The organism is Mesorhizobium sp. Arg314, assembly GCF_053714275.1.
Window position 1 is genome coordinate 1 of record NZ_JBSKBP010000021.1, and the last position, 55,454, is coordinate 55,454.

Annotated in this window: 56 protein-coding genes and 2 pseudogenes (1 of these 58 running past the window's edge); 26 read left to right on the plus strand and 32 right to left on the minus strand. The window is 63.9% G+C overall.

Features of this window, described 5'->3' with window-relative positions:
* Window positions 1-75 precede the first annotated feature (75 nt).
* The 6 genes and pseudogenes from ACWGS9_RS21290 to ACWGS9_RS21315 all read right to left on the minus strand — a co-directional run.
* Window positions 76-213 (minus strand): annotated as a pseudogene (locus ACWGS9_RS21290) (ABC transporter ATP-binding protein); the annotation flags it as partial.
* Window positions 214-228: 15 nt separating this feature from the next.
* Window positions 229-1,224 (minus strand): ABC transporter substrate-binding protein, encoded by a 996-nt coding sequence (locus ACWGS9_RS21295; protein WP_454507096.1) that lies wholly within the window; start codon window positions 1,222-1,224, stop codon window positions 229-231.
* Between the two features lie 44 nt (window positions 1,225-1,268).
* A complete protein-coding gene (locus tag ACWGS9_RS21300; RefSeq protein WP_454507097.1) occupies window positions 1,269-2,114 on the minus strand; it encodes an ABC transporter permease in 846 nt (281 codons plus the stop codon).
* Window positions 2,115-2,136: 22 nt separating this feature from the next.
* Window positions 2,137-3,501 carry an LLM class flavin-dependent oxidoreductase gene (locus tag ACWGS9_RS21305; protein WP_454507098.1) on the minus strand — a complete coding sequence of 455 codons (1,365 nt, stop codon included), beginning with the start codon at window positions 3,499-3,501 and terminating at the stop codon, window positions 2,137-2,139.
* 35 nt (window positions 3,502-3,536) lie between these two features.
* Window positions 3,537-4,094, minus strand: coding sequence for an FMN reductase (gene msuE, locus ACWGS9_RS21310; protein ID WP_454507099.1), 558 nt, complete (start codon window positions 4,092-4,094; stop codon window positions 3,537-3,539).
* Window positions 4,095-4,234: 140 nt separating this feature from the next.
* Window positions 4,235-4,879 (minus strand): glutathione S-transferase family protein, encoded by a 645-nt coding sequence (locus tag ACWGS9_RS21315; RefSeq protein WP_454507100.1) that lies wholly within the window; start codon window positions 4,877-4,879, stop codon window positions 4,235-4,237.
* Window positions 4,880-5,228: 349 nt separating this feature from the next.
* Between ACWGS9_RS21315 and ACWGS9_RS21320 the strand changes: the two genes are divergently transcribed.
* The 6 genes and pseudogenes from ACWGS9_RS21320 (at window position 5,229) to ACWGS9_RS21345 (ending at window position 9,952) form a co-directional block, all read left to right on the plus strand.
* Complete coding sequence (locus tag ACWGS9_RS21320) at window positions 5,229-5,873, plus strand: 50S ribosomal protein L25/general stress protein Ctc (RefSeq protein ID WP_320311390.1); 645 nt, start codon at window positions 5,229-5,231, stop codon at window positions 5,871-5,873.
* A gap of 114 nt (window positions 5,874-5,987) precedes the next feature.
* Window positions 5,988-6,710 (plus strand): aminoacyl-tRNA hydrolase, encoded by a 723-nt coding sequence (gene pth, locus ACWGS9_RS21325; RefSeq protein WP_454507101.1) that lies wholly within the window; start codon window positions 5,988-5,990, stop codon window positions 6,708-6,710.
* A gap of 92 nt (window positions 6,711-6,802) precedes the next feature.
* A complete protein-coding gene (gene ychF, locus ACWGS9_RS21330; RefSeq protein ID WP_454507102.1) occupies window positions 6,803-7,906 on the plus strand; it encodes a redox-regulated ATPase YchF in 1,104 nt (367 codons plus the stop codon).
* A 19-nt stretch (window positions 7,907-7,925) separates the two neighbouring features.
* Window positions 7,926-8,899: pseudogene (corA, locus tag ACWGS9_RS21335) on the plus strand (magnesium/cobalt transporter CorA).
* A gap of 115 nt (window positions 8,900-9,014) precedes the next feature.
* Window positions 9,015-9,485: a MaoC family dehydratase gene (locus ACWGS9_RS21340; RefSeq protein ID WP_454507103.1), complete on the plus strand. Its 471-nt coding sequence runs from the start codon at window positions 9,015-9,017 to the stop codon at window positions 9,483-9,485.
* Window positions 9,482-9,952 (plus strand): MaoC family dehydratase, encoded by a 471-nt coding sequence (locus tag ACWGS9_RS21345; protein ID WP_454507104.1) that lies wholly within the window; start codon window positions 9,482-9,484, stop codon window positions 9,950-9,952. Before ACWGS9_RS21340 ends, ACWGS9_RS21345 begins: the two co-directional genes overlap by 4 nt.
* 164 nt (window positions 9,953-10,116) lie before the next feature.
* Here ACWGS9_RS21345 and ACWGS9_RS21350 read toward each other — a convergent pair whose 3' ends face one another.
* From ACWGS9_RS21350 to petA, 5 genes are all read right to left on the minus strand, one after another.
* Entirely contained in the window at window positions 10,117-10,662 is a 546-nt protein-coding gene (locus ACWGS9_RS21350) for an adenine phosphoribosyltransferase (RefSeq protein ID WP_320311385.1), read from the minus strand.
* A gap of 193 nt (window positions 10,663-10,855) precedes the next feature.
* Window positions 10,856-11,551, minus strand: coding sequence for an acid phosphatase (locus ACWGS9_RS21355; protein WP_454507105.1), 696 nt, complete (start codon window positions 11,549-11,551; stop codon window positions 10,856-10,858).
* A gap of 244 nt (window positions 11,552-11,795) precedes the next feature.
* The gene (locus ACWGS9_RS21360; protein ID WP_454507106.1) at window positions 11,796-12,668 is read right to left on the minus strand and encodes a cytochrome c1; all 873 of its coding nucleotides are present in this window, start codon (window positions 12,666-12,668) and stop codon (window positions 11,796-11,798) included.
* Window positions 12,669-12,695: 27 nt separating this feature from the next.
* Window positions 12,696-13,997: a cytochrome b gene (locus ACWGS9_RS21365; protein ID WP_454507107.1), complete on the minus strand. Its 1,302-nt coding sequence runs from the start codon at window positions 13,995-13,997 to the stop codon at window positions 12,696-12,698.
* Between the two features lie 16 nt (window positions 13,998-14,013).
* Entirely contained in the window at window positions 14,014-14,574 is a 561-nt protein-coding gene (gene petA, locus ACWGS9_RS21370) for a ubiquinol-cytochrome c reductase iron-sulfur subunit (protein ID WP_454507108.1), read from the minus strand.
* 312 nt (window positions 14,575-14,886) lie between these two features.
* Here petA and ACWGS9_RS21375 point away from each other — a divergent pair, with 312 nt between their 5' ends.
* On the plus strand, window positions 14,887-15,231 hold the full coding sequence (locus tag ACWGS9_RS21375) for a cupin domain-containing protein (RefSeq protein WP_454507181.1): 345 nt from the start codon (window positions 14,887-14,889) through the stop codon (window positions 15,229-15,231).
* A gap of 9 nt (window positions 15,232-15,240) precedes the next feature.
* Here ACWGS9_RS21375 and ACWGS9_RS21380 read toward each other — a convergent pair whose 3' ends face one another.
* Genes ACWGS9_RS21380 through ACWGS9_RS21405 form a run of 6 tightly spaced genes read right to left on the minus strand, consistent with a single transcriptional unit; the run spans window position 15,241 to window position 20,471 of the window.
* Complete coding sequence (locus tag ACWGS9_RS21380) at window positions 15,241-15,552, minus strand: DUF6665 family protein (protein ID WP_454507109.1); 312 nt, start codon at window positions 15,550-15,552, stop codon at window positions 15,241-15,243.
* A complete protein-coding gene (locus ACWGS9_RS21385) occupies window positions 15,553-16,026 on the minus strand; it encodes a GNAT family N-acetyltransferase (protein WP_454507110.1) in 474 nt (157 codons plus the stop codon). It abuts the gene before it with no gap.
* Window positions 16,027-16,036: 10 nt separating this feature from the next.
* Window positions 16,037-17,920 (minus strand): ABC transporter ATP-binding protein, encoded by a 1,884-nt coding sequence (locus ACWGS9_RS21390; protein ID WP_454507111.1) that lies wholly within the window; start codon window positions 17,918-17,920, stop codon window positions 16,037-16,039.
* The gene (locus ACWGS9_RS21395; RefSeq protein WP_454507112.1) at window positions 17,917-18,153 is read right to left on the minus strand and encodes a hypothetical protein; all 237 of its coding nucleotides are present in this window, start codon (window positions 18,151-18,153) and stop codon (window positions 17,917-17,919) included. Before ACWGS9_RS21395 ends, ACWGS9_RS21390 begins: the two co-directional genes overlap by 4 nt.
* On the minus strand, window positions 18,150-20,030 hold the full coding sequence (locus ACWGS9_RS21400) for an ABC transporter ATP-binding protein (protein ID WP_454507113.1): 1,881 nt from the start codon (window positions 20,028-20,030) through the stop codon (window positions 18,150-18,152). Before ACWGS9_RS21400 ends, ACWGS9_RS21395 begins: the two co-directional genes overlap by 4 nt.
* Before the next feature lie 24 nt (window positions 20,031-20,054).
* On the minus strand, window positions 20,055-20,471 hold the full coding sequence (locus ACWGS9_RS21405) for a hypothetical protein (RefSeq protein WP_454507114.1): 417 nt from the start codon (window positions 20,469-20,471) through the stop codon (window positions 20,055-20,057).
* Window positions 20,472-20,937: 466 nt separating this feature from the next.
* On the opposite strand from ACWGS9_RS21405, the gene ACWGS9_RS21410 reads away from it, so the two are divergent.
* The gene (locus ACWGS9_RS21410) at window positions 20,938-21,396 is read left to right on the plus strand and encodes a tRNA (cytidine(34)-2'-O)-methyltransferase (RefSeq protein WP_454507115.1); all 459 of its coding nucleotides are present in this window, start codon (window positions 20,938-20,940) and stop codon (window positions 21,394-21,396) included.
* Between the two features lie 149 nt (window positions 21,397-21,545).
* Window positions 21,546-22,040 (plus strand): redox-sensitive transcriptional activator SoxR, encoded by a 495-nt coding sequence (soxR, locus tag ACWGS9_RS21415; RefSeq protein ID WP_454507116.1) that lies wholly within the window; start codon window positions 21,546-21,548, stop codon window positions 22,038-22,040.
* Between the two features lie 129 nt (window positions 22,041-22,169).
* Here the strand turns inward: soxR and ACWGS9_RS21420 are convergent, their stop codons facing one another.
* Window positions 22,170-22,427, minus strand: a complete 258-nt coding sequence (locus ACWGS9_RS21420) for a hypothetical protein (protein ID WP_320212693.1) — start codon at window positions 22,425-22,427, stop codon at window positions 22,170-22,172.
* 120 nt (window positions 22,428-22,547) lie between these two features.
* Between ACWGS9_RS21420 and hemF the strand changes: the two genes are divergently transcribed.
* The 5 genes from hemF (at window position 22,548) to ACWGS9_RS21445 (ending at window position 26,332) form a co-directional block, all read left to right on the plus strand.
* On the plus strand, window positions 22,548-23,462 hold the full coding sequence (gene hemF / locus ACWGS9_RS21425; RefSeq protein ID WP_454507117.1) for an oxygen-dependent coproporphyrinogen oxidase: 915 nt from the start codon (window positions 22,548-22,550) through the stop codon (window positions 23,460-23,462).
* Window positions 23,463-23,708: 246 nt separating this feature from the next.
* The gene (locus tag ACWGS9_RS21430; RefSeq protein WP_320312077.1) at window positions 23,709-23,969 is read left to right on the plus strand and encodes a DUF1344 domain-containing protein; all 261 of its coding nucleotides are present in this window, start codon (window positions 23,709-23,711) and stop codon (window positions 23,967-23,969) included.
* Between the two features lie 250 nt (window positions 23,970-24,219).
* Window positions 24,220-24,405, plus strand: a complete 186-nt coding sequence (locus ACWGS9_RS21435; RefSeq protein ID WP_008877709.1) for a DUF1059 domain-containing protein — start codon at window positions 24,220-24,222, stop codon at window positions 24,403-24,405.
* 320 nt (window positions 24,406-24,725) lie between these two features.
* Entirely contained in the window at window positions 24,726-25,268 is a 543-nt protein-coding gene (locus tag ACWGS9_RS21440; protein WP_454507118.1) for a hypothetical protein, read from the plus strand.
* A gap of 83 nt (window positions 25,269-25,351) precedes the next feature.
* Entirely contained in the window at window positions 25,352-26,332 is a 981-nt protein-coding gene (locus tag ACWGS9_RS21445; RefSeq protein ID WP_454507119.1) for a S8 family serine peptidase, read from the plus strand.
* Window positions 26,333-26,356: 24 nt separating this feature from the next.
* Here the strand turns inward: ACWGS9_RS21445 and ACWGS9_RS21450 are convergent, their stop codons facing one another.
* The 3 genes from ACWGS9_RS21450 to ACWGS9_RS21460 are packed head-to-tail and all read right to left on the minus strand — an operon-like array spanning window position 26,357 to window position 28,898.
* On the minus strand, window positions 26,357-27,625 hold the full coding sequence (locus ACWGS9_RS21450; RefSeq protein WP_454507120.1) for a CCA tRNA nucleotidyltransferase: 1,269 nt from the start codon (window positions 27,623-27,625) through the stop codon (window positions 26,357-26,359).
* The gene (locus tag ACWGS9_RS21455; protein WP_454507121.1) at window positions 27,622-28,254 is read right to left on the minus strand and encodes a CoA pyrophosphatase; all 633 of its coding nucleotides are present in this window, start codon (window positions 28,252-28,254) and stop codon (window positions 27,622-27,624) included. The genes ACWGS9_RS21450 and ACWGS9_RS21455 overlap by 4 nt, the downstream gene beginning before the upstream one ends.
* The gene (locus ACWGS9_RS21460; RefSeq protein WP_454507182.1) at window positions 28,254-28,898 is read right to left on the minus strand and encodes a DUF1285 domain-containing protein; all 645 of its coding nucleotides are present in this window, start codon (window positions 28,896-28,898) and stop codon (window positions 28,254-28,256) included. The genes ACWGS9_RS21455 and ACWGS9_RS21460 overlap by 1 nt, the downstream gene beginning before the upstream one ends.
* Window positions 28,899-29,052: 154 nt before the next feature.
* On the opposite strand from ACWGS9_RS21460, the gene ACWGS9_RS21465 reads away from it, so the two are divergent.
* Genes ACWGS9_RS21465 through ACWGS9_RS21480 form a run of 4 tightly spaced genes read left to right on the plus strand, consistent with a single transcriptional unit; the run spans window position 29,053 to window position 35,878 of the window.
* A complete protein-coding gene (locus ACWGS9_RS21465) occupies window positions 29,053-30,057 on the plus strand; it encodes an AAA family ATPase (RefSeq protein WP_454507122.1) in 1,005 nt (334 codons plus the stop codon).
* Entirely contained in the window at window positions 30,057-30,971 is a 915-nt protein-coding gene (locus ACWGS9_RS21470) for a DUF58 domain-containing protein (protein WP_320312083.1), read from the plus strand. The genes ACWGS9_RS21465 and ACWGS9_RS21470 overlap by 1 nt, the downstream gene beginning before the upstream one ends.
* Window positions 30,968-33,787, plus strand: coding sequence for a DUF4159 domain-containing protein (locus ACWGS9_RS21475; RefSeq protein ID WP_454507123.1), 2,820 nt, complete (start codon window positions 30,968-30,970; stop codon window positions 33,785-33,787). The genes ACWGS9_RS21470 and ACWGS9_RS21475 overlap by 4 nt, the downstream gene beginning before the upstream one ends.
* 3 nt (window positions 33,788-33,790) lie before the next feature.
* Complete coding sequence (locus ACWGS9_RS21480; protein ID WP_454507124.1) at window positions 33,791-35,878, plus strand: hypothetical protein; 2,088 nt, start codon at window positions 33,791-33,793, stop codon at window positions 35,876-35,878.
* A gap of 173 nt (window positions 35,879-36,051) precedes the next feature.
* Here ACWGS9_RS21480 and clpS read toward each other — a convergent pair whose 3' ends face one another.
* From clpS to ACWGS9_RS21500, 4 genes are all read right to left on the minus strand, one after another.
* The gene (gene clpS / locus ACWGS9_RS21485; RefSeq protein ID WP_454507125.1) at window positions 36,052-36,357 is read right to left on the minus strand and encodes an ATP-dependent Clp protease adapter ClpS; all 306 of its coding nucleotides are present in this window, start codon (window positions 36,355-36,357) and stop codon (window positions 36,052-36,054) included.
* Between the two features lie 129 nt (window positions 36,358-36,486).
* Window positions 36,487-36,816, minus strand: coding sequence for a hypothetical protein (locus ACWGS9_RS21490; RefSeq protein ID WP_454507126.1), 330 nt, complete (start codon window positions 36,814-36,816; stop codon window positions 36,487-36,489).
* Window positions 36,817-36,962: 146 nt separating this feature from the next.
* Complete coding sequence (locus tag ACWGS9_RS21495; RefSeq protein WP_454507127.1) at window positions 36,963-37,268, minus strand: hypothetical protein; 306 nt, start codon at window positions 37,266-37,268, stop codon at window positions 36,963-36,965.
* 39 nt (window positions 37,269-37,307) lie between these two features.
* Window positions 37,308-37,613, minus strand: a complete 306-nt coding sequence (locus tag ACWGS9_RS21500) for a hypothetical protein (protein ID WP_454507128.1) — start codon at window positions 37,611-37,613, stop codon at window positions 37,308-37,310.
* Between the two features lie 237 nt (window positions 37,614-37,850).
* On the opposite strand from ACWGS9_RS21500, the gene ACWGS9_RS21505 reads away from it, so the two are divergent.
* The 3 genes from ACWGS9_RS21505 (at window position 37,851) to ACWGS9_RS21515 (ending at window position 40,443) form a co-directional block, all read left to right on the plus strand.
* Window positions 37,851-38,567 (plus strand): response regulator, encoded by a 717-nt coding sequence (locus tag ACWGS9_RS21505; RefSeq protein WP_454507129.1) that lies wholly within the window; start codon window positions 37,851-37,853, stop codon window positions 38,565-38,567.
* Entirely contained in the window at window positions 38,564-39,973 is a 1,410-nt protein-coding gene (locus ACWGS9_RS21510; protein WP_454507130.1) for an ATP-binding protein, read from the plus strand. The genes ACWGS9_RS21505 and ACWGS9_RS21510 overlap by 4 nt, the downstream gene beginning before the upstream one ends.
* A 95-nt stretch (window positions 39,974-40,068) precedes the next feature.
* Window positions 40,069-40,443 (plus strand): YciI family protein, encoded by a 375-nt coding sequence (locus ACWGS9_RS21515; protein ID WP_454507131.1) that lies wholly within the window; start codon window positions 40,069-40,071, stop codon window positions 40,441-40,443.
* Window positions 40,444-40,463: 20 nt separating this feature from the next.
* Here the strand turns inward: ACWGS9_RS21515 and ACWGS9_RS21520 are convergent, their stop codons facing one another.
* On the minus strand, window positions 40,464-41,945 hold the full coding sequence (locus tag ACWGS9_RS21520; RefSeq protein ID WP_454507132.1) for a pyridoxal phosphate-dependent decarboxylase family protein: 1,482 nt from the start codon (window positions 41,943-41,945) through the stop codon (window positions 40,464-40,466).
* An 82-nt stretch (window positions 41,946-42,027) separates the two neighbouring features.
* Window positions 42,028-43,113, minus strand: a complete 1,086-nt coding sequence (locus ACWGS9_RS21525; RefSeq protein ID WP_454507133.1) for a PLP-dependent cysteine synthase family protein — start codon at window positions 43,111-43,113, stop codon at window positions 42,028-42,030.
* A gap of 171 nt (window positions 43,114-43,284) precedes the next feature.
* On the opposite strand from ACWGS9_RS21525, the gene ACWGS9_RS21530 reads away from it, so the two are divergent.
* On the plus strand, window positions 43,285-45,351 hold the full coding sequence (locus ACWGS9_RS21530) for a transcriptional regulator (RefSeq protein ID WP_454507134.1): 2,067 nt from the start codon (window positions 43,285-43,287) through the stop codon (window positions 45,349-45,351).
* A 127-nt stretch (window positions 45,352-45,478) separates the two neighbouring features.
* Here the strand turns inward: ACWGS9_RS21530 and ACWGS9_RS21535 are convergent, their stop codons facing one another.
* The 5 genes from ACWGS9_RS21535 to ACWGS9_RS21555 form a co-directional block, all read right to left on the minus strand.
* A complete protein-coding gene (locus ACWGS9_RS21535) occupies window positions 45,479-46,516 on the minus strand; it encodes an MBL fold metallo-hydrolase (RefSeq protein WP_454507135.1) in 1,038 nt (345 codons plus the stop codon).
* 187 nt (window positions 46,517-46,703) lie between these two features.
* The gene (locus ACWGS9_RS21540) at window positions 46,704-48,737 is read right to left on the minus strand and encodes an autotransporter family protein (RefSeq protein WP_454507136.1); all 2,034 of its coding nucleotides are present in this window, start codon (window positions 48,735-48,737) and stop codon (window positions 46,704-46,706) included.
* A 115-nt stretch (window positions 48,738-48,852) separates the two neighbouring features.
* Window positions 48,853-50,034 (minus strand): choline ABC transporter ATP-binding protein, encoded by a 1,182-nt coding sequence (gene choV, locus ACWGS9_RS21545; RefSeq protein ID WP_454507137.1) that lies wholly within the window; start codon window positions 50,032-50,034, stop codon window positions 48,853-48,855.
* Entirely contained in the window at window positions 50,031-50,885 is an 855-nt protein-coding gene (gene choW / locus ACWGS9_RS21550) for a choline ABC transporter permease subunit (RefSeq protein ID WP_454507138.1), read from the minus strand. Before choW ends, choV begins: the two co-directional genes overlap by 4 nt.
* 201 nt (window positions 50,886-51,086) lie before the next feature.
* A complete protein-coding gene (locus ACWGS9_RS21555; protein WP_454507139.1) occupies window positions 51,087-52,022 on the minus strand; it encodes a choline ABC transporter substrate-binding protein in 936 nt (311 codons plus the stop codon).
* 304 nt (window positions 52,023-52,326) lie between these two features.
* On the opposite strand from ACWGS9_RS21555, the gene ACWGS9_RS21560 reads away from it, so the two are divergent.
* The 4 genes from ACWGS9_RS21560 to ACWGS9_RS21575 all read left to right on the plus strand — a co-directional run.
* Window positions 52,327-52,938: a thymidine kinase gene (locus tag ACWGS9_RS21560; RefSeq protein ID WP_454507140.1), complete on the plus strand. Its 612-nt coding sequence runs from the start codon at window positions 52,327-52,329 to the stop codon at window positions 52,936-52,938.
* A gap of 251 nt (window positions 52,939-53,189) precedes the next feature.
* Entirely contained in the window at window positions 53,190-53,579 is a 390-nt protein-coding gene (locus tag ACWGS9_RS21565) for a c-type cytochrome (RefSeq protein WP_454507141.1), read from the plus strand.
* 281 nt (window positions 53,580-53,860) lie between these two features.
* Window positions 53,861-54,949 (plus strand): hypothetical protein, encoded by a 1,089-nt coding sequence (locus ACWGS9_RS21570; protein ID WP_454507142.1) that lies wholly within the window; start codon window positions 53,861-53,863, stop codon window positions 54,947-54,949.
* A 35-nt stretch (window positions 54,950-54,984) separates the two neighbouring features.
* Window positions 54,985-55,454, plus strand: partial view of a hypothetical protein gene (locus ACWGS9_RS21575; RefSeq protein ID WP_454507143.1) — the 5' end (the start) only. It continues 676 nt past the right edge of the window; the window shows 470 of its 1,146 coding nt (coding positions 1-470); its start codon is at window positions 54,985-54,987; its stop codon lies beyond the right edge, outside the window.

Sequence of the window (55,454 nt, forward strand, 5' to 3'; positions counted from 1 at the left end):
CCGCGTCACACCGACAGAGTGCTCACACTATTTCCAAAACTCAGGCTATGACCAACACTAATCTCATCCCGCTCTAGCACCGACGATGACCAGGCATTCTCCGGAGCGGATGTCGAGGTTGAGCGAGCGCAGCACGGCAAGCTTTCGCCCGCCGAGGCTGAAGGATTTCGACAGGTCGCGTATCGTGACCTCGCCGCCGCGTTCCGTGACCATGGCTTGCGCCTCTGCTCAGTTGGTTTTGGTTTCGCCTCGGCGGTAGAGGATATCGGCGGCCTTGAGCTTGCCCTTCGGCAGGCGTCCGTCGCGCTCGAGAATGCTCACCCAGAAGTCGACGTCGCGATCAGTCACCGCCGCCTTTTCGCGAAGGCCGAAGCCGGTCCAGTAGCGCGCCAGCTCGCCGTTCTCGCCGCGCCTGTTGAGAATGTCGGCGAGCAGCTTGCGCGCCTCGTCGGGATTCTGCCGTGACCAGTCGGCGGCGCGCACCGATTGCTCGACGAAGTTACGGGCAGCATCGGGATTGGCGGCGATGAAGTCGCGCCGCAGCACAACGAAGCCGCCGGCGATCTCGCCGAGCACGTCGGTGTCGTTGAAGATGCCGCGCACGCCGCCATTGCTGACCAGTTTGCCGGCAAAGGTCGCCTGCCAGTAGCCCAGCCCGGCAATGTCGACCTGCTGCGAGCGCAAGGTCTGTTCGAGCTGCGGCCCGGGCACCACGACGAGCTTGGCCGCGTCCGGCGGCAGGCCGACGCTGTGCAGCGCCTCGCGCACCGTGTAGTCGAGATGGGCGCCGAGCGTGTTGACCGAGATCGTCTTGCCGGCGATGTCGGCGATCGATTTGATCGGGCTGTCTTCGAGCACGTAGAAGACGCTCTTCACGTCCTTGTTGATGCCGTTGCTGGGATAAGCGGCGACGAAGTCGTTGCCGCCGGCGATCGAGTTGATCACCGCTGGTGTCGCTGCCGAACCCAGATCGACGCTGCCGGAGGCCAGCGCAAACAGCGACTCCGGACCGCCGCCGACATAGCCGACATTTTCGAGCTCGATGCCGAGGCCTTTGAAATAGCCGAGCTCACCGGCGAGCTCGTGCGGAGAGATGCCGCCGCGGCTGGCAAGATAGCGGATTTTGACGGAACCGGCTTGCGAGCGTGCAATCGATGGCAGGCCGGCGAGAATGCCGGCGGCAAGCGGGGCGCGCAGGAGAAGCGAACGGCGGGTGATGCTCATGATCAGGCCTTTTTCGTGTTCGAGGGGACGGGAAGAACAGCCGCTCAGCCGGCCGAATTGCTCCAGCGGCACAGCCGCCGCTGCAGGATGACCAGCGCCTGGTTGGCGATCAGGCCAAGCGCGGCAAGAATGACGATCGCCGCGAACATCAGCGGGATCTGGAAATTGTACTGTGCGTTCATCACCTGGAAGCCGATGCCCTTGTTGGCGCCGATCATCTCCGAGGCGATCAAGAGCAGCAGCGCGGTGGTGGCGCCGAGCCTTAAACCCACGAAGATCGAAGGCACGGCGCCCGGCAGCACGACGCGGCGGAAAATCGTCAGCCGCCGGGCGCCATAGACACGCGCCATCTCAAGCAATTTCGGGTCGACCTCCTTCACGCCGCTGATCGTGTTGAGCAGCAGCGGGAATAGCGTCGCCCAGAAGATGACGAACACTTTGGAGGCTTCGCCCAGTCCCAGAAGCAGGATGAAAACCGGGTAGAGCGCCAGCGCCGAGGTCTGACGGAACAGCTGCAGGATCGGGTCGAGCGCCGTTTCCACGGCGCGCGCCTGGCCCATCATCAGGCCGAGCGGGATGGCGACAAGGACGGCGGCGGCGAACGCAAGGCCGGCACGCTGCAGGCTGATGGCGATATCGCCGAGCAGGCTGCCGCCGGCAAGACCCTTCCAAAGCGCAGCGACGATCGTATCGACCGGCGGCAGCACGGCCGCGTTGACCCAGCCGCTGCTCGCTGCCACCTGCCACAGCCCAAGGAATCCCAGCAGCACGCCATAGCGCGACAGGATCCGCGCCGAAGTCCGGCCGGCCAGCCGCAGGAATTCCGTGGGCAGGCCGTAGCCCTCTCGCGAGCTGATACCGGCCGTCCGTTCGATGTGCTGCAAGGTCATCGTCTTGCCTTTCGCTTCGGGATCATTCGGCGGCGAGCACGGTCGAGCGCGCGACCGTCCACGGATTCTGCGGCCGCCTGAGGCCGAGGTTCTCGCGCAGCGTCCTGCCCTCATAGGCAGTGCGGAAAAGGCCGCGCCGCTGCAGCTCCGGGATGACCAGATCGACGAAATCATCGAGCGCGCCGGGCAGCCAGGGCGGCAGGATGTTGAAGCCGTCGGCGGCTTCGCCTGCGAACCACTCCTCCAGCTGGTCGGCGACCTGCGTGGCGCTGCCGATCACCGTGTAATGACCGCGCGCGGTCGCAACCCATTGATAGAGCTGGCGGATGGTGAAGTTGTGCTCGTCGGCGATCTGGCGGATCAGCGCCTGGCGGCTCTTCATGCCCTCGGTTTCCTTGGCTACCGGCAGCGGTCCGTCGAGCGGATAATCCCTGAGATCGAGTGTCTGGCCGGCAAGCCCGTTGAGCAGCGCCACGCCGTCCTCGGGCAGGATCAGGTCGTTCAGCTGCTGGTATTTGGCGCGGGCTTCTTCCTCGGTGCGGCCGACGAAAGGCGCCACGCCCGGCATGATCAGCACCTGCGCCGGATCGCGGCCCGCCGCCGCCACGCGGGCCTTGATGTCGCGATAGAACTCCCGCGCCGACGCCAGATTCTGATGCGCGGTGAAGATCACTTCGGCCGAGGCTGCCGCAAGCCCGCGCCCGTCCTCGGACTGCCCCGCCTGTACCACCACCGGATGACCCTGCACCGGACGCGGCACGTTGAGCGGCCCTTTGACGCTGAAATGCTCGCCCTTGTGGTTGACGTCGTGCAGTCTGTCCCTGTCGTAGAAGCGACCCGTCTTCTTGTCGCGGATGAAGGCGTCGTCTTCCCAACTGTCCCACAATGCCTTGACCGTCTCGACATGCTCATGCGCCCGCGCATAGCGCTCGGCATGATTGGGCTGGACGTCGCGGTTGAAGTTGCGCGCCGTGTCGTCGCCGGCAGACGTCACCACGTTCCAGCCGGCGCGCCCATTCGACAAAAGGTCGAGCGAGGCGAACTTGCGGGCGAGCGTGTAGGGTTCCTCATAGGTGGTCGAGGCCGTGGCGATGAAGCCGATATGCGTGGTCAGCGGCGCCAGTGCCGCAAACAGCGTCACCGGTTCGAAACCGGCGATCTTGGCGTTGCCGCCTTCACGCGCGCCGAGCCCGACCGTCAGATTGTCCGCGAGGAAATAGGCGTCGAACAGGCCGCGCTCGGCGGTCAGCGCCAGTTTTTTGTGGAACTCGAAATTGGTCGCGCCGTCGGCGGGCGCGTCCGGATGCCGCCATGCCGCGATGTGCTGGCCGCCACCGGGCAGGAAGGCGCCAAGTTTGATCTGTCTGGACGTGCTGGAGTTGGTCATGGCTGATCCTTCGGTTCGGAAACGACTGGCTGAACTCAAGCGGCAAGGCCGACGCTGCCGGTCTGGCCGACGACGCGCAAAACCTCGGCGACGGCCTGGCGGGCGCGGGCATGGATCGCCTCCGACACCAGAGCGCCGTTGTGGAAGTCCTTGTCCGAAGCGTAGATCGCGGTCGGGATCGTCAGCGCTTCGAAGAAGCCGAACAGCGGCCGCAACTGGTGCTCGACGGTCAGCGAATGGCGCTCGCCGCCGCCTGTCGCCGTCAGGATGACCGGCTTTCCGCGCAGCGACGATGGGTCGAGCAGATCGAACAAGTGCTTGAACAGTCCGGTGTAACTTCCTTTGAAGGTCGGCGATCCGGCAACCAGCACATCGGCGCTGGTCAACTGTTCGACGATGGCGCGCGCCGTCGCGTCGAGATCGGAGATGCGCCGTGCCGACGGGAACGACGGACCGAGATCTTCAATGTCGTAGATTGCCGAACTAGCCCCGATGCGCCCCGCCACCTCTCCTGCGATCTGGGTGATGAAGGCCTTGGTCTTCGACGGGCGGGTCAAATTGCCGGATATTCCCACCACCAGCTTCTTGGTCATTTTCGGGCTCTCCTCGCAGGCGTTTCCTCATTAAGACTACCGATTTTATAGAATTAAATGAGCGAGAAGATTTCAAAAGCGGCGGGATGGAGAGATTGAGTTTGCGTCCCGACGCCGTTGATTGGTTCAGCGGATGCGGGTCACGCCTCGATCTTGACAGGCGGCAGTTGCGGCGCTTCCAGCTCCTGGAACGGGTCGCGCCAGGCGTCGATCACTTCCAGCCGGCGATACCAGCGACGGATCGCCGGGTAGTCGTCGAGCGGCAATCCGGCGACGTCGTTGAAGGGCAGGAACGTCGCCATGCGAAAGTCGGCATAGGAGATGGAGCTGCCGACCAGCCACTCCCGTCCGGAAAGCTCGGGCTCGAGGACCGCCGCGGCTCTATGGAACTGCCTCAGCCCCTCCTCGACCAGCGCCTGATCGATCGGACCGATTCCATAGCGCCGCTTGGTCCCGCGCTCGAAATGCACCATGTCGCAAGCGAATGCGAACCGTTCCTTGCCCCAGCTTATCCACCGGATCATTTCCGGCTCCTCGTCGCCGGTGCGCCAGAAATCCGAATGCGCCCCGCGCGACAGGCGGCAGGCGATGGCGTCTGTCTCCCACAGGCTCCATCCCGGACCGACCAGGATCGGCAAGGTCAGATTGGGGTTGAGCGCGCGATAGCGCTCGGCCTGCCCCGGCGCCATGGGCGATGCGAACTCGAACGCGATCTCCGCTTTAAGATAGCGCGCCGTCGCGACCGCGAGGCGAGGATTGGGATTGCGGCTGAACAGGAGTTTCATGTCGGGTCCCCACGGGTTGGTTACATGCCGCAGGACGACTGAAATCCGCCCGATCCTAACATTTGTCACAAATGGGATTTCCGGTTTATGCTATCGGCGCTGGAAACGAGCCTGCAAGCCTTCCAGCCCAACCGCTTGCGCCCTCGCCCGCCTTCCGCTATAGAGCCGCCACCCGCGTAGACACCCTTGGAGGCAACGCGGAGGAAGGCCGGCCAGGCCTCACATGATCCCCAAAAGCATTTGGACAGCCAAAAGCGTTTGGACCGACTGTGCAAGGCCGCGACGGCTTTCGACGTTACGGACGGGTTAGCCGGCCGTTGACGCTCCACAACACGCGAAAGGAAATGCCATGAGCCACGATGCTTATGAGCTCAAAGCCGAAGCGCGCGAACAGGTCGGTAAGGGGTCCGCCCGTGCAGTTCGTCGCGACGGTAAAGTGCCTGCAGTTATTTACGGCGACAAGCAGCCTCCCCTGGCGATTGCGCTCAACTACAAGGATCTCTTCTACAAGATCCATGGCGGCGGGTTCCTGACCACGATCGCCACGATCGATGTCGACGGCAAGAAGATCCAGGTCCTTCCGAAGGATTTCCAGCTCGACCCGGTCAAGGATTTTCCTGTCCATGTCGACTTCCTGCGCATCGGCAAGGACACCGAGGTCAATGTCGACGTGCCTGTCCACTTCATCAATGAGGACAAGTCGCCCGGCATCAAGCGCGGCGGCGTGCTCAACATCGTTCGCCACGAAGTCGAGTTCCACTGCCCGGCCAACGCGATCCCGGAGTTCATCACCGTCGATCTCACCGGCACCGACATCGGCGATTCGATCCACATCTCGGCGGTCAAGCTGCCGGCCGGCGTCAAGCCGGTCATCTCCGATCGCGACTTCACCATCGCGACCGTTGCCGGCTCGTCGGCGATGAAGCCGGAGACGGAAGCAACCACGGAAGCGGCGGAGCCCGAAGCAGCGGCTCCTGCGGCCGAAGAGAAGTAGTTTCTCCCGAGCCGGATGATTTCATCCGGCTCTAGATCGAAGAAATAGAGCATGATGTTTTCCGAAAACCGCTTCACACTTTTCGGCATCATGCTCTAGCATCCGGAGGCGGCGATGCTTGTCTTTGCAGGCCTCGGCAATCCGGGCGCGAAATACGAAAACAACCGGCACAATGTCGGCTTCATGGCGGCGGACGCGATTGCCCGCCGCCATTCCTTTTCGCCCTGGTCGCGAAAATTCCAGGGCCTGATTTCAGAAGGCACGCTCGGCGGCGAGAAGATCCTGCTGATCAAGCCGCTGACCTTCATGAACCTTTCCGGACAGTCGGTCGGCGAAGCGCTGCGCTTCTACAAGCTCGAACCATCCGCCCTCACCGTCTTCTACGATGAGATCGACCTTGCCGCCGGCAAGCTCAGGGTCAAGGTGGGCGGCGGCTCCGGCGGCCACAACGGCATCCGCTCGCTCGACCAGCATGTCGGCAACGCCTATCGACGGGTGCGCATCGGTGTCGGCCATCCCGGCGTCAAGGAGATGGTGCACGGCCACGTGCTTGGCGATTTCGCCAAGGCTGATCGCGAATGGCTCGATGTCTTGCTCGATGCCATCGCCAACGGCGCCGGTTTGTTGGCAAAAGGCGACGACAGCTCGTTCATGAACCGCGTCACGCTGGCCTTGCGCGACAAGCTCGTGCCGACCGGCGATGACGACCGCCCGCCACCCAAGGCGCCGAAGCAGCAAAGCCATGTCCGCCAGGCGCGCCCGAAGCAGCCGGCGGCAAAACTTCCAGAAAGCGGCCCGATGGCCGCCATGCTGAAGAAGCTGTTCGGCAAGGAGTGAGCGTCGAACGACCTCGCCGAGGGCTTGACGTTCGTCACCGCTATCGCCCATAGCCCACATCAAAATCGAATTTCCGATAGGACTGAACGAACATGGGTTTCAAATGTGGCATCGTTGGCTTGCCCAACGTCGGCAAGTCGACGCTGTTCAACGCCTTGACCAGGACGGCCGCCGCGCAGGCCGCCAACTATCCTTTCTGCACCATCGAGCCGAACACCGGCGAGGTGGCGGTGCCGGACCCGCGCCTGCAGAAGATCGCGGCGATCGGCAAGTCGAAGGAGATCATCCCGACCCGCATCTCCTTCGTCGACATTGCCGGCCTGGTGCGCGGCGCCTCCAAGGGCGAAGGGCTGGGCAACCAGTTCCTCGCCAATATCCGCGAGGTCGACGCCATCGTGCATGTGCTGCGCTGCTTCGAGGATGACGACATCACCCATGTCGAAGGCCGCATCGATCCCGTTGCCGACGCCGAGACCGTCGAGACCGAGCTGATGCTCGCCGACCTCGAAAGCCTCGAGCGCCGCATCGCTCAGTTCCGCAAGCGCGCCGCCGGCAAGGACAAGGAAGCGATGGCCGTCCTGCCGATGATGGAGGCGGCACTCGAACTGCTGCAGGCCGGCAAGCCGACACGCGTGCTGCTCAACGGCATCGCGCCCGAGGACCTGCGCATCCTGCAGGGACTGAACCTGCTCACCTCGCATCCCGTGCTCTATGTCTGCAACGTCGCCGAGGCCGATGCCGCAACCGGTAACGAGCATACGCGAGCCGTGGAGAAGATGGCTGCGGCGCAGGGCGCCAGCACCGTTGTTATCTCGGCCGCGATCGAGGCGGAGGTCGCCCAGCTTTCCGACGAGGAGGAAATGGAGTTTCTTGCTTCTCTCGGCCTCGACGAGCCGGGCCTCAACAAGGTCATCCGCGCCGGCTATGAGCTTCTGCACCTCATCACCTATTTCACCGTAGGGCCGAAGGAGACGCGCGCCTGGACCATCCATAAGGGCGACAAGGCCCCGCAAGCGGCCGGCGTCATCCACACTGACTTCGAACGCGGCTTCATCCGTGCCCAGACCATCTCCTACAACGACTTCGTCACGCTGGGCGGCGAAGTGGCGGCCAAGGAAGCCGGCAAGGCGCGCGACGAAGGCAAGGAGTATGTCGTCCAGGACGGCGACATCATGCTGTTCAAGTTCAACACCTGATCTCCAGGGAGACCCGGCGATGATAAAAACCTTCGTCGTGGACAATGATCGCCTGCACCTCACCGAGGATCTTGCGGCGGATGGCGACAGGGTCGTCTGGGCCGACCTTTTCAATCCGACCAAGGAGGAAGAGGCGCGCGTCGAGAGCTGGCTGGGCATTGCCATACCGACCCGCGAGGAGATGGAGGAGATCGAGATTTCGAGCCGCCTCTATATCGAGGACGGCGGCTACTTCATGACCGCCGTCCTGCCGGCGCAGACCGAGGCCGACGATCCCTTGATGTCGCCGGTGACCTTCGCGCTTGCAGGCAACCGGCTGATCACCATCCGCTACCATGAACCCAAGGCTTTCAAGACCTTCCCGCTGCGCGCCGAAAAAGTGGCGACCGGCTGCACCAGCGGCGACACCATCCTGATCGGTCTTTTGGAAGCGATCGTCGATCGCCTTGCCGACATCCTCGAGCGCGCCGGCCGTGAGGTGGAAGTGATCTCGCGCGACATCTTCGAGGCGCGCTCGACCAAGGCCTCGAAGCGCAACCGCGATTTCCAGGAGCTGCTGAAGGTATCGGCCGCAAGGAGGACATCGCTTCCTCGGTCCGCGACAGCCTGATCTCACTGCAGCGCCTGGCCGGCTTTCTCGCCCATGTCGCGGCCCAGACCAGGATGAGCAAGGATGTGCGCGCCCGCATCAAGACACTGTCGCGCGACGTGCTCTCGCTCGCCGACCACGCCACCTTCCTGTCGCAGAATATCTCCTTCCTGCTCAATGCCACGCTCGGCATGATCTCGATCGAGCAGAACGCCATCATCAAGATCTTCTCCGTCGCCGCCGTCATCTTCCTGCCGCCGACGCTTGTCGCCTCGATCTACGGCATGAATTTCGACATCATCCCCGAGCTCAAGTGGGAACTTGGCTATCCCTTCGCCATCGGCCTGATGATCATCTCGGCTGTTCTGCCCTTCTGGTATTTCCGCCGCCGCGGCTGGCTTTGACGGCCTTGGCCAGCGACGGCTGGCTTACCAAAAATCACTTGACCAAATTGCCTTGGACCTTCATCCGGGAATGCCCGACTTGGGGATCGAAGCGTTCGTCAACCGGATTGTCAGCATGACCGGAAAGACCTGGGCCTATGAGGATTTCGTCGAGGGCGCCTCGCTGGACATCGGCAGCAAGGACGTAAGCGCGGCCGAGATCATCGAATTCGCCGGCGAATTCGACCCGCAGCCGATGCATCTCGACGAGGAGGCCGGCAAGGCAAGCATCCTCGGCGGCCTTTCGGCTTCGGGCTGGCACACCTGCGCGATGTTCATGCGCATGCTGTGCGACGCCTTCCTGCTCGATTCGACCTCGCAGGGCTCGCCCGGCATTGAGCATGTGAAATGGAAAAGGCCGGTTCTGGCCGGCGACCGGCTGACCGGCACGGTCACCATACTTTCCAAGCGTCAGTCCAAATCGAGGCCCCAACTCGGCTTGATCACCATGCGCAGCGAGCTCCTCAACCAGCGCGGCGAATGCGTCTTCGAGTTGGAGAACACCGGTATGTTCCTCGCGCGTGATGCCGCACAGGGCCAATCATGACACTCGACGAGTATTTCCTGATCGGCGAAACCGTCACGCTGGGCTCGCATAAATTCGAGGCCGACGAGATCAAGGCGTTTGCCAAAAAATACGATCCGCAGATCTTCCATGTCGATGAAGAGGCGGCGAAGAAGAGCGTGCTCGGCGGGCTCTGCGCCTCGGGCTGGCACACCGCCGCGATCTGGATGAAATACAACCTCGAAAAGCGCATGGAGACCGAGGGCGTGCGCTGGACCGGCCCAGGCGCGCGGCCCGAATTCGGCCCCTCGCCAGGCTTCCGCAACCTCAAATGGCTGAAGCCGGTCTATGCCGGCGAGACGGTGACCTTCACGCGCACCGCTCTTGCTCATCGCCCGCTTGCCGGGCGCCCAGGCTGGAACCTGCTCACGCTGCGCTCGGAAGGTTTTGATTCGACCGGCGACAAGGTCATCGAATTCGACAGCGCCGTGCTGGTGAAGGTGGGGTGAGCGCCTCGTCCTTCTCCCCTTGTGGGAGAAGGTGGATCGGCGCGAAAGCGCCGAGACGGATGAGGGGTGTTCCAGCGGAGTGAGACGTCGGCTTTCCCTGGAGCACCCCTCATCCGTCGCCTTCGGCGACACCTTCTCCCACAAGGGGAGAAGGGGAACGCGCCTCAATGCCCCTCATACCCGATCAGCGTCCTGACCGGCACGCCGAGCGCTTCCAGCTTCTTGCGGCCACCGATATCCGGCAGGTCGATGACGAAGCAGGCGGCGACAATGTCGGCGCCGATCTGCCTGAGCAGCTTCACCGCGGCTTCCGCAGTTCCGCCAGTGGCGATCAGGTCGTCGACCAGGATCACCTTCTCGCCCGGTGAGACGCCGTCCTTGTGCATCTCCATCTCGTCCAGCCCGTATTCGAGGCTGTAGGCCACCCGCACCGTCTCATAAGGCAGCTTGCCTTTCTTGCGGATCGGCACGAAGCCGGCCGACAGCTGATGCGCCACGGCGCCGCCGAGGATGAAGCCGCGCGCCTCGATGCCGGCGATCTTGTCGATCTTCAATCCAGCATAGGGATGGACCAGCTCGTCGATGGCGCGGCGGAAGGCGCGCGCATCGCTGAGCAGCGTGGTGATGTCGCGAAACAATATGCCGGGCTTCGGGTAATCCGGAATGGTGCGGATGGCCGCAAGCAGAGTGTCTTCGAGCGAGGGTTTCATGGAGAAGCTTTCCGCGTGTCCGGCTGTCGGATAGGGCGGCGTCGACCATACCTGCCCGACGCGACCGACAAGGGCTACCGCGATGCTTCGCCCGAGACAAGCGCATCCGGCAAGGGATTGCCGCCAGCTGGCCTCAGCCGTAAGCAAAAGGGCGCCTCGAGGGCGCCACTCGAAAGCAGGGTCGCTTGTGCAGCTACATGCCGAGATCCGAGCGCAGCTCGGACCGCGCCACTTCGTATTCGGCCTTGAAGTCGGGCCTGCCGAGCAGGACCGCGGCGATGACGCTGCCGGAAATCTTGCCCATCTCCACGTCGGATGGATAATGGATGCCGCCGACCACCCGGTTATGGGCATATTCGGCGGCGCGAGCCATGATCTCGGCGCGTTTTTCCGGGACCATGTCGGACAGGATGATGCCCATCATCGTGCCGACCGTCGCATGGCCCGACGGCCAGGAGCCGGAGCTGGACAGTTTCACCGCCGGCTTGACCAGATCGCTGAGCTGGTGCGGCCGCGGCCGCTTCCAGACATCCTTGGCCGGATCGACGACGGCGCCTTCGGTGGCCACGACCCGATCGAAGAAGGCGCTGAATTTCGGCAGCGTCTCCTTGTTGAACTTCGGACCCATGACATCGGCGAAGCGCCAGACATTCTCTTCGGCATCGGCAATGGCGCGTTTCTCCATCTCCGGCGTGCGCGTCACCTGCAGCGTCAGCACTTCGCCGAGTTCGGCTTTGGTCTCGGCCGAATCATTGGCAGGCGGCGGCGGCAGGATCATCGTCAGGTCGATGTCCTTGTTGGTGGCGAAAGGCTGTGCGTCGTCGGCATGGGCGGCATATCCGGTGACAAGCAGCAGGAAACCAGCCGCGAGCGATGCGTATCTTTTCATGGGTGCGATCCTTTGATGAGGGCAAGGCAGGATCGCCGCGCGCGATGACGGCCATGTGACATGGTCCCCGGTTTGCGGGGCGCCTAATGCATGTCGCCCAGAAGTGTGCAGCGGTTCTGGGACAACGACATGCATCAAAACAAAGATTTAAAGCGCGTCGCCTGAATCCGGTTCAGCGCGACGCGCTTTAAATGCAAAAGGGCGCCCTGTGGCGCCCTTCAGATTTCTTGCTGTCGATGGCGCCTCAATGCGCCACGTCGGCCCACACCCTGCGTTTGGTCATGTAGACCAGTGCGCCGAGCAGCAGCAGGAAGATCAGGACGCGGAAGCCGGTCTTCTTGCGGTCCTCAAGATGCGGCTCGGCGGCAAACATCAGGAAGGCCGAGACGTCGCGGGCATACTGGTCGACCGTCTGCGGCGAGCCGTCGTCATAGGTCACCTGGCCGTCCGAGAGCGGCTTCGGCATCTTCAGCGATACGCCGGACAGGAAGTACGGATTGTAGTGCGTGCCTTCCGGGATCACCATGCCGGCCGGCGGCGTCTGGTCGTAGCCGGTGAGCAGCGAGTGGATGTAATCCGGGCCGCCCTGCGCATACTGGGTGAAGATATCGAAGACGAAGCGCGGGAAGCCGCGCTCGACACCGCGCGCCTTGGCGAGCAGCGACATGTCGGGCGGAGCCGCACCGCCATTCGAGGCAGCGGCGGCTTGCTCATTGGCGAACGGCGCCGGGAAATGGTCGGACGGCTTGCCAGGACGGTCGAACATGTCGCCGGCATCGTTGGGGCCGTCATGGATCGTGTAGGTCGCCGCCAGCGACTTGATCTGGGCGTCGGAATAGCCAAGGTCCGACAACGTGCGGAACGCCACCAGGTTCATCGAATGGCAGGCAGAGCAGACTTCCTTATAGACCTTCAGGCCGCGCTGCAGCTGGCCCTTGTCATAGGTGCCGAACGGCCCGGAGAAGCTCCAGCTCATTTCCTTCGGCTCGTCGATCGGGAAATGCGTCGGCGCGGCGGCATTGTGCGCTTCTTCGGCTGCAATCGCCCAAGTGCCGGCAGCCCCAGTGCCGGCGGCCACAAGGCCGATCAGCGCCAGCGAGGTGAGAATCTTCTTCATGCCAAATCCCCTTAGATTCTCTACCGCTCAGCCCTTGGTCTGCGGTGCGGCCGTGGCGCCTGCCGGATGTCCGCTGCCGCCCTTGTTCTTTTCCAGCACCGCCTCGGTGATCGAGTTCGGCAGCCTGCGCGGCGTCTCGATCAGGCCGAGCACCGGCATGACGATCAGGAAGAAGGCGAAGTAGAACAGCGTCGCCATCTGCGCCATGAACACGTAGCTGCCTTCCGCCGGCTGCGAGCCCAGCCATCCGAGCAGGATGGCATCGGCCACGAACAGCCAGAAGAACAGCTTGTACCATGGCCGGTAGACCGCCGAGCGCACCTTGGAGGTGTCGAGCCACGGCACCAGGAACAGCATGGCGATGGCGCCGAACATGCACAGCACGCCGCCGAGCTTCGAGTTGATCGGCCCGACATTGAAGGTGATGGCGCGCAGGATCGCGTAGAACGGCAGGAAGTACCATTCCGGAACGATATGGGCCGGCGTCTTCAGCGGGTTGGCGACCGTGTAATTGTCCGGGTGGCCGAGAAAGTTCGGCAGATAGAAGACGAAATAGGCGAAGATGAACAGGAATACGATCATGCCGAACGCGTCCTTGATGGTCGCATAGGGCGTGAAGGCGACGGTGTCGGTCTTCGACTTGACCTCGATGCCGGTCGGGTTCGACTGGCCCACGACATGCAGCGCCCAGATGTGCAGCACGACGACGCCGGCGATCATGAACGGCAGCAGGTAATGCAGCGCGAAGAAGCGGTTCAGCGTCGGATCGTCGACGGCGAAGCCGCCGAGCAGCAGCTGCTGGATCCAGTTGCCGACCAACGGGATGGCGCTGAAGAAGCCGGTGATGACGGTGGCGCCCCAGAAGCTCATCTGGCCCCAGGGCAGCACATAGCCCATGAAGCCGGTGGCCATCATCAAGAGGTAGATGATGCAGCCGAGGATCCACAAGAGCTCGCGCGGCGCCTTGTAGGAGCCGTAGAACAGGCCGCGGAAGATGTGGATGTAGACTGCGACGAAGAAGAACGAAGCGCCGTTGGAATGGAGATAGCGCAAGAGCCATCCCGAATTCACGTCGCGCATGATCTTCTCGACCGAATCGAAGGCGAGATTGGTGTCTGACGTGTAGTGCATCGCCAGCACGATGCCGGTCAGGATCTGCGCGACCAGCATGATCGACAGGATGCCGCCGAACGTCCACATGTAGTTGAGGTTGCGCGGCACCGGATAGGCGACGAAGCTGTCATGGATCAGCCGCGGCAGCGGCATGCGGGCGTCGAACCAGCGCTCGATACCGGTCTTGGGCGTATAGGTCGAGTGTCCCTCGCTCATCGAAATGTCCCCTGCCTCAACCGATAAGGATCTTGGTATCGGAAATGAACTTGAATACCGGGATCGCCATGTTCTCCGGCGCCGGGCCTTTGCGGATGCGGCCGGCGGTGTCGTATTGCGAACCGTGGCACGGGCAGAACCAGCCGCCGAAATCGCCTTCCTGGCCGAGCGGGATGCAGCCGAGATGGGTGCAGACCTGCACCATCACCATCCAGGCTTCCTTGCCGGGCGTGGTGCGGTTGGCGTCGGTCGCCGGCGCGTCGGACGGCAGGTTGGCGTTGCGGGCGATCGGATCCTTGAGATCACCAAGGTTGACGGCTTCGCCGTCCTTCATTTCCTTTTCGGTGCGGTTGCGCACCACCACCGGCTTGCCACGCCACTTGACGATCAGCGAGCTGCCGGGCTGCAGTGAGGCGACATCGACCTCGACCGAAGCAAGTGCCAGCGTCGAGGCGTCGGGGCGCATCTGGTCGATGAACGGCCACGCGACGGCTCCCGCGCCAACAACGGCGGCCATGCCGGTGGCTACGTAGAGAAAATCGCGACGGTTGGGATCGTGGATGTCGGTTGCGCTCACGGGTGCCTGATCCTTTCGCCTCTTCCTAACCGGAGGCCGAGCCTTGTCCCCGCTCAATCGCACCTGCCCGACAGCGCATGGCGAACAGGCTAGCGAATTCCTCCGGCATTTGGATTTTCGGTTTATGCGTGAAGCCCGTTTTTGTCCAGTCGGGTGAAGGCACAAGGGCAGATTGTCGCGGGGATGTGCGGCGGCCATGTGCGACGCATCCACGCCAGGCCGCCGAACAGGGTGAAACGGCAGGAAATCCGGGGTGAAATCGGGCCGGTGTTTGCCTCGACATCGGCTCCTGGCCCGGTCTATTCTGCCGCCATGGCGCATGTCATTGAACGCGACAGCTGGGCCGAGGCCCCCGACCGCTGGAAAGGCGAGCTGCAATGCGGCCAGTTCGGCGCCAACTCCTGCCTGATCTTCAACTATCAGCCGACGGTCGGCGGCGGCCCGCGCCTGCACAAGCACCCCTATGCGGAAATCTTCGTCATCCGCTCCGGCACCGGCCTGTTCACGGTCGGCGACCAGGAAATCAAAACCACGGCCGGCCAGATCCTGATCGTGCCGCCCGACACGCCGCACAAATTCACCAATCTTGGCCCCGGTCCGCTCGAAAGCACCGACATTCACGAGAACGGCAGCTTCATCACTGAATGGCTGGAATAGGCCGAACTCTCAGCTGGCGCCGAGTCTGACCAATACAGCCCTCGGAATATTGTACTCGCGGATCACCGCGTCGTGCCTGCGTAATCCGCACAGTTCGCGCTGGATGAAATAGGCGTGGACGGCCGCTGCAGCTGCCTTAAGCAGTTGAGGCCGCTGTTGCTCCTCGGCATTGTCGCCAAGCTTGGCCAGCGTCTCCTCGACGCGCTGACCGGCGCGGCCAAGAGCTGCCGCTTTCTCGGCCAATATTTCATGGCCGAGCGCGTCAAAGGCAAGTTCGCCAGCGCAAGACCCGGTCAAGCCGGATGGCGGTCGCAGAGACATTCAATTCGCCTCCTTGGTATTGCCATCGCGCAGCATCATGCGATGGGTGACGAATTCCTCGCCTGAAACGCGATGGAAGCCAAGCTTCTCGTAAAAGGCAAATGATTCTGCCGGAGCGCGCGTGTTGAGCGCCGAAAAATGCGCCCGCGCCCGCTCGACGATCGCCTCGACCAGCACTCGGCCGACACCGTGCCGCCGGTGCGCAGCGCTGACATAGAGATGGCGCACGCGGCCGAAATCGCCTCCCTCGAAATAGGGATCGACATTCAGCCCGCCGACGCCAACCAATTGCTTGCCGTGACGGGCGCCGAAAAGTATTTCGGGTCTCTTGGAAAACTTATTGCGCCCGCTCTTCCACCCATCGTGCAGGCTCACCAGCATCCAGTAACCTTCCTTCCGGCTTTCGTCCATCAACAGCCGGAAGGCCGCCGTGGTGGGCCGCATCCGATCGATCGAATAGTCCTTCGAGAGCACGTCGTTGTCCCTACTCCGCCGGCCGCGTCTCTTCCAGCGCGCTTTCCTCGTTGAACAGGAAGCCGCCGGACTGCCGTTTCCAGAGCCGCGCATAGAGCCCGTCGAGCGCCACCAGCTCGTCATGGGTGCCCTGTTCCACGATGCGGCCGCCGTCGAGCACCACCAGCCGGTCGAGCGCGGCGATGGTCGACAGCCGGTGCGCGATGGCGATCACGGTCTTGTTCTCCATCAACCGCGTCAGATTCTCCTGGATCGCCGCCTCGATGTCCGAATCGAGCGCCGAGGTCGCCTCGTCGAGGATGAGGATCGGCGCGTCCTTGAGGAACACGCGGGCGATGGCGACGCGCTGCCGCTGGCCGCCTGAGAGTTTCACGCCGCGCTCTCCGACATAGGCCTCGTAGCCGGCGCGCTCGCGGTTGTCGCGCAGTCCCAGGATGAAGTCATGCGCCTCGGCTTTCCTGGCCGCGGCGATCACTTGCGCATCGGTGGCATTCGGCATGCCGAGCTTGATGTTGTCGCGCAGCGAACGGTGAAACAGCGCCGTATCCTGGCTGACCACGCCGATATTGGCGCGCAGCGAGTTCTGGGTGACCTGGGCGATATCCTGGCCGTCGATCAGGATCTGGCCGCCCTCGAGATCGTAGAGCCGCAGGATCAGATTGGCCAAGGTCGTCTTGCCGGCGCCGGACGGGCCAACCAGACCGACCTTTTCCCCCAGGCGCACGACGAGATCGATGCCGTCGAGAACCCCTGCCCCTTTGCCATAGTGGAAGGTGACGTTCTTGACGTCGATGCGGCCGCCGGTGACGATCAATTCCTTGGCGCCCGGTGCGTCTGTCAGGCCAAGCGGTTGCGTGATCAGCGCCTTGGAATTCTCCAGCACGCCGAGGTTCCGCAGAATGCCGTTGAGCTGCATCATCACCCGTCCAAGCAGCATGTTGAGCCTGAGGACGAGAGAGAGCGTGAAGGCGACGGCGCCGACCGTGATCAAGCCCTCGACCCATAGATAGATGGCGAAGCCGGCGATCACGGTGATCATGACGCCCGACAGCGTCGTCAGCGCCATGCGCACGCCGGTCAGCCGGCGCGTGAACGGACGAAGCGCATCGAGATAGATGTTGAAGCCGTTCCTGATGTAGCGGTCGTCGCCATCCGCCGAGAACAGCTTCAGCGTCTGCACGTTGGAGTAGGAATCGACGATCCGGCCGGTGATCATCGATCCGGCTTCGGCTGTCGCCTCGGCATGCTTGCGTATCTCCGGCAGATAGAGCTTGGCCAACCAGCCGAAGACGGCGATCCAGATCATCACCAGCACCGCCAGCCTGAGGTCCAGGCCCGCGACCAGCGCCAGCGTCGTCACGGTATAGATGATCATGAACCAGATGACCTCGATGAAACTTTCCATCAGGTCGCCCGTTGCCTGCCCCGCCTGCCAGACCTTGGTGGCGATGCGGCCGGCGAAATCGTTCTGGAAGAAGGCGTAGGACTGGCGCGAGACATGCCGGTGCGCCTGCCAGCGCACCAGATTGTAGAAGCCTGGCGTGATCGTCTGTTCGTCGACCAGCGCCGAGAGGCCGACGACGGCGGTGCGGATGATGAGCACCACCGCGCCCATGAACACGAGCTCGGGGCCGGCCGCGGCCCAAAGCGCGTGCCAGCTGCGTTCGCCGGGCAACTGGTCGAGGATATCGACCAGCCTTCCGACGAAATAGAAGAGGCCGGCCTCGACCAGCGGCGCGATGCCGCCGATGATGAGCATGGCGAAGAAGGCGAGCTTGGCCTGCCCGACATAGTGCCAGAGGAAACCGCCGACGCTGGCGGGCGGCCGCAGATTCGCGGGCTCGCGGAACGGGTAGACCCAATGCTCGAACCAGCGATAGATGGCTTGCATCATTCCGCGGCTTCACCTTTTGTCGACAGGTCCTCGGCCGCCTGCTTTTCCTCGAGCAGGAACCCGCCCGACTGACGCCGGGCATAGAGCCCACCCTTGGCGATCAGCGCATCATGCGAGCCGTCTTCGACGATACGCCCCCTGTCCATCACCACCAGCCTGTCCATCGCCGCGATGGTCGACAGCCGGTGGGCAATGGCGATCACGGTCTTGCCTTGCATAGCTTGTACCGTCACTCCGCTGCCATCTCGGTTCCGGGTGCCTTGGCATCCGACTCACTCGGTACGTCATCGAGCAGGAAGCCGCCCGACTGGCGCTGCCAGAGCTGGGCATAGAGCCCGCCTTTGGCGACGAGTTCCTCATGCGAGCCTTCCTCGATGATGCGGCCCTTATCCATGACGACGAGCCGGTCCATCGCCGCGATGGTCGACAGCCGATGCGCGATCGCAATGACGGTCTTGCCCTGCATCAGCTTGTAGAGGTTCTCCTGGATTGCCGCCTCGGCTTCCGAATCGAGCGCCGAGGTCGCCTCGTCGAGGATCAGGATCGGCGCGTCCTTGAGCATGACGCGGGCAATCGCAACGCGCTGCCGCTGGCCGCCGGACAATTTGACGCCGCGGTCGCCGACATAGGCATCGAAATTCTTGCGGTCTTCGGAATCGGAAAGCTCGGCGATGAAGTCCAGCGCCTCGGCCCGCTTGGCCGCCTCGACCAGCATCTCTTCAGTCGCGTCGGGCCGGCCGTAGAGGATGTTGTCGCGCACGGACCGGTGCAGCAGCGAGGTATCCTGCGTCACCATGCCGATCTGCGCGCGCAGCGAATCCTGCGTCACCGCCGCGATCTCCTGGCCATCGACGAGGATCCTGCCGCTTTCCAGGTCGTAGAAGCGCAGCAAGAGGTTGACCAGCGTCGACTTGCCGGCGCCGGAGCGACCGACAATGCCGACCTTCTCGCCGGGTTTCACGGCAAGCGACAGGTTCTCGATGACACCCTTCTGCCTGCCGTAATGGAAGCGGATGTCGTCGAAACGGATCTCGCCACGAGTGACGACAATGTCCTTGGCATCCGGCCGGTCCTCGACCAGACGCGGCAGCGAGATCGAGGCGATGCCGTCCTGCACAGTGCCGATGTTCTCGAACAGGCCCGACATCTCCCACATGATCCACTGCGACATGCCCCACATGCGAAGCACCAGGCCGATGACCACGGCGACGGCGCCGATCGTCACCGCGTCGCTGAGCCACAGCCACAGCGACAGCGCGGTGACCGAGAACAACAGCAGCGCGTTCAGGATGTAGAGCAGGCCGTAGAGCACCGTGACCAGCCGCATCGAGCGGTAGACCGTCTCCAGAAATCCCGCCATGCCTTCCCTGGCGAAGGCCGCCTCGCGGCGCGCGTGGCTGAACAGCTTCACCGTCTGGATGTTGGCGTAGCTGTCGACGACGCGACCGGTCATGGTCGAGCGCGCATTGGCCTGTTCTTCGCCGACTTTACCCAATCGAGGAATGAAATAGCGCAGCAGCGCGATGTAGCCGACCAGCCACACACCGAGCGGCGCCGCCAGCCGCAAGTCTGCCGAGCCGACGATGAACAGCATGCCGAGGAAGTAGACGATGACGTAGTTGAGAACGTCTATCACCTTGATGACGCAGTCGCGCACCGCGAGCGCGGTCTGCATCAGCTTGGTGGCGATGCGGCCGGCGAACTCGTCCTGGTAGAACGCCATCGACTGTTTCAAGAGATAGCGATGCACCTGCCAGCGGATGCGCATGGGATAGTTGCCCATCAGCGTCTGCTGGTTGAGCAGCGAATGCAGCCAGACGGTGCCCGGCAGCGCGAAAAGCACGACGAAAGCCATGCCGGCGAGTTTCCAGCCCTCTGTCTGCAGGAAGGTTTCGCGGTTCTGCGCCGACAGCCAGTCGACGATGCGGCCCATGAAACCGAACATCCACACTTCGGCGATGGCGATCGTCGCCACCAGGACGGCGTCCATTATGATGTAAGGCCACGCGCCGCGCGTGTAATGCAGGCAGAAAGCGATCAGCGTCCTCGGCGGCTCGACCGGCTCCGCGGCGGGAAACGGATTGAGCCTGTTTTCAAACCAGCGGAACATTCCAGGCACTCGCTGTCTATGCGCTCACGCGGCGCGGGATTGATGGGCAAGGCTTCGCGGCCGCGCAGCATTGCGGGCCGGCGATACGGAATCACTCGCATCGCCGGCCCCGCTTCGCGCAATATAGGGTGTTGCGGGCTTTTCGCCGACAGGCTCGCCTGACGATCCTGACGGCCCCGAACTTCCTGACGAGAAGCTCGAGCCTGCCCTGCTCTTGTCGCCCGGCCGGATCAAGCGGATGATCCGGCGCACCAGCGTGGGCCGGCTGTGGTCGGGCACCGCGCGCGAGAAATCGACGTCCGGCAGCATGCCGCGATGCGGCCGGCGCCGTTCCTCGGCGTGCACCGCCGACGAATAGGTTTCGCCGATCAGCAGCGCCCAGGTTGCCACCTTGCGTTCGTGCAGGCTTCTTGACCCTGGTATTTTATAAGGATCGAACATTGATCCGTCCTCCATGTGCAAATGCGTTAAAAAGGGTGAAGCGACCTCGACCGCCGGCATTCGGCCGGAGGCACGTATCGGACCGGTCGGGGCCGGACGGCAAGCGTCGGTTGGGACACGACAAGTGTCGGTCCCGACACGTTCGTTTGGGGCGCGGCGCCCCTTTGGCAGTTTGAAAAACATCGCAAGATTCCTTCGAGAGCCGAACCTGGGTTCGGCGGGAATCGGTGCGATGAGGACTTAAAGTGTCAGAAGAATCGTCGTACCGAAACCGCCTGCGGGCATAGGTGAGCCCCGGAGAGGAGCTGGAAGTGCATGGTGATCATGTGGTCCCCCTCCTTCGGTTTGGGTTGACGATGGACGGCATATACTCGACTTCGCAGAAAATGGCCACCCGCCATTCCAGAAACCGCCGAAAGCTGGAGATGCCTGTGGCCGATCTGCCACTTATTAGCAGGATGCGGAAATGAACGATCGTCTCCGCATCGCGCTCTACCAGCCGGATATCGCCGGCAACACCGGAACAATTCTGCGCTTCGCCGCCTGCCTCGACCTTGGTGTCGACATCATCGAGCCGGCCGGCTTCCCGCTCTCGGACCGGACGCTGAAACGGGCCGGCATGGATTATCTCGAAATGGCGGCGCTCTCCCGCCATGCCGACTGGCACGCCTTCGAGGATTGGCGACGGGCCGATGCGCGCCGCCTGGTGCTGCTCACCACCAAGGCCGCGACCGCCTATACGGACTTCGCTTTCGCCACCGGCGACATCCTTCTGTTCGGTCGCGAATCCGCCGGCGTGACGGAAGAAATCCACCAGGCGGCGGACGCGCGACTGACCATTCCGATGCGGCCCGGCGCGCGCAGCATCAATGTCGCGCTGTCGGTCGCCATGGTCGCGGGCGAAGCGCTCCGCCAGCTGGGATAATATCTTCAACGCTCCATCACAGTCGCGGACGGCTTCCGCTTCCGCGGTCGTTCTCACCCAGGCGCACATTCGCCTTCTCCAGCAATTGCCCTATCAATTTTTCCTGGCTACAAGCTCAACTTAACTTGAGGTCAAGCGGGAATTTGAGAATGGCTCCGGTAAGGGAATTGACGGTCGGCCAGGTGGCGATACGCAGCGGCGTGGCGGTATCGGCGCTGCATTTCTACGAGGCACGCGGCCTGATCCGCAGCCACCGCACATCGGGCAACCAGCGCCGCTACAGCCGTGACGTGCTGCGGCGCGTGGCGATCATCCGCGTCGCCCAGGAGGTCGGCATCCCGCTCGCCGACATCGCCCTGGCGTTCCAGTCCCTGCCCGAAGAGCGGACGCCGACCCGCGAGGACTGGAACCTGCTTTCAACAGCCTGGCGCGACGAACTCGATCAGAAGATCGCCCAGTTGAAGAAATTGCGCGATGGCCTGACCGATTGCATCGGCTGCGGCTGCATGTCGATCGATAAGTGCCCGCTCAGGAACAAGGACGACCGGCTGGCGCGAGAGGGCGCAGGCGCGAGGCGGCTGGTTCTTCCTTCTCCCCGTTCACGGGGAGAAGGTGCCCGAAGGGCGGATGAGGGGCGGCGCTAATTTCAGTGATTGGCCGCGGCCCCGGGGCGGCGCCAAAACCATCGCCTGGCTATGCGATAATCTCGGAAGCCGGCGCCGCCCCTCACCTGCCTGCCGGCATCCTCTCCCCGTAAACGGGGCGAGGAAATCCTAATCCGCCGCCGGCAACCGCCGCATGGTGAATTCGATCACATCGCCCGGACGTTCGAACCAGCTTTCGATCTCGGTCCAGTAGGCCTGCTTGGGGAAGCGCTCGAACCATTCCTTGGCCTTGAGGCGGGCGTCCGGGCGTGGCAGCACGAAGGTCTCGCGCAGGAATCCGTCACGCGGCTCTCTTTCGCGCTCGGCCCGCGAGCGTTCCAGCCTCTTCTTCAAGCCATCCAGCGGCGGTCTTGCCGGGGTGCGCACGAAGGAACTCCTTGCACCTTGGTCAGACAGGACTTGACCCTTGCCCTCAAGAGATTAGGGATCGCGCGCAGAAAAAACGAGTCATTTGTCAGGCAAGTGCGCCTGTAGCCGGAGACTGAATTGGAAAGACCTGATCTTCCCGTGGGGCTGCCGGCCGACATCGAGCAGAAGAAGATGAAGGCCCGCCTCTGGTTCGAAGCTTTGCGAGAACGCATCTGCGCCACTTTCGAGCAGATCGAGCAGGAACTCACCGGACCGCAGGCGTCATGGTCGCCCGGCCATTTCGAAAAGACCGCCTGGGAGCGCGACGAAGGCCGTGGTGGCGGCGGCACCATGTCGATGATGCGCGGCCGCGTCTTCGAGAAGGTCGGCGTGCACACCTCGACCGTCTATGGTGAATTCTCGCCGGAGTTCAGGAAGCAGATGCCCGGCGCCGAAGACGACCCCCGCTTCTGGGCGAGCGGCATATCGCTGATAGCGCACCCCTGGAATCCCAATGTGCCGGCCGTGCACATGAACACGCGCATGGTGGTCACCACGCGCCAGTGGTTCGGCGGCGGCGCCGATCTGACACCGGTGCTCGACCGTCGCCGCACCCAGGACGACCCTGACACGATTGCCTTCCATCGCGCCATGCAGTTCGCCTGTGAGAAGAACGCCGCGGTCGCCGACTATCCCAAATTCAAAGCCTGGTGCGACGAGTATTTTTTCCTGCCGCACCGCAACGAAGCGCGCGGCATCGGCGGCATCTTCTTCGACTGGCTGCATTCGGACGAGGACAAGGGCGGCTGGAATGCCGATCTCAATTTCGTCCAGGATGTCGGGCGCTCTTTCCTCGTCGTCTATGCCCATCTGGTGCGCGGCAACTTCTACCGGAACTGGACCGATGGCGAGCGCGACGAGCAACTCATCCGGCGCGGCCGCTACGTCGAATTCAACTTGCTTCACGATCGCGGCACCATCTTTGGCCTGAAGACTGGCGGCAATGTCGCCTCGATCCTCTCCAGCCTGCCGCCCGAGGTAAAATGGCCGTAACGATCCGGTGAGCGCGGCCATGGCCGCATTGTTGTCCCATTCGCCGAATCTTGGCGCGCAATGTGGCGGATCGGATTTCTTTTTCGTCTAATATCCTTTTGAAAAAATTGAGTTATTTAAGGTCGCCGGGCCGGGAAGCGCCGGCGGTTCGTCATCGCTGCGAGCCGTGACCCGACGCGACTTGACGGCCCTGATCGAGAGGGATGCCTTGCCAAACGGGCACCCGCATTTCCAGGAGAGCATGCCATGCGCAAGCTTATCGTGACGGCGGCAGCCGCCGCCTTTCTCGCCTCCGGTGGCGCCGCGTTCGCGGCGGTCAAGCACACCACCGGCACCGTCAAGAGCTTTGATGGAACGGCCATGAGCCTTGTTCTGGACGATGGATCGACTTTCACCTTGTCCAAGGCCTTCAAGGATCCCGGCATCCAGACCGGTGAGAAGGTCCGCGTGTCCTGGGACATGAGCGGTAAGAACAAGATTGCCGAGGCCGTCAAGATCATGAAGTAACGGCTACCCCCGGCAAAGCAGGCTCAGGCAGCACGAAAGGCGGAGCACCCAGTGCTCCGCCGTTCGGTTTCGTGTTTTTTGCCGCGCCGACCGCCCTTGGCTACTCTTCATGCAACCGAAACCGGCGGCATGTGTTATTGATATCCATCCGGGCAATCCCGCGAGAACGCGCCCCGCTTCCGACGGATTGCATAAAACAATCGCTGGAGCGGTCGGGCTGGGCGGCTCCAGAGCGAGGAAAGGAAAACCCATGAAGGAATTTCAGTGTGGATCGCTGGTTCCCGGCTGTGACTGGCACACGCGCGCCGACGAGGAAGCGGAGGTCATGCGCCGCGCCGTCGAGCATATGCGCGAGACGCATGGCGAGACCGTCATCCGCGAGACTATGATCGAGGCGATCCGCTCGCGCATCCAGAAGGTTCGCGACGCCGCCTGATCGGGTCAAGTCGCAGACTTCGAAACGTCACAAACCGACAGGCAAGATGGCGTGACGTTGCTTCCGACGCATCCCGCCCTCTTCGTTGGCGATCCCCCGATCGCCGGCCGGGGTATTATTTATGCATAATTCAAGCAAATTCTTATATTCGTAGCGGCTTAGATAACCTTGCGGTAACGGTGCGCGTGCGACCCTCCTGCCCATGATCCGGCCAGAGGCGGCTGCCCGAGGAGCCCTTCGCCATCAAGGCGCTGTCCGGAACGGTGGGGCGAGGTGCTTCGCGCATGTGCGAGCGGTCCAACATCCGAGGCGGTCTCTGCGTGGCGGCGCTCCTGTCGTGCACGTTCCTCTTTGCGTCCGCGGCAACCGCTCAGGAATGGACCACCTCGCTCGTCGATGTCCATCAAGGCTCCCCGCTCAGCGACCGCGCCAGGGGCCTCGGCAACGGCGGCTATGAGTTGCAGGGTGGAAGCTGGGTGTCCTTCAGCCGATGGTACCACGCGAGCTGGGTCGATATGCATGTCGACCTTCTCACCCAGATCACGCCCGATACGGGCATTCTCTGGGGATTTGGCACCGGGGAACAGGCCGAGAAATACAGCATTCAGCCCAGCCTCAAGCTTGGCTTTCTCACCCAGACCCATCCGAACCCGAACAGCACCCTGTCCCTGTCGGTTACCTCGACCTTCGGCGGCAACCTGACTGAAAAGCCCTGCGTGGCCGACTACGGCGACCTGGGTAGCTACAGCGTCAATTGCCGGCTTGCCGCTGGCGAGACGGCGCCCGAGGAAACGTTGAAGTATTTGGTGAGCGCCAAGCCGGAGACCATGCATCTCTGGCTGAACTACCGTCTCACTTTCTGATCGGAGGGAGCTGCTGATGAAAATCATCTCGTCCCGAAATTCACGATCGTCCGTCCTGGTTCTTGTCTGACTGGAGAATGAACATGTCGGTTAACTCCTTGAAGTTCGGCCTCGCTGTCGCCTTGGCCATCCTTTCGGCACCGATCGCATCGGCGCAGGAGGCTCTGAACCCAGACGAGATGGCTGCGCTCTGTCATGGCGGCGGGTCCATATGCGTGAGCGCTACGATCCCGGTCGCACGGACGACGCAAGTCTTAGAGAGCTGGATGAGCCCCGATGTCGGCGCCGCATGGGCTGCCGGCTACAAGGGCCAGGGCGTCACCATCACCATGGTCGACGACTTCAGCAGCACGTCGCGCTTTTCCGGCAATTTCGGCATCGGTGTGCAGACGCAGCGGCACGGTGAATGGACGCGCGAGGAGGCGAGCATGATCGCGCCCGCGGCGACCATCCGCTCCAAGGATTTCTCGACCGGCACCTACGTCCCGCTGGCGAGCGGCCGCAACGTGCTCAACCTCAGCTATGGCATGTACACCACCGCGGGCTACAGCGTGAACCAGATCGGCTGGGCCCCGGAAGAGGCGTCGATCATCTATTATGCGACCAGAGGATCGGCCGTCGTCTCGAAGGCGGCCGGCAACGACGCGGTCGCCGTCGGTGGGGTCACAGGCGGCCAGCAGGACTATCTTGACCTCGCTTTGATCGGCAAATCGACGGCGATCTTCGTCGGCGCGCTGTCGAGCAATGGCACGACGACCAACAAGGCCCAGCTCGCCTGGTACTCGGACTATGCCGGATCGAACGCGCTGGTGCAGAGCCACTTCCTTGTGGTCGGCGTCAATGGAAGCAAGACCGGCCTCTACGGCACCTCGTTCGCCGCGCCGATTATCTCCGGCTATGCCGCGATCATCGGCAGCAAGTTCACCAGCGCCACGCCGGTTCAAATCACCAACGACCTGCTCAACACGGCTCGCACCGACACGCTGGTCAACTACAACCCGGCCGTCTACGGCAAGGGCGAGGCAAGTCTTTCGCGAGCGCTTGCTCCCGTGGCGATCCATTGACAGCCGACCTCCGCTGCCGCTGGTCTAAATCTCAAGGGCTTGCGCGGCGCGCTGCATCAGCGCGCCGCGTTCCAGCGTGAAGCCCGAGCCGACCCATTCCTTTTCGAGGTTCTTCAGCGTGGCGCCGAGCTTCGGCCCGGGTGACGCGCCAAGCCCGGTCAGGTCGGCGCCTTTGATCGGAAACACCGGCTTTTCCCATTTCAGCGTGAAATTGAGCAGACGTGAAAAGCCGCCGGCTTCGACCATCGCCTGATTGTCCTCTACCGCACGCGTCCGCGCGGCGGCGAGGGCCAGCCGAATGCGATCGAGATAACCGTCGCGATCGCCGTAATAGAGCTTTTTGGCCAGCTCGGTCTCGGTCATCTTCGCATCCGGGGCGATGGTCAGCGTCCAATGCCGCAGGCGGTCGGCCTCTTCGTTCGAAAGTCGCAGCCGCTCGCCAAGCGCCTTCATCCGCACGGCGTCAGGCGGGACGATCGCCTCCAGTCTCAGCATCGGATCGGCGGTCCAGCCGAGATCCGTCCCGGTCCTGACCAGGCCGTGGATGGCGTCGATGCCCCATTTCTCGCTTTCCGGGAGCGCGGCGGACAGCACGCCGGCCTGGCGCATCCAGAGCAGCGCGCGCGAGGGATCCGGAGCCGACAGCAGCTTCTTCAGTTCGGACCAGACGCGTTCGGCTGAAAGCTGGGCAAGTCCTTCCTTCAGCCTGGCGCAGGCCTTCAGCCCTTCCGCGTCCGGCCGTCCCTCGCCATACCAGGCAAAGAAGCGGAAAAAGCGCAGGATGCGCAGATAGTCCTCGCGGATGCGCGCTTCCGCGTCGCCGATGAAGCGCAGCCGCCGCGCTTCGATATCGGCAACGCCGCCGACAAGGTCGACGACCGTGCCGTCGGCTTCGGCATAGAGCGCGTTGATGGTGAAGTCGCGCCGTTCCGCGTCCGCTTTCCAGTCGCGCCCGAAGACCACTTTTGCGCGCCGGCCGTCGGTCTCGATATCGGCGCGCAGCGTCGTCACCTCATAAGGCTTGCCGCCCGCCACCACAGTGATCGTGCCGTGCTCGATGCCGGTCGGCACCGTCTTGAATCCGGCCGCTTGGGCGCGTCGGATCGTCTCTTCAGGCAACGTCGTCGCGGCGATATCGATGTCGGCCACCGGTTGGCCAAGCAGCGTGTTGCGTATCGCGCCGCCGGCGACACGCGCTTCCTCGCCGCCTTGCTTCAAGGCCGCAAGAAGCCGCTGCAGGTGCTTGTCGTCCAGCCAGCCGGCCTTGCCCGAAAGAGTGATGTCGGCGCTCAAGCGTAGAGTCTCTCGTAAAGGGTACGGACGATGCCGGCGGTGACGCCCCAGATGCGCTGGCCGCCATAGGGCATATCGTAGAAGAACCATTCGAGGTCGTTCCAGAAACGGCTATCGCGCGCGTGGTTGGCCGGCTCCATGAGGAAACTCAGGGGCACCTCGAAGGCCGCGTCGACCTCATCGGCATTGAGCGTCAGCGAAAAACCCGGCCGCACGATGGCAAGCACCGGCACGATGCGGTAGCCGCTGCCGGCGACATAGTCCGGCATGCGGCCGATGATCGAGATGAAATCCCGCTTTAGGCCGATCTCCTCAAAGGTCTCCCGCAGCGCCGTGCCTTCAGGGCCACGATCGGTCGGATCGATCGTGCCGCCCGGAAAAGCCACCTGGCCGGAATGGCTGCGCAGTTTCTCGGCGCGCTTGGTGAGCAGCACCGTGGCGCCCTCGGCACGGTCGACCACCGGGATCAGCACCGCCGCGTCGCGCAGCGGTTTGACGTGTTCGAGCCTTGGGTGGCCGGGATTGAAGCGATGGTCGCCGAAATCGTCGCCGGGGACGATCGCCGCCTGCGCCGCGACACGGGCGCGAAAATCAGCGATCGAAAACGGCACCGGCGTCACCTGGTCCATCACGCGCTCAGCCGATTCAGTTTCTCGGCCGGCATGATCGGATAAGCCTCGCCGCCCGAGCGGACGGCGAACATCGCCTTGCCGTCGATGGCTATCTCCTCGCCATGTTCGACCAGTTCATACATCACAGGCCGCGCCACCAGCGCCTCCAGCCGTCCGCGCACCAGAACATAGGGTTTCAGCCCACCGGTTTCGTCCTCGTCGACGAAGCGCAACGGATGGGCGGGCCCGGCGGCGACGACGTCGCCGACATTGGTGCGGAAAGTGATGATCTGGTCGTCACCGCTCCCGGACACGTTCATTTCCACAGCGATAAAGGGCGCGTCGACGACGCGTATCCCGACGCGCTCGACCGGCGTCACAAGATAGGTCTTTCCGTCCGCATCCTTGCGCAGCACACTGGAAAAAAGCTGTACCAGCGGCATGCGCCCGATCGGCGTGCCGAGATAGAACCAGGTGCCGTCGGCCTTGATCTCCATATCGAGGTCGCCGCAGAAGTCAGGATTCCAGCGCTCGACCGGTGCCGGCCCCTTGCCGGCCCGCGCGGCCCGGGAGATCAGCGCCTCCAGGCCGCGCGCCTCGGTGGCGCCGGCCAGGCTCGGTTCGCTCGGGCTTCGTTCACGATGTTCGCTGCGTTCCGCCATGGTCACGAAATAGTCACTGTTGTCCCGATTGTCAGCCTTGTCGGCCTAAGTCTGTGATTTAAGTTCGAATGCAGGCGCCAGGCGAGGCCGAATCGCGGCATTCTGCGACATTGAGAATGCAGGCCGGCATTTCCAACCACAAGGATCGAGCGGCATGAGCGTGATGATCAAGGAAAGCCCGATCGGCGAAAAGGCGATGATCGAGGAAGCCGAAAAGGCGCTGGCCGACATCTCCAGGGTCCGCGATGCGGTCGGCCGGGTGATCTTCGGCCAGGAAGCCGTCGTCGAGCGCACGCTGGTGGCGCTGCTGGCGGGCGGTCATGCGCTGCTGGTCGGCGTGCCGGGTCTCGCCAAGACCAAGCTGGTCGAAACGCTTGGCATCGTGCTTGGCCTCGATTCGCGCCGCGTCCAGTTCACGCCCGACCTGATGCCGTCTGACATCCTCGGCTCCGAAGTCATGGAGCAGGACGAGTTCGGCAAGCGCTCCTTCCGCTTCATTTCCGGGCCGATCTTCACGCAATTGCTGATGGCGGACGAGATCAACCGCGCCTCGCCACGCACGCAATCGGCGCTGCTGCAGGCGATGCAGGAATATCACGTCACCATCGCCGGCGCCCGCCACGACCTGCCCTCGCCCTTCCATGTGCTGGCGACGCAGAACCCGCTGGAACAGGAAGGCACCTACCCGCTGCCCGAAGCCCAGCTCGACCGCTTCCTGATGCAGGTCGACATCCTCTATCCGGAAATCGGGGCGGAACGCCGCATTCTGCTCGAAACCACCGGCGTCGACGAAGCCAAGGCCGATAACGTGCTGCAGCCGGCCAGATTGAGGGAAATCCAGACGCTGATCCGCCGCATGCCGGTGCCGGAAAGCGTCGTCGAGGCGATCCTCAAGCTGGTGCGTTCGGCCCGGCCCGGTCAGGGCAACGCCGAGACGGACAAGCACGTCGCCTGGGGACCGGGCCCGCGCGCCAGCCAGGCGCTGACCCTGTGCGCCCGCGCCCGCGCCCTATATGATGGCCGCTTGGCGCCGTCGGTGGACGACGTTCGCGCCTTGGCGGAGCCGGTGCTGCAGCATCGCATGGCGCTGACTTTCGCCGCCCGCGCCGAAGGCACTTCGGTGCGTGACGTGGTGGCGAAGCTGGCAAAAGGCGTCTGATGGGTCGAATAGGCGAGGTCCAGGCACCGGTTGCGACGCGCGACGCGCTCGCTCGTGGCCGGTTGCGGGCTTCCTTGGTGCCGGACCTGCTGGTCGAGGCACGCCGCATCGTCAACACGGTGATCGCCGGTTGGCACGGCCGCCGCAAGCGCGGCATCGGCGAGAACTTCTGGCAGTTCCGGCCCTATGTCGAAGGCGATGCCTCGCGCATCGACTGGCGCCGGTCGGCCAAGGACGACCATACCTATGTGCGCGACCGCGAATGGGAGGCGGCTCACACCGTCTGGCTCTGGGCCGATCCCTCCCCTTCCATGCTCTACAAATCCGCCGGCGCCGGCGTTTCCAAGGAATCGCGCGCGCTGGTGCTGGCGCTTGCCATGGCCGAGCTTTTGTCGCGCAGTGGCGAGCGCATCGCCTGGCCGGGCCTGACCGACCCGTTCACCGCGCGCAACGGCGCCGAGCGTATCGCCGCCCAGCTCAGCCATGCCGGCGCGCTGCCAGCCAAGCCCGATCTATCCTCCATCCGCCGCTTCTGCGACATCGTTCTCGTCGGCGATTTCCTCGATCCGGTCGAGGAAACCAAGGCCTGGCTCGACGTGCTCGCCCGCCACGGCGTGCGCGCGCATCTGATCGAGGTGGCCGACCCGGCCGAGGAAACCTTCCCCTATGCCGGCCGCACCGAGTTCACCGATCCGGAGACCGGCGACAAGCTGACCGCCGGCCGCGCCGAGATGCTGGCCGAGGAATATCGCCTGCTTTACCAGGCCCGCCGCGAGGAGCTGGCCGCCTGGTGCAAGCGCCTCGGCTGGAGCTACACCGTGAACCACACCGACCGCCTCGCCTCCGAGGCGCTGGTGCGCGTCCATATGGCGATGACCGCCGACGGCACTAATCTTGGAAGGGCGGTCGCATGAGCTGGCTGCCGCTTTCCTTCGGGGCACCCATGGTGCTGTGGGGCCTACTGGCGTTGCCGGTGATCTGGTGGCTGCTGCGGCTCACCCCGCCCAGGCCGCAGGCGGAGGTCTTTCCGCCGCTGAAAATCCTCGCCCGGGTCCGGAGACGCGAAGAGACCCCGCAGCAAAGCCCGTGGTGGCTGACGCTGCTTCGGCTGCTGATGGCGGCGCTCGTCGTGATGGCGCTGGCCGAGCCGGTCTTCAATCCGCGCGAAAAGCTGCCGGCGGAAGGTGCTGCCCTGGCGCTTGTCGTCGACAATGGCTGGGCAAGTGCTGCCGACTGGTCCAAGCGCGTCGCCACCGCCGAGCGGCTGATCACCGATGCCGGCTCGAACGGCGTGCCTGTCGTCATTGCATTCACCGCCGAGAAACCCAATGCCGAGATCGGTCCTTTCGATGCCTCGGCCGCGCTCGACCATCTGCGCGCTGCCAAGCCGCGGCCGGTCCCGCCTGACCGTCCTGCCGTCTACGCCCGCGTCGCCGCCGCGTTGGAGCGCCTGCCTGGCGCCAGCGTCGCGGTGCTCGCCGATGGGCTTGCCGCCAAAGGCGACGAGGCCGCTTTCAAGACGCTTCTCGAAAAGAACGCGACGCGGCTGGTCTGGGTAGCGTCCGACCGGATGTCGCTAACCGGCCTGATTGGCGCCGACAACCAGGTCGACGGCTTCGCGCTGACCGCCATTCGCGCGCCGGGCGATCCGGCGCCGGCGCAGGTCAGCGCGGGCGCCTTCGACGATAAGGGCCGCCGCATCGCCGATGCGACACTGACCTTCGCACCCGGCGAAGCCACCGCCACGGCCACGATGACGGTCCCGTTCGAACTGCGCAACGATTTCGCCTCGATCGCGCTCGACGGCGAGCATCAGGCCGGCGCCGTGCGCGTGCTCGACGAGAGTTCCAAGCGCCGCCGCGTCGGCCTTCTGTCGCAGACCGAGGCCGACCAGGCGCAGCCGCTTCTGTCGCCGCTCTACTATATCCGCCGCGCTCTGCAGCCCTTTGCCGACCTGGTCGAGCCGTCGAGCGCCGATCTCGCCGACGCCATTCCGCAGCTTCTCGACCAGAAGCCGGCGATGATCCTCATGGCCGATGTCGGCACCATCCCGGAGCAGGTCAAGCAGCGGCTGGTCGACTGGGTCGACAAGGGCGGCACGCTGGTCCGCTTTGCCGGCCCGCGCCTTGCCGCGGCAGGCAATGACGATGACCTCCTGCCGGTGCGGCTGCGCAGCGGCGAGCGCGCGCTGGGCGGCGCGCTGTCGTGGACGACACCGCAGGCGGTTACCGAATTCCCGAAGAACGGTCCCTTCGCCGATCTTTCCCCGCCCTCCGAGGTGACGGTGAGCCGGCAGGTTCTGGCCGAGCCGACGCCCGACATCGTCGAGCGTACCTGGGCCACGCTTGCCGACGGCACGCCGCTGGTGACGGGCATGAAGAAGGACAAGGGCACGCTGGTGCTCTTCCATGTCACGCCCGAGGCGACCTGGTCGAACCTTCCGATCTCCGGCAGCTTTGTCGAGATGCTGAGGCGCGTCGTGCAGTTGTCGCGCAACCAGGGCGCCGCGATCGCCAATGCCGAAGCCACGGCCGCGTCGCTCGCGCCTTACCGCATGATCGGCGCCGACGGCATGCTGACGCCGCCCTCGCCCGATGCGCGGCCGCTGGTGCCCGGCGCCGGCCCGCTGCCGGTGACGCTGGAAAACCCGCCCGGCCTTTACGGCTCGGAGACCGGCGTGTTCGCACATAATCTTCTCAACGCTTCGAGCACATTCGCGCCGCTCGCGCGCCCGCAGGTGTCGCTGCCGGTGACAGCCGTCCCCTATGCCTTCGATGAATCGGAGAACCTCAAGGGGCCGCTGGTCGCCATTGCGCTCCTGTTGATGGTGCTCGACACTCTGGCCGTGTTCTGGATGGGCGGCCTGCTGGCGCGCCGGCCGCGCCGCTCGGCCGTGGCGGCCGCAGCCGCCGCTCTGGTCGTGCTGAGCGGCCTCTTCGGCCACGCCGATCTTGCCCGCGCCGACGATTCGAAACCCGGCGACGCCCAGGCGATCGAGGACATCTCGAAAACCCGCATCGCCTATGTGATCACCGGCGAGCCCGGCGTCGATGCGATCAGCCGCGCCGGCCTCGAAGGCCTGACACGTTTCCTCATCGAGAAGACCGCGCTCGAGCCCGGCCCCCCGGCTGGCGTCGACATCGCCAAGGACGAGCTGTCCTTCTTCCCGCTGATCTATTGGCCGATCGATGCAACGGCGCCTATGCCCAGCCAGGCGGCGATCGCCCGCATCGATGCCTATATGCAGCAGGGCGGCACGGTTCTGTTCGACACGCGCGACCAGTTTTCAAATGGCATCGGCGCCGGCTCGGCAAGCCCGGCGACCGAGCGGCTGCGCGACATCCTCGCCAATCTCAACGTGCCGCCGCTGGAGCCGGTGCCGTCGGACCACGTGCTGACCAAGTCCTTCTTTATCCTTCCGGAGTTCCCCGGCCGCTTCAACGGCAGCCCGCTCTGGGTCGAGGCCTCGCTCGAGGCAAGCAACACCGAGAACCGCCCCGTGCGCACCGGCGACGGCGTCTCGCCGATTATGATCACCGCCAATGACTTCGCCGGCGCCTGGGCCATCGACGAGAACGGCGATCCAATGCTGCCGACCGTGCCGCCGGACCCGATGCAGCGCGTCTACGCGCTGCGCGCCGGCGTCAACATCATGATGTACATGCTGACCGGCAACTACAAATCCGACCAGGTGCATGTGCCCGTGCTGCTCGAACGGCTGGGACAGTAGCTCATGAACTGGTCGATCTCCTTCGAACCGCTGGTCTCCTGGCCGCTCTTTAGCCTGCTCTTCGTGCCGTTGCTGCTGTTGGCCCTGGTCGGCCTGTGGTTTCGCCAACGCGGCTCGGCGCTGCGCTTCATCGCGCTGCTCGCGCTTGCCGCGGCATTGCTCAACCCGGTGTTCCTCGCCGAGGAGCGCGAGGCGCTGAAGAGCGTCGTCGCCCTCATTGTCGACCGCAGCCAGAGCCAGGACATCGGCGACCGCGCCAAGCAGACCGACGAGGCGCTGGCCGGGTTGCAGCAGCGACTTGCCCGCTTCAGGCAGTTCGATGTCCGTGTCGTCGAGGCCGGCAAGTCCGAAGCCGCCGACGAGCGCACGGAAACCAAGCTGTTCAGCGCGCTGGAGGGCACCTTCCGCGACGTGCCGCCGTCGCGCATTGGCGGGGCGATCATGATCACCGACGGCGAGGTGCATGATGCGCCGGCCGGAGCGCCGGAATTCAACGCGCCGCTGCACGCGCTGATCACCGGCAACGAGCATGAGAAGGACCGCCGTATCCGCTTCGAGAACGCGCCGCGCTTCGGCCTCGTCGGCAAGCCGCTCGACATGACCTACCGCGTCATTTCGACCGAAGGCGGTGGCGCCCCGGTGGACGTGCGCGTCTCGGTCAATGGCGAGCAGGTCTCGGTCGAGCACGCAACCGTCGGCCAGCCGATGAAGCTGCAGGTCACCATACCCAATGCCGGCCGCAACATAGTCCAGCTCGGCATCGACCGCGAGCCGGGCGAACTGACCGACGCCAACAACCGGGCGATCGCCTTGGTCGACGGCATCCGCGAGAACCTGCGCGTGCTGCTGGTTTCCGGCGAGCCGCATGCCGGCGAGCGCACCTGGCGCAACCTTTTGAAGTCGGACGCGTCGGTCGATCTCGTCCACTTCACCATTCTGCGCCCGCCGGAAAAGCAGGACGGCACGCCGATCAATGAACTGTCGCTGATCGCCTTTCCGACGCGCGAGTTGTTCGTCGAGAAGATCAAGGATTTCGACCTGATCATCTTCGACCGCTACCAGCACCGCGACGTGCTGCCGATCCTCTATTACGACTACATCTCCGAATATGTCGAAAAGGGCGGCGCGCTGCTGATTGCCGCCGGTCCCGAATATGCCGGCGAAAACTCGATTGCCCGCACGCCGCTGAACGCTGCGCTGCCGGCGATGCCGACCGGCGAAGTGGTGGACAAGGCCTTCTATCCGCGTCTGACGGACCTCGGCCAGCGTCATCCGGTGACGCGCGGGCTCGACGGCTCGGCGAGCGAGCCGCCGCATTGGAGCCGCTGGTTCCGCACCATCGGCGTCAAGAATCCGCAAGGCGAAGTGGTGATGAAGGGCGCCGACGACCGCCCCTTGCTCCTGCTCGACCGCAAGGGCGAAGGTCGTGTCGGCATGCTCTTGTCCGATCAGGGCTGGCTGTGGGCGCGCGGCTTCGAGGGCGGCGGGCCGCATGTGCAGCTCTACCGGCGCATCGCCCACTGGCTGATGAAGGAGCCGGAACTGGAAGAGGAACGGCTCACCGCCGACGGCCGCGGCATGATGCTTGAAATCCGCCGCCAGACGATGAGCGACGATCCGGGCCCCGCCCAGGTGATCACGCCTTCCGGCAAGGCGGTGACGGTGAAGCTTGAAAAATCCGAACCAGGCATCTTCACCGGCAGCCTGCAGACCGGCGAGATCGGCCTTTACCAGATCGGCAATGGCGACCTTACCGCGCTTGCTCATGTCGGTCCGATCAACGCGCCGGAATTCTCGGACGTCGTCTCGACCGAGGACAGGCTGAAGGCGCCTGCCGAGGCGACCGGCGGTAGCGTGCGGCGGCTGGCCCCGTCATCGACGCTCGGCAATCTCGCCGGCGGTGTTACCCTGCCGTCGATCGTGCCGGTCCGCTCTTCGGCGGCCGCTTCGGGTGAGGACTGGATCGGCCTGCGCACCACCGACGACAGCACGCTCAAGGCCGTCTCGCGCGTGCCGCTGTTCGGCGGCTTCCTCGGCCTCGGCCTGCTGCTGCTCGCCATCGGCTCGATGTGGTATCGCGAAGGGCGGTAGCGCCGCCTGTTCCTTCTCCCCTTGTGGGAGAAGGTGGATCGGCGCGATAGCGCCGAGACGGATGAGGGGTGCTCCAACGGAGTGAGACGTAAGCTTTCCCTGGAACACCCCTCGTCCGACCGAGCTTCGCTCGGCCACCTTCTCCCACAAGGGGAGAAGGAAAAAGGCGCCCCCTACTCTTCCGGCTCGACGGTAAACAGCAGCGGATAGCCCTTGGCCTTGCCGGCATCGGTCGCGCGCGTGGCCTTGGTCTCGGCGACGTCGCGCGTAAACACCGCGACGACGCACACGCCGCGCGTATGGGCCGTGATCATGACGCGGTGCGCCTGATCCTCGCTGAGCTTGAACTCACCCTTGAGTATCGTCACCACGAACTCGCGCGGCGTGAAGTCGTCATTGACGAGGATGACCTTGTAGAGCTTCGGCCGCTCGGTTTTCGGCTGCGTCTTGACGCGGGGCTTGATGACGGTTTCGGGCATCGGAATCCACCAGCGATGAACTGGGTTTTCATTTTTACTTAGTCACGCAGGAACACACACGTCCATTTGTCCGCGCGGCAGCGGCGACCCGGACGATGAAAGCTAATGTGGGAAAGTGGTGCCTGTCGTTCAACGGCCTTGCCGGTGCATGGTCGTGCCTGACCGGCCTGAGCCGCCATCGTCCACGCCCGATCCGCGTTCGATGAACGCAAAGAGCATCCAGGCGATAAAGCCGATCACGGTCGCGCCGGTGAGCACGATCAGGATCCAGGATTGTGTCGGGGTGATGTAGTCGAAGCTGGACGAGATCACCGGAGCGAAGAGCTCTGGCTCGGTCCTGCCACTGGCGGGATCCGGTACCGGGCTGGCGGTGAAAATAATCAACGATCGCGCCACCGCGGTGGCGATTAGGCCGCCGAGGGTCAGCGAGCGCATCCGGGACGAAAACCGCTTCTTCATGCGGATTGTCCTACAGCATCGGCATTGCGATCGGGTTAAGGATCAAGCGGCAGAAGCTGCCAGCGTCACGCTTGACCTGCCCGAAAGCCGCCCCAGCCGGAACCGGCTGGAGCGGTCTTCGTCTAAGCAGTGCCGAGAACCTTGGATCAGGGCTTCTTGGCGGCGGGCTTCGCGGCAGCCGGCTTCGCAGCAGCGGGCTTCGCAGCAGCAGGCTTCATTGCCGGCGCCTTCTTCGGAGCCGGGCACTTGTGCTTCTTGGTCGGCTTGCAGACCTTCTTGGCTACCTTCTTCGGGGCAGGCTTGGCGGTCATATCGGTCGCCGGAGCGGTGGTCGTCGTCGTGGTGGAGGCAGCCGGGGCTGCGGTCGTGGTGGCGGCGGCGTTGCCGAGAGCCGGCATCGAGAAGGCCAGGGCGACGCCGAGGCCGAGGGCGGAGAGAAGGGACTTTTTCATGGCTTAGCTTCCTTTTTGTGCGGGTCGGAGAGTCGAGCATCACTGATCTGGGTCGACCGGTGTCACTCCAAGCAGCTTCAAAGCGTTTGCGAGCATCCGGATACCCTGCGCCTGTTTCTTGTTGGCGCAGAACCGGTTTCCCTTTCTTTGAAGTGCCTTCGCCGCGGTGACCTGCGTTGCCGCGGCGTGGGTTTCGAGGGCTTCGTCAACTTGACGGCTGAGATTGGTGCAGCGCTCCGTCCGGGTGAGCGGTGGTGCGACCTTTGCGGTAGAGGCGCCGGCCGCTGCCGTGATGAGCGATATGCTGAGCAAAGCACCCGTCACGCTGATCCAGAACCTCTGCATTGATCTCGTCCGTCACTCCGGAGACTTGCGTCGCAGCCGATGACCTGACCGCCACGGCACCGGTTATGCCCATTAAATTTTTCAGCAGTTTTTCCCGATTGTAGAATTTTGTTTCTGAATTGTTTCTGGGGAATCCGGTCGGCACGACGATCGCGGCCACTGGCCAAGATGTGGCCCGAATTCTATCGTGTGGGTGGTCGGCGAAGGGATTGCTTGGCTAACAATGACAGGGTTCCAGTGAAATCCGATGCACACATACTGATCGTCGACGACGACAAGGGCATACGCGACCTGCTGCAGGAGTTCTTCCAGAAGCGCGGCCTGCAGACGACGGTGGCCGGCGACGGCACCGAGATGGAAGCGATCCTGCGCCGCACGCCGGTGGACCTGATCATTCTCGACGTGATGCTGCCCGGCAAAAGCGGACTTGAGCTTTGCCGCGAGATCCGCGCCAACTACACCACGCCGATCATCATGCTGACCGCGGTCACCGAAACGACCGACCGCGTGGTGGGCCTCGAAATGGGCGCCGACGACTACGTGCCCAAGCCCTTCGATCCGCGCGAGCTTCTGGCCCGCATCCGTGCCGTGCTGCGGCGCAACGGCAGCGCCGAGCCACGTCGCCCGACCGCCAAGCAGATCTACCGCTTTGCCGGCTGGACCATGGATTGCGCGCGCCGCCGCCTGACGGCGCCCGACGACGTCCGGGTGGAATTGACCATGGCGGAGTTCAACCTGCTGCAGACCTTCGTCAAGAGCGCGCAGCGTGTGCTTACCCGCGAACAGCTGATCGAACTTTCCGGCGGCGACACCGGCTACAGCTTCGACCGCAGCGTCGACATTCTGGTGAGCCGCCTGCGCCGCAAGATGGAAGACGATCCGAAAACGCCGAAACTGATCCTGACCGTGCGCAGCGGCGGCTATCAATTCCTGCCCGAGACGACGTCCGAATGAGACGCTTCCTGCCGCAGACCCTGCCTGTCTGGGTGCTGCTCATCGTCATTTCCGGCCTCATGATCAGCCAGGTCGGAACGCTTTACATCGTCGCGCGCGACCGGGCCGCAGCCAACGGTATCGTCGATCTCTACCGGCTGAACGACCGCGCCTATTCGCTGGTGCAGCTGATGCATGACGCCACGCCCGAAGGGCGCAAGGCGATCGCGTCGGGCTTGTTCAACTCGACCTACGCGCTGACTGTTTCGGACACGCCCGCCGTTACCTCGTCGATCGCCGGCGACGACCAATTGGCCGAGCTGGAGGACATCCTGGTCGGCCGCCTGACGAAGTTCGGCATCACCGACGCGCGCGTGCGGCGCGATCCGGCAACCCAGGAGTCCGACGTCCCGGACGGCGAGGCGGTGAACAAGGATGTCGGCCAGGTCGAGCGCGACCTGCGGGTTCTCGCCGCGGATTTCGCGCAGAGCGACAAGCTGACGGCCTCGCTGCGCTTTTCCGATGGACAGTGGTTGAATTTCACCGAACCGATCACACCGGCGGGACCGATCCTCAGCCTCGACAGCCTGCCGCTCTACTCGCTGATCGCCGGTTTGATCATCATCATGTCGATCTGGTCGCTGCGCCGCCTGACCGCGCCCTACCGGATGATGGAAACGGCGGTGACGCGGATCGGCAATGATCTGAAAAGCCCGCCGATCGCCGAGAGCGGCAGCCGCGAGATCCGCGCCGCGGCAAAGGCCATCAACGCCATGCAGATGCGGCTGCGCGACTATGTCGAGGACCGCGAGCACCTTGCGGCGGCGCTGGCGCATGATCTGCGCACGCCGCTGACCCGGATGCGCCTGCGCCTCGAGCTGTTGCGCAGGTCGCCCGCGCGCGAGGCGCTTGCGCACGACCTCGCCGACATCGAAAGCATCGCCAGCTCGGTCATCGACTTCGCCAAATTCGAGGTGACCGAGGAAAAGGCCGAGCGGATCGATTTCTGGTCGCTGGTGGAATCGGTCGCGGACTCCTTCGACGGCGCATCCTTCGACGAAGACGTGATCCCTTCCCGCGGCCTGATCTGCATTGCGCGGCCGGTGGCGCTGCGCCGCTGCATCACCAATCTCATCCAGAACGCTGTCACCTACGGCAAAAAGGCGCATCTCGGCGTGCGGCGATCGGGCGACACGATCACGCTGTCGATCCGTGACGAGGGTCCCGGCATTCCGCAGGCGAAACTGGACGCCGTGTTCGGCTCCTTCGTGCGGCTGGAGGAATCGCGCAACCGCACGACCGGCGGGCTCGGTCTCGGTCTCACCATCGCCCGCAACATCGCCCGCGGCGCTGGCGGCGAGGTCGATCTTTCCAATTACCCCGGCGGGGGCCTGCTGACCGAACTGCGGCTGCCTGTGGCAACTTGAGTCAGCAGGCGGCTGCCTGATCCCAATCCGCTACTGGATCGGCCGGCTCTTCCTTGTGATAGTGCCGCCCGACCCGGCATGAGGAAACCGCATCATTGTTCTACGCTGTCCTTGCCTATCACGTCGAAGAGGCCGTCCAGTCCTGGACGCCCGACGAGGATGCGGCGCTGATGAAAGACCTGCTCGATGTCAACGACAGGCTGACCCGCGAGGGCAAGCTCGGACCGGCGGCCAGGCTTGGCGCGACGGCGGAGGCCGCGACACTGCGCGGTCCGGGCGATGGCATGGTGATCGACGGTCCCTTTGCCGAGACCAAGGAACAGTTGCTCGGCCTCTATGTCCTCGACTGCGCGGACCAGGACGAGGCGATCGCCGCCGCGCGCGATCTCAAGCGCGTCAACCCCAGCGCCGTCTACGAGATCCGGCCGATCATGCTCTATCTGCCCGGCGCAAAGCTGGCGGCCAGTTGAGAAAGGTTCCCTGACGCGCTTCAGACCGATGTCCCTGTGGCTTCGATTTCCCGCCCCAGCCGCAGCATTTCGCTGACCAGCAGGTCGAGGTCGTCGCGGCGCGTGCGGTGATTGGCAATTGCCACTCTGAGGCAGTGCTGGCCGCCCACGGTGGTATCGGACAGGGCCGCGATGCCCTCTTCCTGCAGCCTGAGCATGATCTCGGTGTTGAACATCTTGAGGCGCTCCTCGGACACGTCGCCCAGCCGGTGGCGGAAGCTGACGATGTTGACGGTGGTCGGCGCCATCAGCTCGAGCGCCGGCTCCGCCTCGATCAACCGGGTGAGGTAACGGGCCTGGGCAATGTTCTGGTCGATCAGTCGGCCGAACTTCTCGGCCCCGTGCTCCTTCAGGGCCATCCAGATTTTGAGCGCGCGAAAGCCGCGCGAAGTCTGCAAACCGTAATCGTGCAGCCACTCTCCGGATGCAAGGCCACGCGGCGTCGATTCCAGATATTCCGGCGTGACGGCAAATGTGTTGCGGTGCGCCGATGCGTCCCGCACCAGCGCACAACCGGCTTCGAACGGCGCATGCAGCCATTTGTGCGGATCGAGCGCGACCGAATCCGCCTGCTCGATGCCGGCAACCAGCGACCGGCTCTCAGGTGCGATCGCGATCAGTGCGCCGATACAGCCGTCGGCATGGAACCAGAGATCCTCTTCGGCCGCCACGCTCGCCAGCGCCCGAAGGTCGTCGACGGCGCCGGTGTTGACGGTGCCGGCGGTGCCGATCACGCAGGCCGGCTTGAACCCCGCCTCGCGGTCCTCCGCGATTGCCGCCTTGAGCGCGGCGATATCGATGCGCAACCCGGCATCGGTTGGAATCCGTCGCAACGCCCGATTGCCGAGGCCCAGCACCTCCATGGCCTTGCGGTGACAGGAATGGACCTGGTCCGAGGCATAGTAGCGCAGCGGCTTGGGGATGGCGCCGACGCCACGTTCGCGTATGTCGACGCCGGCCTTGACATTACGCGCGACGGTCAACCCGATCATGTTGGCCATCGAGCCGCCGCTGACCAGCGTGCCGCTGGCCGTGGCCGGAAAGCCGACCATCTCCTTGCACCAGTTGACGACCTGGCTGTCCATCAAGCCGGCGGCATGGTTGCCGCCACCGAGATTGGATCCCTGGATCGCTGCCAGGAAATCGCCGAGCGCGCCGGTGAAATTGCTCGATCCCATGTACCAGGACCAGAAGCGCGGATGGACGTTGCCCATCGGGTAAGGCATCACGTTGCGGGCGACATCGTCATAGACGTCGGCCACCGGCGCCGGCGATCGCGGCAAGGGCGCGCTGAAAAATGCCCGCACCTCGGCCGGCATCTCGCGCCAGACCGGACGCTCCCGGACATCCTTGAGATAGGTGATGGCATCGTCGAGAATCCGGTGCGAAAGCACTCCGACATCGGTCCAATCCGGTGGGTCGAGCGTTTCGTCCGCGTTCGTCGCTTCCTGAAAGGTGTCCATCCGTATCTCCCGCCGGCATGTGGGTGATCATGTGCAAAAAGGCGACGCCGCCGTTCGAACGGCGGCGTCGCGGTATCTATCCTCAGGCCTCGAACTGACAGCTCGGCGTCGAGCGCGACAGCGCCGTTTCCTCGGCGTCCATGTCGGCGTCGATGCCGTCGAAGAGCGGCGTCGACATATAGCGCTCACCCGTGTCGGGCAGCATGCACAGGATAACCGCGCCGGCCGGCGCGGTGCCGGCGATCTGGCGCGCCACGGCGAAGGTGGCGCCGCCCGAAATGCCGGTGAAAATGCCTTCCTGCTGCGCCAGCGCCTTCGCCCACTTGATGCCTTCCGGACCGGGGATCGGCACCACCTGGTCGTAGTAGCGCTTGTCGATCGCCTCCTGCAGCACATTGGGGATGAAGTCCGGCGTCCAGCCCTGGATCGGATGTGGTTCGAAGGCTGGATGGCTGGCGGCCGGTGCGCCGCCGGCGCCGCGCTCCTGCGGCTTGCCGCTGCCGATCAGCTGGGCATTGGCCGGCTCGGCAAGCACGATCCTGACCTCCGGCCGCTCCCGGCGAAGCACGCGGCCGACGCCGGCGACGGTGCCGCCCGTGCCATAGCCGGTGACCAGATAGTCGAGACGCGACCCTGCGAAATCGTTGATGATCTCGCGGCCTGTGGTCGCCTCGTGGATGGCGGCATTGGCTTCGGTCTCGAACTGGCGGGCTAGGAACCAGCCATTGGCTTCGGCAAGCTCGACCGCCTTATTGTACATGCCGAGACCCTTCTGGACACGCGGCGTCAGCACCACCTTGGCGCCAAGCATGCGCATCAGCTTGCGGCGCTCGATGGAGAAGCTGTCGGCCATCGTCACCACCAGCGGATAACCTTTCTGGGCGCAGACCATGGCAAGGCCGATGCCGGTATTGCCGCTCGTCGCCTCGATCACCGTCTGGCCGGGCTTCAATTTGCCGCTGCGCTCGCCTTCCTCGATGATGTTGAGCGCCAGCCGGTCCTTGACCGAGGCAGCCGGATTGAAGAATTCGGCTTTCACATAGATCGTCGCATGGCCCGGACCGAGATTGTTGATGCGGATGACCGGCGTGTCCCCGACCGTATCGAGAATGCTGTCGAACAGCCGGCCGCGACCGGTGGTGGTTCTGATTTTCAACTGATGCAACATGGCTTTGCTCCCTTGACGTGCTCACACGCCGGTTACAGGCCGGCGGCTCGGGCGGCGCGGTTTCGACACCTTGCCGCGCTAGTTGTTGACCTGCCGCCAATCCGGCAACGGCGGCATTTCCGGCTCGCAACAGGGCCGCCGGGTGCTTTCTGTCGTCTTTGGTGATAGAACATGGACCAACTGGTCAGCGTTGGAGAGAGCGTGGAAACATACGTGGAATCCACCCGATCGAGCCTGAACAACACCGGCGCCGGCCTGTCCGTAAGGCTGCTCGGACAACTTGCGATTGCCCGCGACGGGATGCCCGTTACGCTGCCCTCCTCGCGCAAGCTGCGCGCGCTGCTTGCCTATCTGGCCCTCGCACCCCGCCCTGTCAGCCGCAGCCGGCTTTGCGAACTTCTCTGGGATGTGCCCAACGACCCGCGCGGCGAGCTGCGCTGGTGCCTGAGCAAGCTGCGTGCCGCGTTTGATGGCCCGGATCGGCGTCGGGTCGAAACCGACGGCGATATGGTGTCGCTCCGTCTTGACGATGTCCATGTCGACGCGCTGGATGCCGCCGCAGCGGTGGCCGAAGGTGTCGAGACGCTCGATCTCGTACGGCTGCAAGCGCTTTCGCAACATTTCGCTGGCGATTTTCTCGATGGCCTTGAGTTCGATCGCAGCCCGCATTTCGGCAGCTGGCTGACGGCGCAGCGCCGCCGTTTCCAGTCATGTCATATCGCTGTTCTCGAGCATAATATCGGCCTTCTGCCGCCCGACGCCGAGGAGGCTGCCGTCGATATCGACAAATGGCTGGAGCTCGCGCCGTTCGACGGACGCGCTCATGTCGCGTTGCTGGGAAACCTGGCCCGGCGCGGACAGATCGCCGCCGCCGAGCAACATCTTGCCACGGCGGCAAAGCTCTTCCACTCCGAGGAACTGGATTTTGCGCCCGTGCGCGAGGCCTGGCGGGAGATCAAATCCCGCCAATCCAGCCCGCAACCTTGTGCCCGCGAGACGCCCACCTTTACCTTGCCCCAGGCACAGGGCGCACTGGACGAGCCTGACGCTTCGGCGACACGCCGTGCCTCGCTGGCGGTCATGCCGTTTGCCGAGGGCGCCGTTGCCTTTCGCGGCGGGCTCGCCGACGGCCTGACCCACGACATCATCACGCGCCTTGCCAAGCTGCGCGATTTCTTCGTCATTGCCCGCGGCTCGGTCTTTGCCTTGGCGGAAAAGGATGTCGCGCCGGACGAAGCCGGTCGCCGGCTGAATGTCGACTATGTCGCGACCGGTTCCGTCCGCAATCTGCCGGGCCGGGTGATCGTTTCGGTCGAACTCGTCGAAGTGCGCACGGCGCGCATCCTTTGGGCCGAGACCTTCGAGCGCAAACCCGACGACATCTTCGTCGTGCTTGACGACATCGGCAACAGCATCGTCTCCTCGATCGCCGCCGAGATCGCCACCGTCGAGCGCAATCGCGCCCTGCTCAAGGCGCCCAATTCGCTCAATGCCTGGGAGGCTTACCATCGCGGCCTCTGGCACATGTACCGCTTCACGCGGCAAGAAAACGAACTGGCGCAGCATTTCTTCAACGAAGCGCTGAAGCTCGATCCGACCTTCGCCCGCGCCTATGCCGGGCTTTCCTTCACCCATTGGCAGAGCGCCTTCCAGCGCTGGGGCGACCGCGACCGGGAAACGGCGCTCGCCTTCGAAAGCGCCGGACACAGCCTGCTGGTCGATGACCGCAACCCTGCCGCCCACTGGGCGATGGGCCGCGCGCTATGGCTGCGCGGCGAACAGGACGGCTCGCTGCTGGAGCTGGCAAGCGCCGTCGACCTCAGCCCCAATTTCGCGCTCGGCCACTACGCGCTGTCCTTCGTCCATTCGCAGTCGGGCGACCCGCAATCGGCGATCGGTTCGTCCGATCATTCGCGCCATCTGAGCCCCTTCGATCCGCTGCTGTTCGGCATGATGGGCGCGCGCGCCATGGCGCATGCCCGTCTCGGCGAATACAACGAAGCCGCGGAATGGGCGCTGAAGGCGGCTGCGAGGCCAAACGCTCATATCATCATCCTGGCGATCGCCGCCCACTGCCTGGCTCTGGCCGGCCGGCAGGAAGAAGCGCGAACCTTCGCCGCCACGCTCCGCAACACGTTGCCGAACTATCGCGCCGACGATTTCATTGCGACATTCCGGTTCGACCGCGATGCCGAAGCCCTGTTCCGGAACGGCGCCAAGCTTATCGGGCTGAACTGAACCCGACCTGCGGCTAGAGCCGGATGATTTCAGGTCGAGTCGACCTGAAATCAGAATCCGTCTCTAAATCAAAGAGATAGAGCATGATGTCGCCCGAAAACCGCTTCACACTTTTCGGCATCATGCTCTAGTGCGAGAGAGGGCCGCTGGCCTTGCGCCAGGCGTCGATGCCGCCCTGGATGTGACGGGCGCTGGCAATGCCGACGTCCTGCGCCGCTTGCACCGCCATCGCCGAGCGCTCGCCGAAGGCGCAGTAGAACAGGAGCTGCTTGCTCGTCGACTTCGCCAGCTCATGCAGCATGCCGCCGGCGGCGATGTTTTCCTGCAGCCGTGCATAGGGCAGATGGATCGCACCGGGAATGACGCCGTGGCGCTCGCGTTCGGTTTGCTCGCGCAGGTCGATCAGCGCCACGTCGGGCCGCCCGACCAGCGCCAGCGCCTGTTCCGCGCTCACCGCCCAGCCGCGGCTGGCAATATCGTCCTGGTGCAGTCCCACCCTCATATTGGCGGGCACGGCCACGTCCATCATTTTCGGGTTGGATAGGTTGAGGTTGTTCATGATGTTCACATACTCGTCGACCGACTTCACCTGCAGGCGCGGGTTGAAGGCCTTTTCCTCGCCGATCGTCGACACGGTCTCGCCCTTATAGTCATGCGCCGGGAAGATCAGCGTCTCATCGGGCAGCTTGAGCAACCGGCCGAAGATCGATTCATATTGCTGACGCGGATCGCCATTCTGGAAATCGGTGCGGCCGGTGCCGCGGATGAGCAGCGTATCGCCGGTGAAGACGCGGTCGGGCAGGATGAAGCTGTAGGAATCGTCGGTGTGGCCGGGCGTATAGATGACGTCGAGCGCCAGACCTTCGATGCCAAGCTTGTCGCCGTCGGCAAGCCGCATCGACACCACGTCGGCCTTGGTCTGCTCGCCCATGACGGTCACGCAATGCGTCTTGTCGCGCAGCGCGCCGAGGCCGGTGATGTGGTCGGCATGAAGATGCGTGTCCACCGCTTTGACCAGCCTCAGGTCAAGCTCGTTGACCAGTTGCAGATAGCGCTCGACCTTCTCCAGCACCGGATCGATGATCAGCGCCTCGCCGCCGCGCCGGCTGGCGAGCAGGTAGGAATAGGTGCCTGAAACGGAATCGAAAAGCTGACGGAAGATCATTCACAAATACCCCGTTGCATTTCGCACCGCCGGGCGACGTCCGCGCGGTCGCGGCAATATCCTACCGCACAGACCGGTGGAATCGGAATGGATTTCGAAAAATACATGGCGGTGCCAGCCCTCCGCTTGGCTACGGAGCGACAGCCTTCAAGCCTATGCGCCGGCGCGAAGCTTTATCGAGCACCCCTCAAAAAGCCTTGCTTAGGCGAGTTTGTCCCCGGACCGTGAAGGCATTGTCGCTTCCGTAGCCGGCCTCGAAGCCGGCATTCAGGGTCATGCCGTGACCTACCTCCGCCGCGACGTCCGCGCCGGCAAAACCGCGCAACACCATCTTTTTGCCGCCGGCGGCAAAAGAGATGTCCTGGCCAAGCAGCGTCGCCGACACCGCGTCGCTGTCTTGCGCTATCGCGTCGATCCCGGCCCGAAGCGTGGTTTGCCAGGCCTGACTTCGCGTGCTGACGGGCGCCAGGGCCAGCGCGAGCTGGCCACGCGCCTCGAAGACGTTGACGTCGCGCCGCAAGACCACGAGGTCGCCGTCCGAACCAGTCTCCGAGTAGCCGTCGATGAAGAGCCCGGCGTAACGCAGCCGAACGCTGGGTATCAGCGTACCGGCCGCGACCGGCAGCCGCATGCCGAGCGCAATCGACGGACTGAGGAAGATGCCGTTGGAATCGGCCCGCGCCGTCTCGACGCCATCGAGCAGCAGATTGTTCGCGACACGGCGGCGGCTGCGCTCCTGGAGCGCGCCGGCAACGAATGTCGCCTCGGCAAAATGCGCACCTCCGTCATAGCCGAGATAACCGCCCGCAAATACGCTGCGATGAGCGATCTCCTGCGCGTCATCGTCGACCTTGGTCGATCCGGCAGCGCCTCCCAGCAGCACGCCGCCCAGAAAGCCGTCGCCCGAGCGCCTTTCGGCCCCGGCGACGACGCCGCCCAGCGCCTCGCTGAATCCGGCCGATGCGCCGGAACCGCCCTGGGAGCGTATCCCGCCAAAAGTGGAGATCCAGGCGTCCCGACCGTTATTCGGCGCAAGCAGGTCGTTGCCTGGGGCGGCCATCCGCGCCTCGGCGACGCCGGCTATGCCGTCGACAAGGTCTTCCAACAGCGGCGCGCTGCTCGCAAATCCGGTGATGTCCGCCACCGCCACGCTGTTGCCGCTCGTCACGAACGGCCTGCCGCCGGTCAGGACGGTTTGCGGCAGGCCACTTCCGGAAAAACTCATGACGGCGCTGAGTGCGGGGCCGAAGGTCACGATGTTGCCGCCGCCGGAAAAGACGATCGGTCCCTGAATGGCCGTCCCCCCCAAAAGGTTCAGCGTCGCGCCGGGCGCGCCGAAATAGATCGCCACACTCTGGTCGCTGAAGACGCGGCCGGAATTGGTGACGACGGAGCTGCTGCCCTGGGCGGCAATGCCCACGCCGCCCGCACCCTCCACGATGACCGAGCCGGAATTGGTGATCGTCGCGTTGCCGAACAGGGTGCCGATGCCAGTCGATGTTGTCCCGAAGACATTGACCGTGCCGCTGTTGGCAATTGCAATGTCGTCGCCGCTGGCGCCGATGCCGACGGAAGCCAGCCCCGACACCGTGATCGACCCGGAATTTTGAAGTTGAAGACCGTTGTTCTGCCAGATGATTCCGGCGGCGGCGGTCCCATAGGCCTCGATCGAGCCGCTATTGTCTATCGTCAGGTCCGGCCCGTCGCCGATTATGCCGCCGGCGGCCGTGCCGGAAACCCCGATAAAGCCATGGTTGTCCACACGCCCGCCCGGGGCGTCGCTGATGATGCCGTATGTGGCGACGCCAAGCGCTTCTATCGAGCCGTTGTTCACGATACGCGCATTGCCACCTTCTGACAAAATGCCGATGGAGGCATCGCCTATCGCCAGAACGGCGCCGTTGTTGAGGATGGTTGCGTCGGGCCCTTGCGAATGCACATTGGCGGCACCGCCGCCCAACGTTGCAACCAACCCGAAATTGGTGAGCCGCTGGCCCGAATTGAACATCCGCACGGCATCGACGCCAGCGCCGAATGTTTCGATCGCTCCGCCTGGAGTCACGACCCCGGTGTCGCCGGCACCGGTCATCGTCTGCTGGCCAGCGGTGACGCCATTGCCGATGACAAAGCTTTGGGAAAACGCCGCGCCGCTTCCAAGCGGGACCGCAACGAAAATCGACAGCGCAACCGCGCCTGGAACCCCTCTGCGCGGCGTCGGCATCACCCCCTCGGCGCATGGGCACGCAACAAGCTGACTCTGCGCTCGATGGAGATGAAAAACAAGCCGCAGGCAGCGCGCCTAGACCGGGGATCTGGGCGGCGCCTGCGACGAGGCCCTATCGCCTCAGCACCGCGCTCAGCACGTCGCGGATGCCGATCGCGCCGACGAAGCGCGAGCCTTCGTCGAACAGCGCCACCGGCGCCGTCTGTGAACGGTGCATGGCCAGCATCACCGTTTTCAGCGGCGTGCCGGGATTGGCCCAGAACACCTGGGCTCCCTCCTCGGGTTGGCTCTCGACGTCCGCGCAGGAGACCCACACCGCCGGCTTGCCGTCGCGCTCGGCGGCGGCCACCAGGCCGTGGTCGTCGATCTTGAAGCGCGTCGTCTTGCGCCGGTCGAGCCACACCCAGCCATTATCGCCCTGCTCCAGGTCGCGACGGTCCCGCATCACGTTCCATGCCGTCAGCACCGACAGTGGGTTAACATTGGCGATGAAGTCGCGCACATAGTCGTTGGCAGGCCTGAGCACGATGTCTTCCGGCGCGCCGGTCTGCACGATGCGACCGCCCTCCATGATCGTGATGTGGCTGCCGATCTTCAGCGCCTCCTCGAGGTCGTGGCTGACGAAGATGATGGTCTTCTTCAGCTCGGCCTGGAGCTGCAGCAATTCGTCCTGCAGCTTGGTGCGGATCAGCGGGTCCAACGCCGAGAACGGCTCGTCCATCAACAGGATCGGTGCCTCGGTGGCGAAGGCCCGGGCGAGACCGACGCGCTGCTGCATACCGCCCGAAAGCTCGTGGGCATATTTCTTCGACCACTGGTCGAGATGGACAAGCTGCAGCTGCTTCTGCACGCGCGCCTTGCGTTCTGCCTCCGGCACGCCGGCAAGCTCGAGGCCGAAGCCGACATTTTCCTCGACCGTGCGCCAAGGCAGCAGGCCGAACTGCTGGAACACCATGGCCACCTGCTTCTGGCGCAGCCGCCGCAAGGTCGCCTCGTCGCAGGTGACGACATCGACGGTACGGTCGCCATCCTTGACCAGGACCTGGCCGCGCGACACGACGTTCAACCGGTTGACGGCCCTGAGCAGGGTCGACTTGCCGGAGCCGGACAGGCCCATCAGCACCGAGATCTCGCCCTCATGCACGGTCAGGCTGGCGCCGGCGCAACCCAGCACATTGCCGGTCTGTTCGAGGATCTCGGCGCGCGTGGCGCCCTTGTCGATCATCGCCAGCGAACCGGCCTGATCGGCGCCGAAGACGATGTCCACGTTCTTGAAATCAACCGCGACGGTCATTTCTTGCCTCCAACGCCGATGCGGGTCATGCGGTCGAGCACGATGGCGAGCACGACGATTGCCAGGCCAGCTTCAAGCCCGAGATCGATGCGGCGCGAGCCGAGCGCGCGGTTGATTTCCGTGCCGAGGCCGCCAGCGCCGATGAGGGCTGCGAACACCACCATCGACAGCGACAGCATGATCGATTGCGTCAGGCCCGCCATGATGGTCGGCAGCGCCGATGGCAGCTCCACCTTCCACAGAAGCTGGCGCTTGGTGGCGCCGAACGCCTCGCCCGCTTCGACGATTGCCTTGGGCACCGAGACCACGCCGAGATGGGTGAGTCGCACGGCTGTCGGGATGACGAAGATGATGGTGACGATCAGGCCGGGCGCGTTGCCGAGGCCGAACAGCGTGAGCACCGGGATCAGGTAGACGAAGGTCGGCAGCGTCTGCATGAGGTCAAGCACCGGCAGCATGACGCGGTAGACCTTCGGCTTGTGCGCGGCCCAGATGCCGAGCGGCACGCCGATCGCCATCGCCATGGCGGCGGCGGCAACCACCAGCACCAGTGTCTGCACCGTCTGCTTCCACAGGTTCTGATTGATGATGAAGATCAGGCCGAGGAAGACGCCGATGGCAAGTGGCCGCGAACGCTGCAGCAGCCAGGCGACGATCGCGATGACCAGCGCCAAAAGCACGGGCGGCACCATCAGCAGGAGGTTCACCGCCCCGTCGAGGATGAAGTTCAGCCCGTTTGAAAACGCCCGGAAGACGGTGTCGAAATTGTCGGTCAGGAAACCGAAGAAAGCCTTGCCCCACGGCCCGATGGGGATTTTGTAATCGGTCAGGAATTTCGAAATCGGATCCATCTTCCCCTCTCGGCTTCGCCGCACTTTCCGTACGGTCATCTTCTCACAGCTTAACGCATGTCACCCAAAAGTGCGCAGCGATTTTGGGAAAATGACATGAGTAAAAACAGAGACTTAGAGCGCGGCGCGCTTTAAGAAAAAGGGCAGCCTTTTCTACTGGCTGCCCTCTTCCGGATCATCATGCCGGACTCAAAAGCCGGCTCAGCTCCCGAGCGCGGTCTTGACGGCGGCAGCCGCGTCGCCGCCGTCGAAGGTGGTGACGCCGGCAATCCACGGCGCGACCGCATCCGGATGCTTCTTCAACCAGTCTTTCGCCACCGTCTGGGCATCGCCACCCTTCAGGATCGCGTCCATCATCTGCCCTTCCATGTCCAGATTGAACTTCAGGTTGGCGATGAACTTGCCGGCGTTCGGGCATTCGGTGGTGTAGCCCTTGCGCACATTGGTGAAGACGGTGGCGGCGCCGAAGCCGCTGTCGCCCATGCCGTCGAGATAGGTGATCTTCATGGCGCCCATCACCGGATGCGGCGTCCAGCCGAGGAAGGCGATCCACTCATTGTTCTTCATCGATTGCTCGGCCTGCGTCAGCATGCCGGCTTCCGAGGACTCGACCAATTCAAACCCGGCGAGGTTGTCCTTCGGGTTCTTGATCATGTCGAGGATGATGCGGTTGCCGTCATTGCCGGCCTCGATGCCGTAGATCTTGCCGTTGAACTTGTCCTTGAACTTGCCGAGGTCTGTCAGCGACTTGACGCCGGCGTCCGCGACATAGGTCGGCACGACGATGCCATAGCCGGCGCCGGTCAGGTTGGTGCTGATCGTCTCGACCGAGCCGTCGGCGGTGTAGTCCTTGATGTCGTTGGTCATCGACGGCATCCAGTTGCCGAGGAAGACGTCGAGGTCCTTGTTCTTCAGCGAGGCCATGGTCACCGGCACCGAAAGCTGGATCGTCTGCGGCTCGTAGCCGAGCGCGGTGAGCAGCACCGAGGCCAGGCCCGTGGTCGCCTGGATGTCCGTCCAGCCGACGTCGGACAGGCGAACTGCCTTGCAGCTCGCCGGATCGCCGGCATAAGCGGCGGTCGTGGTCAGAAGCGCCGCCAGGCCGAGGCCAGCGACGATAGATTTCATACGCGACATGAACTTTCTCCCATTGCAATTTCTTAGGCGATGCGAAGTCACGGTTCTTGCGCCCGCCTTGTTTCATCAGCCAAACACCATTTTGATGTTGTTTCAAGCGGTTCAACATCACGATGAACGGCGCGCACTGGCCTTTAAGCGACATGACAGGTTTTTGAACGACATCGAAATTTTGGACGGCAGGGAGTTTTTTGGTGGACGGCGCCGGCGCCCCCTCCCCGTGCCGCGGCAAGTCGGCTTAGGGTGTGCCGAGATGCAGGTCGGGCCGGCCTCACCCGAAGCCCGCCACACCTAAAAGAGCGACATGGCCAAGCTTTACTTCCACTACGCGACGATGAATGCCGGCAAGACGACCATGCTTTTGCAGGCGTCCTACAACTATCGCGAACGCGGCATGTCGACGATGCTGTTCGTCGCCGGCCACTATCGCAAGGGCGACAACGGGTTGATCTCATCGCGCATCGGTCTGGAATCCGAGGCCGAGATGTTCCGCGACGGCGACGATCTCTATGCCAGGGTCGCCGAGCATCACCAGCATGCCCCGGTGCATTGCATCTTTGTTGACGAGGCGCAGTTCCTCGAGGAGGAGCAGGTGTGGCAACTCGCCCGCATCGTCGACCGGCTGGGCATTCCGGTCATGTGCTACGGTCTGCGCACGGATTTCCAGGGTAATCTGTTCTCCGGCTCGCAAGCGCTGCTCGCCATTGCCGACGACCTGCGCGAGGTGCGCACCATCTGCCGCTGCGGCCGCAAGGCGACGATGGTGGTGCGCCTTGGGCCCGACGGCAAGGTGGCCAAGCAGGGCGAGCAAGTGGCGATCGGCAAGGACGTCTATGTTTCGCTCTGCCGCCGCCATTGGGAAGAGGAGATGGGCAGGGCAGCACCCGACGACTTCATCGGTTTTGTCAGCCGCTGAGCAGGGAAGCCTGATGGCTGGCAATCATCGGGTAGCCGGCATCGGGTAGCCGGCATCGGGTAGCCCGCTGCCACCCGCTTGCAATGCGCGGTTTTATGCTGCCTTGGTTAAGGCCTGCCGGTCATTTCAGACCTTAGGGGGCAATTCCAGGAAAAGTGCGCAGCAGTTTTCCGTCCGGAAATTGCGTAAAAATAGAGAGCTGGAGCGGGCCAGCGATTCTTATCTAGCCAAAGCCATCGGGAGACCCCTTCATGCTTCGAGCCATTTCGTCCGCCGCGGTCTTGCTGCTTGCCGGCGGCCTTGCCGCGCATGCCGATGGCGATGCGGCGCTGGGCAAGAAGGTCTTCAACCGTTGCGTTGCCTGCCACGAGGCGGCGACGGATCGCGACAAGGTCGGTCCGCATCTGATGGGTGTCGTCGGCCGCAAGGCCGGTTCGGCGGAAAGTTTTGCCGGCCATTATTCGCAAGCCATGAAGGATGCCGGCGCCGCCGGCCTCGTCTGGAACGAAGCCAACCTCGCCGAATATCTCAAGGCGCCCAGGCAGAAGGTTCCAGGCAACAGAATGGCCTTTACCGGCCTGACCAGCGATGACGACATCGCCAACGTGATTGCCTATCTCAAGGCAGACCCCAAGCCCTGATCGGTGCCGGAGAAACCGGTATTGCCGCCGCAAGAGATTTGCCGGCGCTGTTTGATCACCTTGGCCGTTCGCAAAAACAAGACCTTAAGGCATGTCAGCTAAAGCCGGTCGACGACGGTGCGCGTTACTGGGCGCCTTACGCATGCTTGCCTTGTCTTTCAAGAACCTAACCACTTCTTTTGTTTTGACGCCTCCCCTTGTCTTCCTTCTTTCAATCCCTTGAAGCCCCACATATATTCGCCGCCACGACACGGAAACGGATGCCGAAGCGGGAGGCCCCATTGGCGACATTGCAGAATTTCGATGCCGAAATTGCCAAGACCAAGCAGGTCGTGCAGGACATGCGCACCAGGATCGAGCAGTCCGGCACGGTGCTCGACACGTTTGCTCAGGCCGACAAGAAGATCGGCGACGCCAATTTCGACATCGAGAATGCCCGCATCGAGGACGTGCTCAAGCAGCAGAAGGTCATGGAAGGCAATATTGCCGACCTGATCATCGGGCTGGAGGACGCCACCAACGTCTTCGGCGCCGAATTCGAAAGCATGAAGAACTACACCGGCTGGGAAAACTTCGTCGGCGTCTTTTCGGCGCAGCGCAAGCAGCGCATGCGCACCGACCGCGTCCGCAACATGTCGCTGGCCGGCAACCTGCAGGAGCTTTTGGCGAAGTCGGACACCATCGTTGGCATCTTGAAGGCGCAGAAACAGGTCCTCGACCAGCGTTACAAGACCTCCGAGGCCAGCCTGTCGCAGGTGATCGAGCGCCGCAAGGTGACCATGACCGATCTTGAAGCGGTGCAGAAGCGCATCGAGGAATTGAACCCTCTGCTGCTCGACATCGAGAACAAGATCGCCGCCTCCACGACCCAGAAGGAGCGCACCGGGCTTGAAGGCGAGCGCTCGAAAATGGCGACCGAATACAACGAGAAGCAGGCCAAGGAGCAGGAGTTGCTCGCCGAAAGCCAGACGCTGGAGCGCTATACTTCGATGTTCCAGACCTTCGTCGATTCGCTCAACAACCAGATCGCCGCGCAGTCGACGCTGATCAACAAGCTGACCATCGACACAGAGCAGCGCATCGTCCTCTACAAGGCCCTGGAAGATTCGCTGAAGACCGCTGCCCAGCAGGACGTCGCCCACAAGATCAACACGCTGGGCAGCCAGGTCGACAACACGGCCGAGGAGACGATGGCCGGCATCGGCGCCGCCTCACAGAAGCACATCGGCGACCTGCTGGAGATGCATGAGAAGAACATGGTGGCCAGCGCCGACATCCAGCGCCGCAAGAAGCTTGCCGACGATGCCTTCGCCCGCCGCTTCGACGATGTGATGAAGAAGCACAACGCCGCCAACTATGTACAGTCGTAGGCGACGCCGCTGACTTCATTACCACGGCAGCCACAATGACACCTGAGAACGACGCGGCGGCACGCTATTTCTCCGCCATCACGGCGGCGCTGAGCGGGCTGGAAGTGTTCATGCGCGACGACCGCTCGCCGCTTTACCGGCACGGCATCGTCGCCAAGATCGTCGCGGAGTATATCGCGCGGCTGGACAAGTCCTTTGCCTGCTGGCGCAACCGGCTGGGCTTCATGGACACCTTCCGCATTTCGCGCGCCGAAAGCGGCTACCCCGTCTTCCAGAACCTGCTCGAGCTGGAAAACGACCGCCAGCAGGCCGATGCCCGCCTGGCCAACATCCCGCAGGCCGGAGAACTGCGCGAGGAGATGGCCGACTTCATCCTGCGCCACAAGGAATTTCCCGAAGCGCTGCAGAAGTCGATGGCCGAGCGGCTCTATCTGGAGGACGTCAGGAGCGAGGCGACCTTTGGCCCCTTCACGCTGGCGCAGACGGCCAAGGTCTCGGTCAACCC

What these genes read in the sequence shown, in the direction of transcription:
- ACWGS9_RS21295 (WP_454507096.1), bottom strand. Translation starts at nt 1,224, where the DNA reads ATGAGCATCACCCGCCGTTCGCTTCTCCTGCGCGCCCCGCTTGCCGCC.
- ACWGS9_RS21300 (WP_454507097.1), bottom strand. Translation starts at nt 2,114, where the DNA reads ATGACCTTGCAGCACATCGAACGGACGGCCGGTATCAGCTCGCGAGAG.
- ACWGS9_RS21305 (WP_454507098.1), bottom strand. Translation starts at nt 3,501, where the DNA reads ATGACCAACTCCAGCACGTCCAGACAGATCAAACTTGGCGCCTTCCTG.
- msuE (WP_454507099.1), bottom strand. Translation starts at nt 4,094, where the DNA reads ATGACCAAGAAGCTGGTGGTGGGAATATCCGGCAATTTGACCCGCCCG.
- ACWGS9_RS21315 (WP_454507100.1), bottom strand. Translation starts at nt 4,879, where the DNA reads ATGAAACTCCTGTTCAGCCGCAATCCCAATCCTCGCCTCGCGGTCGCG.
- ACWGS9_RS21320 (WP_320311390.1), top strand. Translation starts at nt 5,229, where the DNA reads ATGAGCCACGATGCTTATGAGCTCAAAGCCGAAGCGCGCGAACAGGTC.
- pth (WP_454507101.1), top strand. Translation starts at nt 5,988, where the DNA reads ATGCTTGTCTTTGCAGGCCTCGGCAATCCGGGCGCGAAATACGAAAAC.
- ychF (WP_454507102.1), top strand. Translation starts at nt 6,803, where the DNA reads ATGGGTTTCAAATGTGGCATCGTTGGCTTGCCCAACGTCGGCAAGTCG.
- ACWGS9_RS21340 (WP_454507103.1), top strand. Translation starts at nt 9,015, where the DNA reads ATGACCGGAAAGACCTGGGCCTATGAGGATTTCGTCGAGGGCGCCTCG.
- ACWGS9_RS21345 (WP_454507104.1), top strand. Translation starts at nt 9,482, where the DNA reads ATGACACTCGACGAGTATTTCCTGATCGGCGAAACCGTCACGCTGGGC.
- ACWGS9_RS21350 (WP_320311385.1), bottom strand. Translation starts at nt 10,662, where the DNA reads ATGAAACCCTCGCTCGAAGACACTCTGCTTGCGGCCATCCGCACCATT.
- ACWGS9_RS21355 (WP_454507105.1), bottom strand. Translation starts at nt 11,551, where the DNA reads ATGAAAAGATACGCATCGCTCGCGGCTGGTTTCCTGCTGCTTGTCACC.
- ACWGS9_RS21360 (WP_454507106.1), bottom strand. Translation starts at nt 12,668, where the DNA reads ATGAAGAAGATTCTCACCTCGCTGGCGCTGATCGGCCTTGTGGCCGCC.
- ACWGS9_RS21365 (WP_454507107.1), bottom strand. Translation starts at nt 13,997, where the DNA reads ATGAGCGAGGGACACTCGACCTATACGCCCAAGACCGGTATCGAGCGC.
- ACWGS9_RS21375 (WP_454507181.1), top strand. Translation starts at nt 14,887, where the DNA reads ATGGCGCATGTCATTGAACGCGACAGCTGGGCCGAGGCCCCCGACCGC.
- ACWGS9_RS21380 (WP_454507109.1), bottom strand. Translation starts at nt 15,552, where the DNA reads ATGTCTCTGCGACCGCCATCCGGCTTGACCGGGTCTTGCGCTGGCGAA.
- ACWGS9_RS21390 (WP_454507111.1), bottom strand. Translation starts at nt 17,920, where the DNA reads ATGATGCAAGCCATCTATCGCTGGTTCGAGCATTGGGTCTACCCGTTC.
- ACWGS9_RS21400 (WP_454507113.1), bottom strand. Translation starts at nt 20,030, where the DNA reads ATGTTCCGCTGGTTTGAAAACAGGCTCAATCCGTTTCCCGCCGCGGAG.
- ACWGS9_RS21405 (WP_454507114.1), bottom strand. Translation starts at nt 20,471, where the DNA reads ATGTTCGATCCTTATAAAATACCAGGGTCAAGAAGCCTGCACGAACGC.
- ACWGS9_RS21410 (WP_454507115.1), top strand. Translation starts at nt 20,938, where the DNA reads ATGAACGATCGTCTCCGCATCGCGCTCTACCAGCCGGATATCGCCGGC.
- soxR (WP_454507116.1), top strand. Translation starts at nt 21,546, where the DNA reads ATGGCTCCGGTAAGGGAATTGACGGTCGGCCAGGTGGCGATACGCAGC.
- ACWGS9_RS21430 (WP_320312077.1), top strand. Translation starts at nt 23,709, where the DNA reads ATGCGCAAGCTTATCGTGACGGCGGCAGCCGCCGCCTTTCTCGCCTCC.
- ACWGS9_RS21435 (WP_008877709.1), top strand. Translation starts at nt 24,220, where the DNA reads ATGAAGGAATTTCAGTGTGGATCGCTGGTTCCCGGCTGTGACTGGCAC.
- ACWGS9_RS21445 (WP_454507119.1), top strand. Translation starts at nt 25,352, where the DNA reads ATGTCGGTTAACTCCTTGAAGTTCGGCCTCGCTGTCGCCTTGGCCATC.
- ACWGS9_RS21455 (WP_454507121.1), bottom strand. Translation starts at nt 28,254, where the DNA reads ATGGACCAGGTGACGCCGGTGCCGTTTTCGATCGCTGATTTTCGCGCC.
- ACWGS9_RS21460 (WP_454507182.1), bottom strand. Translation starts at nt 28,898, where the DNA reads ATGGCGGAACGCAGCGAACATCGTGAACGAAGCCCGAGCGAACCGAGC.
- ACWGS9_RS21465 (WP_454507122.1), top strand. Translation starts at nt 29,053, where the DNA reads ATGAGCGTGATGATCAAGGAAAGCCCGATCGGCGAAAAGGCGATGATC.
- ACWGS9_RS21470 (WP_320312083.1), top strand. Translation starts at nt 30,057, where the DNA reads ATGGGTCGAATAGGCGAGGTCCAGGCACCGGTTGCGACGCGCGACGCG.
- ACWGS9_RS21475 (WP_454507123.1), top strand. Translation starts at nt 30,968, where the DNA reads ATGAGCTGGCTGCCGCTTTCCTTCGGGGCACCCATGGTGCTGTGGGGC.
- ACWGS9_RS21480 (WP_454507124.1), top strand. Translation starts at nt 33,791, where the DNA reads ATGAACTGGTCGATCTCCTTCGAACCGCTGGTCTCCTGGCCGCTCTTT.
- clpS (WP_454507125.1), bottom strand. Translation starts at nt 36,357, where the DNA reads ATGCCCGAAACCGTCATCAAGCCCCGCGTCAAGACGCAGCCGAAAACC.
- ACWGS9_RS21490 (WP_454507126.1), bottom strand. Translation starts at nt 36,816, where the DNA reads ATGAAGAAGCGGTTTTCGTCCCGGATGCGCTCGCTGACCCTCGGCGGC.
- ACWGS9_RS21495 (WP_454507127.1), bottom strand. Translation starts at nt 37,268, where the DNA reads ATGAAAAAGTCCCTTCTCTCCGCCCTCGGCCTCGGCGTCGCCCTGGCC.
- ACWGS9_RS21500 (WP_454507128.1), bottom strand. Translation starts at nt 37,613, where the DNA reads ATGCAGAGGTTCTGGATCAGCGTGACGGGTGCTTTGCTCAGCATATCG.
- ACWGS9_RS21510 (WP_454507130.1), top strand. Translation starts at nt 38,564, where the DNA reads ATGAGACGCTTCCTGCCGCAGACCCTGCCTGTCTGGGTGCTGCTCATC.
- ACWGS9_RS21520 (WP_454507132.1), bottom strand. Translation starts at nt 41,945, where the DNA reads ATGGACACCTTTCAGGAAGCGACGAACGCGGACGAAACGCTCGACCCA.
- ACWGS9_RS21525 (WP_454507133.1), bottom strand. Translation starts at nt 43,113, where the DNA reads ATGTTGCATCAGTTGAAAATCAGAACCACCACCGGTCGCGGCCGGCTG.
- ACWGS9_RS21530 (WP_454507134.1), top strand. Translation starts at nt 43,285, where the DNA reads ATGGACCAACTGGTCAGCGTTGGAGAGAGCGTGGAAACATACGTGGAA.
- ACWGS9_RS21535 (WP_454507135.1), bottom strand. Translation starts at nt 46,516, where the DNA reads ATGATCTTCCGTCAGCTTTTCGATTCCGTTTCAGGCACCTATTCCTAC.
- ACWGS9_RS21540 (WP_454507136.1), bottom strand. Translation starts at nt 48,737, where the DNA reads ATGCCGACGCCGCGCAGAGGGGTTCCAGGCGCGGTTGCGCTGTCGATT.
- choV (WP_454507137.1), bottom strand. Translation starts at nt 50,034, where the DNA reads ATGACCGTCGCGGTTGATTTCAAGAACGTGGACATCGTCTTCGGCGCC.
- choW (WP_454507138.1), bottom strand. Translation starts at nt 50,885, where the DNA reads ATGGATCCGATTTCGAAATTCCTGACCGATTACAAAATCCCCATCGGG.
- ACWGS9_RS21555 (WP_454507139.1), bottom strand. Translation starts at nt 52,022, where the DNA reads ATGTCGCGTATGAAATCTATCGTCGCTGGCCTCGGCCTGGCGGCGCTT.
- ACWGS9_RS21560 (WP_454507140.1), top strand. Translation starts at nt 52,327, where the DNA reads ATGGCCAAGCTTTACTTCCACTACGCGACGATGAATGCCGGCAAGACG.
- ACWGS9_RS21565 (WP_454507141.1), top strand. Translation starts at nt 53,190, where the DNA reads ATGCTTCGAGCCATTTCGTCCGCCGCGGTCTTGCTGCTTGCCGGCGGC.